The 40643-nt window shown below is 42.2% G+C and carries 31 protein-coding genes; 24 read left to right on the top strand and 7 right to left on the bottom strand.

What is annotated here, in order from left to right:
• Positions 1–226 precede the first annotated feature (226 nt).
• Positions 227–424 (bottom strand): hypothetical protein, encoded by a 198-nt coding sequence (locus PLL47_RS08135; protein WP_324445691.1) that lies wholly within the window; start codon positions 422–424, stop codon positions 227–229.
• A 1147-nt stretch (positions 425–1571) separates the two neighbouring features.
• On the opposite strand from PLL47_RS08135, the gene PLL47_RS08130 reads away from it, so the two are divergent.
• Positions 1572–2651 carry a hypothetical protein gene (locus PLL47_RS08130; RefSeq protein WP_324445690.1) on the top strand — a complete coding sequence of 360 codons (1080 nt, stop codon included), beginning with the start codon at positions 1572–1574 and terminating at the stop codon, positions 2649–2651.
• 1224 nt (positions 2652–3875) lie between these two features.
• Positions 3876–4772: a right-handed parallel beta-helix repeat-containing protein gene (locus PLL47_RS08125; protein WP_324445689.1), complete on the top strand. Its 897-nt coding sequence runs from the start codon at positions 3876–3878 to the stop codon at positions 4770–4772.
• A 149-nt stretch (positions 4773–4921) separates the two neighbouring features.
• Here PLL47_RS08125 and PLL47_RS08120 read toward each other — a convergent pair whose 3' ends face one another.
• The 3 genes from PLL47_RS08120 to PLL47_RS08110 all read right to left on the bottom strand — a co-directional run bounded on the left by PLL47_RS08120 (position 4922) and on the right by PLL47_RS08110 (position 7795).
• Positions 4922–5785, bottom strand: coding sequence for a Bax inhibitor-1/YccA family protein (locus tag PLL47_RS08120; protein WP_324445688.1), 864 nt, complete (start codon positions 5783–5785; stop codon positions 4922–4924).
• Positions 5786–5996: 211 nt separating this feature from the next.
• A complete protein-coding gene (locus PLL47_RS08115; protein WP_324445687.1) occupies positions 5997–6929 on the bottom strand; it encodes a hypothetical protein in 933 nt (310 codons plus the stop codon).
• A 131-nt stretch (positions 6930–7060) separates the two neighbouring features.
• Entirely contained in the window at positions 7061–7795 is a 735-nt protein-coding gene (locus PLL47_RS08110) for a HesA/MoeB/ThiF family protein (protein ID WP_324445686.1), read from the bottom strand.
• 215 nt (positions 7796–8010) lie between these two features.
• Here PLL47_RS08110 and PLL47_RS08105 point away from each other — a divergent pair, with 215 nt between their 5' ends.
• The 3 genes from PLL47_RS08105 to PLL47_RS08095 are packed head-to-tail and all read left to right on the top strand — an operon-like array spanning position 8011 to position 11545.
• A complete protein-coding gene (locus PLL47_RS08105) occupies positions 8011–8199 on the top strand; it encodes a hypothetical protein (protein WP_324445685.1) in 189 nt (62 codons plus the stop codon).
• Positions 8200–8254: 55 nt separating this feature from the next.
• Positions 8255–9766 carry an AAA family ATPase gene (locus tag PLL47_RS08100; RefSeq protein ID WP_324445684.1) on the top strand — a complete coding sequence of 504 codons (1512 nt, stop codon included), beginning with the start codon at positions 8255–8257 and terminating at the stop codon, positions 9764–9766.
• A gap of 39 nt (positions 9767–9805) precedes the next feature.
• Positions 9806–11545 carry a vWA domain-containing protein gene (locus PLL47_RS08095; protein ID WP_502883686.1) on the top strand — a complete coding sequence of 580 codons (1740 nt, stop codon included), beginning with the start codon at positions 9806–9808 and terminating at the stop codon, positions 11543–11545.
• Positions 11546–11604: 59 nt separating this feature from the next.
• Here the strand turns inward: PLL47_RS08095 and PLL47_RS08090 are convergent, their stop codons facing one another.
• On the bottom strand, positions 11605–12336 hold the full coding sequence (locus PLL47_RS08090) for a hypothetical protein (RefSeq protein WP_324445693.1): 732 nt from the start codon (positions 12334–12336) through the stop codon (positions 11605–11607).
• Between the two features lie 425 nt (positions 12337–12761).
• On the opposite strand from PLL47_RS08090, the gene PLL47_RS08085 reads away from it, so the two are divergent.
• The 8 genes from PLL47_RS08085 to PLL47_RS08050 all read left to right on the top strand — a co-directional run bounded on the left by PLL47_RS08085 (position 12762) and on the right by PLL47_RS08050 (position 25066).
• Complete coding sequence (locus PLL47_RS08085) at positions 12762–14168, top strand: COG1470 family protein (protein WP_324445682.1); 1407 nt, start codon at positions 12762–12764, stop codon at positions 14166–14168.
• A gap of 761 nt (positions 14169–14929) precedes the next feature.
• Positions 14930–17740: an aconitate hydratase AcnA gene (acnA, locus tag PLL47_RS08080; protein WP_324445681.1), complete on the top strand. Its 2811-nt coding sequence runs from the start codon at positions 14930–14932 to the stop codon at positions 17738–17740.
• A 415-nt stretch (positions 17741–18155) separates the two neighbouring features.
• Positions 18156–19223, top strand: a complete 1068-nt coding sequence (locus PLL47_RS08075; RefSeq protein ID WP_324445680.1) for a citrate/2-methylcitrate synthase — start codon at positions 18156–18158, stop codon at positions 19221–19223.
• Between the two features lie 253 nt (positions 19224–19476).
• Entirely contained in the window at positions 19477–20745 is a 1269-nt protein-coding gene (locus PLL47_RS08070; protein ID WP_324445679.1) for an anhydromevalonate phosphate decarboxylase, read from the top strand.
• A gap of 200 nt (positions 20746–20945) precedes the next feature.
• A complete protein-coding gene (locus PLL47_RS08065; protein WP_324445678.1) occupies positions 20946–22142 on the top strand; it encodes a phosphomevalonate dehydratase large subunit in 1197 nt (398 codons plus the stop codon).
• Positions 22129–22563 carry a phosphomevalonate dehydratase small subunit gene (locus PLL47_RS08060; RefSeq protein WP_324445677.1) on the top strand — a complete coding sequence of 145 codons (435 nt, stop codon included), beginning with the start codon at positions 22129–22131 and terminating at the stop codon, positions 22561–22563. The genes PLL47_RS08065 and PLL47_RS08060 overlap by 14 nt, the downstream gene beginning before the upstream one ends.
• A gap of 192 nt (positions 22564–22755) precedes the next feature.
• Positions 22756–23886, top strand: coding sequence for a site-2 protease family protein (locus PLL47_RS08055; RefSeq protein WP_502883685.1), 1131 nt, complete (start codon positions 22756–22758; stop codon positions 23884–23886).
• 55 nt (positions 23887–23941) lie between these two features.
• Positions 23942–25066 carry a TIGR04013 family B12-binding domain/radical SAM domain-containing protein gene (locus PLL47_RS08050; RefSeq protein WP_324445676.1) on the top strand — a complete coding sequence of 375 codons (1125 nt, stop codon included), beginning with the start codon at positions 23942–23944 and terminating at the stop codon, positions 25064–25066.
• Positions 25067–25946: 880 nt separating this feature from the next.
• Here PLL47_RS08050 and glmM read toward each other — a convergent pair.
• Positions 25947–27293: a phosphoglucosamine mutase gene (gene glmM, locus PLL47_RS08045; protein ID WP_324445675.1), complete on the bottom strand. Its 1347-nt coding sequence runs from the start codon at positions 27291–27293 to the stop codon at positions 25947–25949.
• Between the two features lie 290 nt (positions 27294–27583).
• Here glmM and larE point away from each other — a divergent pair, with 290 nt between their 5' ends.
• The 10 genes from larE (at position 27584) to PLL47_RS07995 (ending at position 38328) form a co-directional block, all read left to right on the top strand.
• Positions 27584–28429, top strand: a complete 846-nt coding sequence (gene larE / locus PLL47_RS08040) for an ATP-dependent sacrificial sulfur transferase LarE (RefSeq protein WP_324445674.1) — start codon at positions 27584–27586, stop codon at positions 28427–28429.
• Between the two features lie 81 nt (positions 28430–28510).
• The gene (locus PLL47_RS08035) at positions 28511–28972 is read left to right on the top strand and encodes a GNAT family N-acetyltransferase (protein ID WP_324445673.1); all 462 of its coding nucleotides are present in this window, start codon (positions 28511–28513) and stop codon (positions 28970–28972) included.
• 58 nt (positions 28973–29030) lie between these two features.
• Entirely contained in the window at positions 29031–29567 is a 537-nt protein-coding gene (locus tag PLL47_RS08030; RefSeq protein ID WP_324445672.1) for a DUF531 domain-containing protein, read from the top strand.
• A gap of 474 nt (positions 29568–30041) precedes the next feature.
• The gene (locus PLL47_RS08025) at positions 30042–30203 is read left to right on the top strand and encodes a hypothetical protein (RefSeq protein WP_324445671.1); all 162 of its coding nucleotides are present in this window, start codon (positions 30042–30044) and stop codon (positions 30201–30203) included.
• 42 nt (positions 30204–30245) lie between these two features.
• Positions 30246–31427, top strand: a complete 1182-nt coding sequence (locus PLL47_RS08020) for a cysteine desulfurase (protein ID WP_324445670.1) — start codon at positions 30246–30248, stop codon at positions 31425–31427.
• A gap of 702 nt (positions 31428–32129) precedes the next feature.
• Positions 32130–33806, top strand: coding sequence for a type II/IV secretion system ATPase subunit (locus PLL47_RS08015; RefSeq protein ID WP_324445669.1), 1677 nt, complete (start codon positions 32130–32132; stop codon positions 33804–33806).
• 10 nt (positions 33807–33816) lie between these two features.
• Positions 33817–35805, top strand: a complete 1989-nt coding sequence (locus PLL47_RS08010; protein WP_324445668.1) for a type II secretion system F family protein — start codon at positions 33817–33819, stop codon at positions 35803–35805.
• Between the two features lie 44 nt (positions 35806–35849).
• On the top strand, positions 35850–36857 hold the full coding sequence (locus PLL47_RS08005) for a type IV pilin N-terminal domain-containing protein (protein ID WP_324445667.1): 1008 nt from the start codon (positions 35850–35852) through the stop codon (positions 36855–36857).
• Positions 36845–37375 (top strand): type IV pilin N-terminal domain-containing protein, encoded by a 531-nt coding sequence (locus PLL47_RS08000; protein ID WP_324445666.1) that lies wholly within the window; start codon positions 36845–36847, stop codon positions 37373–37375. The genes PLL47_RS08005 and PLL47_RS08000 overlap by 13 nt, the downstream gene beginning before the upstream one ends.
• 5 nt (positions 37376–37380) lie before the next feature.
• Positions 37381–38328 carry a DUF7289 family protein gene (locus tag PLL47_RS07995; protein WP_324445665.1) on the top strand — a complete coding sequence of 316 codons (948 nt, stop codon included), beginning with the start codon at positions 37381–37383 and terminating at the stop codon, positions 38326–38328.
• Positions 38329–39045: 717 nt separating this feature from the next.
• On the opposite strand, the gene PLL47_RS07990 is transcribed toward PLL47_RS07995, so the two are convergent.
• The gene (locus tag PLL47_RS07990) at positions 39046–39519 is read right to left on the bottom strand and encodes a type IV pilin domain-containing protein (protein WP_324445664.1); all 474 of its coding nucleotides are present in this window, start codon (positions 39517–39519) and stop codon (positions 39046–39048) included.
• A gap of 295 nt (positions 39520–39814) precedes the next feature.
• On the opposite strand from PLL47_RS07990, the gene PLL47_RS07985 reads away from it, so the two are divergent.
• Positions 39815–40297 (top strand): type IV pilin N-terminal domain-containing protein, encoded by a 483-nt coding sequence (locus PLL47_RS07985; RefSeq protein ID WP_324445663.1) that lies wholly within the window; start codon positions 39815–39817, stop codon positions 40295–40297.
• The last annotated feature ends 346 nt before the right edge of the window (positions 40298–40643 follow it).

The following is a 40643-nucleotide window of genomic DNA, read 5'->3' as shown; positions in this document are numbered from 1 at the left end:
AGGTTAGATAAAGGTGATGTGGAATCGATAGCTGTACGATCTAATCTCCAGCACATCCTCAAGGGTCATACATTATCCTGTAAAGATCAGGCAGTTATTTCCTTATTCAGGATATAGCCGACCATTCCAGGGTTCAAGTTGGTTTTATTGTTTCCTCCACAATCTCACTCATAACCTGATGATGCTGATCGAGAGCTCTTTGTGTAGAAACGCATCTTTAGTATCTTTACATTATTTTTTCCAAGATCATTGGAAATAGGACTATCAGCAAGTAAGCTATTGGCAATGATAATAGAACCCCGTACAGGAAATATCCCAGACATCTCATAATCCGGACTTCAATGCTGTTTCCCCCTCGAACTACAGCACCATCATAGCCTATTTTGCTGTCAAACTGCCTGAAGTATGCCTCATTCATTTTCATATATTTCCCCTACTTGTTTTTTCTTCCCCCTATCTGATTCTTTTTTACTTGTACTCTGATAATAAGTACAAACACTCTATATAAAAAGTTATCTTATTGAACTAACATTATTTTGATAGTATTTCAGAGATATCAATGATATCATATCAATTAAATGAGTATAATGAGTTCAGAAAAGAGAATTATAGCGACTTTTTCGAGTATTAGTTCCTATATTTTCTTTGATCTCTAATGGGAATTTTCCTATAAATTATCCCCAAGTAAAAAGAAATAATTTTCATTAGTAATCCCTTTGAGCTTCATCCTTAATGAGACGGCCCTCGTCAAGACAAACAAAGCAGCATTTGGATTTGTCTCCAAGTATGAGAATGGTGCTACAGTACCAACTGGAAAGACAGAATTTCAATTCAAGGTTGCAGATCTCAACTTCAAGTCAACCAGTTATGAGTGGATTGTGTTACTGGATCACAGGCCAGGTACAAAGATACTGGAAACTACCAATAGTGAAGGAAACTATGAATTTATTTAGCATGAAAGTTCTCTCAAGTACTTTCATTCTTTGTGCCTGTTATTCAAAGAATTTCATGTGCGTTTGACATGAAAGCACCTGAGAGCGTTTTTATTTTTTAAGGGTGTTGTTAGAGGAATATCGTGTATGTTTATGGAGATTGGTACTTTCATAATAATTATACATCTCTATTTTGAAAGTCTCAGGTATTTTTTTGGAATATTCGTATCTATTTTGTGACTCCTGAGTTTTTTACTACCGCACAATTTACAGGATTTTTCGAATTATACTATGCGTATTTTAACCATTGATTCTGTTAAACTTTCCTCACTCAGTTCTGATATTAATTGTTAACCTGGATTCTTGCCAAATTTTAAAACTCCCGTTGGAAATAAGAAGTACCTGACTTGAAGACTTCGGACCTCATTAATATTAGAACCTGGAGAAAAGATAAATTGATTGTTAACCTGCTTTATGAAAAAATTATTATATATAAATTGTATATAGAATTTAACATAGAGATTTTGGAAATTACGCACAACTCTTAAAATTAATAATATAAATGAATTTTACAGGATTATTGCGACTAATACAGAGGGTATCTGCCAAAACTTCAGATACAATAACGGAGTGTAATATATGTTCTGGAGTAAAGAGAATATTATAGAAAGATTGAGTAAAATACCTCGAACTCTTGAGGATATCTCAATAGATATCTTTGAAGGTGTACCTTCAACAAATGATTTCTTACATAAAGTAAGCCTCTCAAGAGATTACACAGATGCCCCATATGCCTGTAGAAGTTTGCAAAGGAACGTAAACATAGAACAGGAACTGATGTATCCTTACATGGATGGAGCTCTGTCGAATGAATTTGCCATTCACTCCAGCCAGTACCGGTTTATGCTTCCTTATGAAATAATCGGCCACGATATAAGGAAAAAATACAGGGTCTTTCAGCCAGAAGAGATGAAAACAAGATTTCCGATGGCTTATAAACGGCTTATAGAGATCAAATATAAGTTCAGAACAGGTGAGGAAGAGCTTGATTCAGCTGATTGTTACCGCCTGAAAGACGAAAGATTCCTCCAGTATATTAACACACCTAAAATCATCGTTACTGACCACTACCGTCTACAGGCTTCATACGATATATCCGGGAATTATGTGTTTGCAGATGGAATTGGGGTTGTTCTTGGAGACCACACACTCTACCATTATGTAACAACGGTACTTAATTCCTCGATATCAAGGGCTTTTCCAGAGATCTGGAGCCGCGAAAAAGTTCGAAATAACAACAGCCTGTACCCAAAGATACTCAAAAGGTTTCCAATCACTTTTCCTGAAAGTGAAAACGCAGAGACCTTAATAAACACAATATCCCGCTACCTTATTTATCTCAACAGTCAAAAACATACGGCAAAAATTTACTCCTTACCGGGTTACCAGAGATTAATGGAGTTTTATAAAAGAATTTCAGATCTATTGGTCCTGGATACATATATTACAAATGACCTTGATCCAAGATTTATAGAAATTCTTGCAGAAAATATAGTTTCATCGGAAGATGAATTCGAATACAGTGACGATATGAGCCTATTAATCGCACTGCAAGAAATAAAAAAGAATGTCCTGAATACCCCTGATTTCCGGAAATGTAAGTTCAGTAATGAGTTCACAAATATTCTTGCTACCCTGAAGAACAACGGAGTCTGGTAAAAGGAAAAAAATCAACAGACCTGGATAAAGGGAAAAATCAACAAATAAAGGCCTAATTTTCCGGGTTCAGTGTCATACACATACTGACAAAAGTCTATCTGATATAAGGATATCTTTCTGAACCTTAGAAGGTCCTATCAGAAACGAACCTAAAAAATATTTTAAATTAACAATATAAACTGAAGAGCTGGTCTATATGAAAATTGATTTCTATTTTATTTATCAACTCCCTTCATTCGAATTTTAGCAAACTGTGTCAATTTGAGCAGCTCTACATATTTTTTATAATTTATTTTATAGTTGTGCAGAAGATAAGGGCAATTCCTTTAAAAAGTTTTTATTTATACTTAATAAAATATATAGAATTGAGTAAGAACCACGTATAAAGATAGATGAAAAAATGTCGATTTAAGAGAGAGTTTTTCTAAGAATTCGAACATTATGTCTACTAAATTCGTTTTTAGAAAAATGAGGCACATTATACCAGAGATTAATATTGTCCTTCTTTCCAGGATATACGAATACCAGCATAGTTATTTAAGTAGCTATTTATATAAAGCTAAATATAGTTTTTATCACTTAATAAGTCCCAATATTAATACATATTTTTTAAAAAATATTATAAATTATTCCATAAAAAATCAAAAAACCCAGGAGACAACCCCTAACTATATCAACTTTTTTTATAAAATACCAAAAATAATTTATAATAAAACTGCGTAGACCTAGAATGTCAACTCAAGAATTCAATAACAGGTGAATTGATCTTTTGAATCAGTCTTTTCGGAAGAAGAGTTGACCCGGCTAAAAGCCGTGATTGGTTAAACAGGAGGTATTGGCCAGAGGAGAAACCCCATGGTCAGTAGCAGATTTTGAGTGGTAGAAGTCAAAACTTCTAATGTCCGGCCGCTTCCAATGCCTGATCCCTATGAGGTTATTGGAGAGTGGAGACTCTGTGTTCAACGTGTCCGCCCCACATAAATCGCAGAGAACCGAATTGGATAGGTTCAAAAATATTACGCAGACGTAATATAAATTTTTGAATAACAGCACCGAACCGACCTGATTAGAGAATCTAAGCTGATCTAATTAGATATGTCGGAAAAAAGGTATTACGAGTACGTAATATGGAATTTTGAGAAACATTTGGGGAAAATATAGAATTACCCTATAAATTTTGATTTTGCTTAAATCCCTATAAAAATCCAACCCAAAGGTGATACGATGCTAAAAAAACAACTGGGAACCCTATTCCTGGTAACATGTCTTATTTTAACAACCGTACCTACAGTATTAGGCGGCGAGAACACACAGGTCATAACTGTTGCAGGAGACGGAAGTGGAGATTACAACTGTGACGGAGTAGAAGATAACGTTCAGATTAACCAGGCACTTGAATATGCAGCAGCAAATCCGGGCACAACTGTCCAGCTCAAAGGCCCATTCACATATGACATAGCCGATTCTCTTCTGATTGGCAGCGACACAACCCTTGAAGGGGACTCAGGTGTAACAATTAAGCTTGCCGATGGACTGCCGGTCTGGGGCGGGCGTGAGAGCAGTATTTCAGAAAAGAAAGCCATGATTATGATCAGAGGCGGTTCTGCATCCAGTGTTGCAATTAAAAACATAGTTGTAGATGGAAGCCAGAGCGACTATTATCCCGATGTCAGGCTTGGAACTTCCTGTTATAACATGGCAACCATAATAAACTGCAATGGATTAACAATCAAGGGCGTTACATTCCAGAACGGATGCAACGATGCCATGCTTATTTCGCAATCCAGCAATGTAGTAATAGACTCAGTAACTGTAAACAAATGCGGGCATGACGGCGTATACGCATATCATGTTGACGGCATTACAGTTAAGAACTGCAACTTTATCAACAGGACCAATTCATCCGTCAGATTCGATTCCGTTACCGATGGAGTCATGCAAAACAATGAATGCACAACATCTGGCGGCGGATACGCAGGCCTGGAATTACAGGGAACTCTTGTAAACATAGAAGTCTCTGGCAACTATTTCCATGACCTGGATGCCCCCGCAATAGTACATTTGAACACTGACGAAACCAGTGTAAACATCCACGATAACAGAATTGAAAACTGTGGATAAAGAACCTGTAAATTGGAAAATTCTCAGTTCATTAACTGAGAAACAACCCCTTTATTTTTAAAATGGATAAGGCTGAAATCATGCCGCTGCCTGTAAAGCAGGCAACTTAATTTCCACATTTTTAAAAGTATCTTATTGTATTACCCCGATCAATCATTATCGTTATTTTCTCCCATTGCCCTCAGGATATACAGGAACAAATTCACAAAATCAAGGTACAATATAAGAGCCCCGATAATAGCTTCTTTATGGGCTGCGGATCCGGCTGCAACGAGCTCAGAAGAATTTGTTTTTTCAGGTTCAGTATCTATTTTTTGTTTTCCTTCCTGTTTTGCGTCTGCCGTCTTTTTATCGGATTCTTTGTTATTGTCTTTTTTACTGGAAAAACCGAGCTCTTTGAGCACTTCAAGATCTCCCTGGCTCAACCTTTTGAGTTTCTGCGTATCATACGCTGTAAGCCCTGAAAAAACAAGCACGCCAATAATTGAGATAATAAGATCAAGCCCAGAACTTTGCAGGAATAAATTGCCTGCCAGAGCTATGATAAGCCCTATAACAAATGTCATAAGCAGGTTACCAATCCCGCTCAGATCCGTATTTGTAGTGTAACCGTAAACACTCATAATCCCGAAAGTAAGGGATGAAATTCCAAAAAGGGAATAAATGGAGCTTTCAGTATAAACAAAAAATATCACGGATAATGTAAGCCCTGTCATGAATGTATAGATCAGATACATTGTCCTTGCCTGAAGAGGGGTCAGGATATCGATATTACTTGAAATCCTGGATACAAGAATAAGCTCTGCAATTAATAAGCCAAAAAACACCAGAAAACTATCCAGTATAAGCCCTGAAATCAAGGGACTCCTGTAGACGAGATAAGCTGTTGAACCTGAAACCAGCAAACCCGTAAACATCCAGAAGTACACAAGATGAAGGTAACGCTTCTGAAATGATATGTCTATAAGGTTCTCCCTGACAAGCATAGAATCTGCTGCAAATGTTTCTGTCATACATAGAGTGTTTGGAATAAGTAGAATATAAATGTTAACGAAATATAACTCTCAGTAAAGTTGACAATAATTATGGATTAATCTTAAGCTAATGACTTAAAAATAGAGCGATAAAAAGAGAAAAAAACGAAATTAACAGGATATTCTGGCGTTTTTGTTCAGAAAATATCCAGGATATGCTTCATAAGCCATTTAAGCCAGTAATTTAATCTTATTTAAGCAGGGAATCGATTCCATCATACAATGCCCTCAATGCTATGCTGAGTCTGCGGGCTTCAACCTGCCATATTCTTTTACTGATCTGCCTGTCCCCTCCGGCTTTGACAGCTGCTATCCAGGCATATTTCCGGGCTAACTTTGAATTGTGTAAAGGGGAATGGAATGCCTGACCTGTTTTCTGGTTGCTGTATTTCTCATTAATGAGAAACTCATAGATTTCCTGGACCCTTTTGAGCAGTTTTTTCTCACTCTCAGAACCTGATGTTCCAAAAAGAGCCAGATTCCAGAGACGGAACTTGACCTCATTCATTTCTCTAACAAGCTTCCTTGATTCTGCAATATCCATCATTGCCCTGAATTCACGGAAAATATCCGTGTTCCCGGAAGAAGAGGGAAGAGTATTTCCAATTGAAATCATAACATGGATGCATTCGTGGAAAAGGATTCTGGCCATAAGGAACTCGACTCTCTCCTGAATATTCCAGAATCTGGTTACAAGAGACTCATCCCAGAGCTGATAAGGGTTAACCAGAATGAGGGACCTGTAAACTATCTTTTTCTCCTTTTCTGAAACTGAACGTTTCGGGTAAAGAGCTATTCCCTGCATTTTCCCGAAAAACTGAACCCGGACTGCCAGATCCCAGCAGTAGTCCCATTCCCCCTTACTTGCACACTTGACCCTGCAATACTCGCCGTCAAAGTGAACATTTTCAAGCAGGAGGTACATATCCCTGCTGTGAACCCTGATAATTGATTTCACCCTGGATTCCCGATAGATGTTGAGGTCAAGGCAAGGAAAATAAGGGACAGAAGTGAAAGAGAAACATGGGGAAGACTGGCTCATGCTGTAACCCTGAGACAGGGAACCTGAACTGGCTCGCGGTATATTTTCTTTTTGTTCAACATGCCGGGATTTTTCATTCATACCTCCTTCCCTCCATTATACTTATAATATATTATCACGGAAGATATATAAAAATTGATCAACGGAAATATAAATGAAAACAGGAATGAAATTAAAGGAAGGAGTATCCTGCTGAAAGAAAAAAAACTGGATTAAACTTTTTCACCAATATTTCCGCAAACAGGACAGTTGTTCAGTTTTGCAAGTGAGATTTCACTGAAGCTTCCGGAAAGCCCGTTCCAGAACAAAAGCCTGCCCTCCAGAAGCTTTCCTTTACCTGTCAGGAACTTGACTGCTTCACTTACCTGAATGGACCCTATAACACCCGGAGTTGCTCCGAGAACTGGAAAAACCTCTTTTTTTGGGATTCTCGGGAAAATACAGTAAAAACAGGGCGTTTTTCCCGGGATTATTGTTGTGACCTGCCCATCGTAGCCCGTAACCGCCCCATGAATTAAAGGAATATTCCTCTTAATCGAAAGTCTGTTAAGAATATGCCTTGTTTCCATATTATCCAGAGCATCAATTATAAGATCGCATTCAGGAACCAGAGAATCAATGTTGGATTCAGTGATCATCTCTTTAATCGTTTCAACTTCAATTAAAGGGTTCATTAAAAGAAGCTTTTCTTTTGCGGATTCAACCTTTGATCTTCCAATGTCCTTTTCATGATGGAGGAACTGCCTGTTCAGGTTGGTAGGGTCTACGGTGTCAAAATCAGCAAGGATTATTTTACCAACACCTGCAATTGCGAGGTATGTTGATACAGGGGATCCGAGCCCTCCGGCGCCGGCAACAAATACCCTTGAAGCCTTCAGCTTTTCCTGTCCCTCCTCTCCAAAAAGAAGAATCTGCCGACTATATTTTTCTCGTTCCGCGTTATCCATGTAAATGCCTTCCAGGATATTGATTTAAGGAATTTTCAAGAATGATAATTTTCAAGAATGATAAAACTGATATACTGACTAACTTTGAATTAGAGAGTGCTGACGTGGAATAAAAGTTCGTTCCCTTTTCTCAGTAGATTGATTTCTTTATGCATAACGTCTTCGGAGAATAGAAAGAAGAGTTGAATCCTGAAAAGAATACAGGAGAATGTAAATTGTGGGAAGAGGCACGACAGGAGAAAGAAGAGTTCAGGAAAGAGGGGTTTAAAAGCCTGAAAGGCAGAAATTTTTTGGAAAAATTAATTAAGGCAGGGCCCATAAAAATAGCTACATCATTTTTAGCAATACTGGAACCGGATACTGCTGCTCATTTTTATCAAGACCAGTTGAGAAGTTACAGATGAGATGCTGGAATACAGGTGAAACGCTGTAAAATATAAAATAAAGGTTTTGGAATTTATGAAAGTTCTGGATTTAAAAAATACTATCCTTAATATCAAGCGGGAATTTTCTGGATACTTTAAAGAAAGGGATGCCGAAATCAACGGCTCTCTTCTGGCGCTGCTTTCAGGAGAGCATATACTTTTGCTCGGGCCGCCGGGCACTGCAAAAACCCTGCTTGCAAGCAAAATTTGCGAAACTATCGAGGGAGGAAATTTTTTCCATTATCTTCTTACCCGTTTCTCCACTCCTGAAGAGGTATTCGGGCCCCTTTCATTAAAAGCACTTGAAAGAGACGAATTCAGCCGGAGGGTGGAGGGCTACCTGCCAACTGCACACATAGCCCTTCTTGATGAGATTTTCAAGGCAAACAGCTCTATATTAAACAGCCTTTTGACAGTCCTGAACGAAAGAAAGTACCATAACGGCAAGGAAGTCATGGATGTGCCTCTATTTTCCGTTTTCGGGGCTTCTAACGAGCTGCCCGAAGAGGATGAAAGCCTTGAAGCCCTTTACGACAGGTTCCTTTTCAGGTACAGTGTGGACTATATCCAGCACGAAGAGAACCTTGAAGCCCTTATTTTCGAAAATGCGGAAGAGTTCCAGCCTTCGACCAGACTCTCGGTTGAAAATATAAAGGAAATTCAGAAGAAAGCAAAGGAAATGCCTGTAGACCCTGAAGTCAGGACAATAATCCGGGGGTTGAGGAGAGAGCTTAAAAACTCGAACATATTCGTTTCGGACAGGCGCTGGAAGAAGATTATAAACGTGCTCAGGGTTGCTTCAGCCGTAAACGGGCACACAAGCGTCGACCGGATGACTGTTGTTCTGCTGCAGCATATGCTCTGGGATCTGCCGGAACAGAGAGAAACTATCAGGAAACTTATCCTTGACAGGGTTGTATCAGGAGGCACTGATACTGGAAAGCTGAAGCAGAATGTTTTTGACCTCAGAAATTCCGTATACAGCTGCCTGCAGCAGGAACTTCCGGATACAGTGTCCTGCAACAAGTGCTTTGTAGAGGAGAAAAAAACTTCGGGAGGCCTGAAGAGTTCCAGGTTTGCGGGAGTTGCAGCACCAAAAAGCCTCACGTTCAATAATGCCCTTGACCTTTTAAAACACCATATGGAATTCCCTTCCCACACCTACAGCCTCGGGCTTGACTACGGCAACACCAACGGTTCACTGAGCTTTGAAGGTGTGGCAGAACAGTTCCGCCGAAGGTACGGGTTTGAGTTCAAGCTAAGCCTGGACTACGGAGACAAAAAACTTTACGAAAAAGAGTATGAAAACCTTGAGGATAGGCTGAACTATTTCAGAAAGCATGTGCAGGAAGAAGAAAAAGCTCTCGAAGAAACTCTCAGGGAAAATATATGGATCTCCGGACAGGACAGCAAAGAAATTCTGATAAAATACCACTCCAAAAACACAGATATTTACGAGATCGCAAGCCATTTGAACGAAGTCCGGTCCCTGCTGGAAAAACCGAAGATATTCGATGTGGAAACCGAAGAAGTGAAAGTTGCCTGAGCCGGAAACTCTGGAAAGCCAGAAAAGGAAAAAAAGAATATGCAGGATCGGAAAAGCTCTAAAAAAGATTTTGAAAATCTATCCTCAGATAGAGTATCTTTTGATCGGGACTTTAATCCTTTTACTATATTGAATACCGAACTTAGGGAATTTCTGGCAACTCCCCGAAAAGTGCCTCACAGGATAAGAGAAGAGATTGCAGAAATCCTCATTTATGAGCTTCTTTCAGGAAAAAGCTACGAGATAAAGGATGAGAAACGTTTTACGGAAAAATTTGGGGTTTTTTATCCGATATTTCTCAGTATGAGAAATCAGCAGGTCTGGGAAGAAATAAAAGTCCTCGCCGGAGAAAACCGCATGGCAGGAGTTTTTATCCTGAGAACCCTGCTAGAGGAACTTTTTACTCTCCTTGATGACTATGAAAAAATAGAGAAAGATCTCTTGAGAAAGCCCCAGAAAGGGCTGGAAAAAGCTCTGAAAGCCCTGAAAGAGCTGATAAATGAAACTCAGATTTTGTGGGAAAGAAACAGACTGGAAAAAACAGAGAGCCTGAGAAACCATGAGTGGGAGAGAGATTTAAACGAATTCCTGGAAATAAATGCAGAAGAAAATGAAGAAGAAAAGAGTGACCTGAACAGCCGGAAAAATCTCCTTAAAAAGCCCAGCGACCTGACAGAAAACTATCAGGAGCGAGAACCTGAAACGCTGGCGTCATCAGAAAAACTTGCTTCAATGACCGGAGAATTCATGTTCAGCGAAAAGGCAGGGGAAGCTGTTGACTCAGTCGTGGAGGAAAGGATAGTTATAAAACTTGAAGAGCTTATCCCTCTCCTTGAAGACCACCTTGATATGCTGGAAATCCTTTCCATGCTTTTTCCGGGAAGGTCATGGGACTATTCCTTACAGGCTCTTCACAGGGAATATTTCGAAAACCTTGAGAGGTATGCATCTCTTTTCAGGAAAAGTTCTGACCTGCGTAAAATCCTTGACCAGGTAGGCAGAATTGAACTTGAATACGGCTCAAAAAAACTGCAGCTATCACCCCACAGCAAAAGTGAGGTGCACACAATCACCCTTTCAGGCGATATCCAGACTCTCCTTCCGGTAGAAACCGTAAAGCTCAAAAATCCCGTGCTGAAGCGCAAGTTCTATGCTGATATGATCGAAGAAAAACTCCTCACATACCAGTTAAGAGGAGAAAACTGGAACTCGGACTTTGCAGGAAAAAAAAGGAAGGGACCTGTTGTCGCACTTGTCGATACCTCTGCTTCCATGAGGGGGACTCCCGAGCTTCTTGCAAAAGCCGTGGTCCTGGCAATTGCGAGAAAGATGTTAAGAGAAAAAAGGGATGTCAAAGTAATTCTTTTTTCATCAAAATGGCAGACCGTTGAGATCGACCTTACGGACAAAAAACGTATGGGAAAAGAGTTTCTGGAATTTCTCAAATATACTTTTGGCGGAGGCACGGATTTTAATACAGCACTCCACTCAGGGCTAAAAGCAGTAAAAAAGGAAAAAGCCTTCCAGGGAGCAGACCTCCTTTTTCTTACGGACGGAATGTCGGAGCTCTCAGAAAAACCTCTTATCCGCGAGTGGAATGAAATAAAAGCCGAAAGAAAAGCCAGAATATTTTCCCTGATAATAGGAGGTTATGATGCAGGAGGGCTGGACCAGGTATCAGACCAGACCTATATTGTCCATGATTCAGGAAACTGGCAGGTCGAGGAAAGCCCGGCAAGATTTATAAAAGCAGTCAGCAAGCCTGCGAGAATGTTCTAAGCGGCTGGATAAGATTCAGCTGAATGGAAAGAATATAAAGCGGAATGGAAAGAATATAATTAAGTTCTGCGTTTAAGAAGCCGGCTTACCCCGTCTATGAATTCTTCGAGATCTTTTTTACCCGGAGCTTTATGATTACAGATACCTGACAGAATGACAAATGCTGCCTTTTTACCTTTTGTAGAATTCTTCAGTAAACCGAGCTCGATCACTGCAATTATAGTATCGGAGATCAGCTCGCGGTCCCTGGGGCTTAAATTACTCCACTTTTCATTGAGTATTTTCGAAGAGGCTTTTACTGACTCTCTGCCTTCCGAAGCTATAGACGAGGCTTTTGAAGAAACGACCTTTGAGAACTTTATAATCTGGTCCTTTCCACAGCAGGCGGTTCTGGAAAATGTCCTGAAAGCTCTTCCCGGGATCTCTTTCATTCTCATTTTTTCATAAGAAGAGGTACCTTTCCAGCGATTTTCCGAAAATCCGCTTTCTGAGGTTCGTTCTTCGAGAGTTTTGCGGATCTCTTCAAAGATTTCAGTGATTTCCTCTTTAGATCTTGTTCGCAGATATTCCCTGAGATTTTCCAGCAGCTCAGAGTCCATTTCATCAGAGAAGGCTTCTTCAGAATCAGAGTCTCCGCTGACCTCGACAAATTCGGCGTCAATTACAGGACAGGACCCTATGAGAGAGTCACGTAACGACCCCTTTCCCGATTCCGGATTTTTCCGGAACCTGTAACTGGACTTTGAAAATCTCCCAAATATATCCTGTTTGTTTTTGAGCAAGAAAATCACATCCATGCCTTAAAGCGGAATAATCGTTACTCGATTTTTTCCTGGGAGTTCACAGCCTGAAGCAGTTTCTGCGCCAGAGCTGGCGTATAGATTCGTAATTACATAATCAGATTTCATTCCGGGATTTAATAATTTTTTCTGTTTACGTTGCCATCAGGTACGAAGATTCCTTGCATGGATACTGTAAATCCAGGTACAGAGCCAGGATGCTGGCAGTAACGAGAAATCGAATTCACCAGGAGGAAAACTAGCTTAAAAAAACACAATAACATTTTTTTCACAAAATAAAGAGATAATAAAGAATAATATTAAGAATAAAACCTTTTTATCCCCTTTTTTCAGGAAATAACTGCAGATTGATTCGTAGTTTAAGCAATTATTTTATAAGTTCCATGCATTAGTGAGTATTAGGCGAGGTGAAAAGTATGGGTGTACTTGATATAAAGGCATTAAAAATAATCGCATGCGGGCTTTTGATTGTATCTATTATCTCCATTGCCTGTGCAGGGGCAGGGACAGAGAATAAGGCTGTGTCTGCAGGAATTGGAGCGGTAGAAGCGAAAATTGCAGCCAGTTCTATTGCTGATGTAAATTCTATTGCTGATGTCAGCTATATTGCTGGATCTGAAAAGGACGCAGGATATTATTATCCGGAATTTGAAAAAATAAGTGTAAATCCAGCCTATCAGTACCTTGAACTGAAGCCGGGAGACAGTAAAAACTTTACAGTAACTGTCAAGAACAACGATAATAAAACTGTTAAACTGAATCCCAGACTTTTAATCATTCCATATACTGAAAAATTCATAGATGAAAGCTGGGTCAGCATAAGCCCCTCTGCAAAAGACCTGAAAGCAGGGGAAAAAGAGGAATTTGAAGTAGAGGTAAATATCCCTGAGGATGCAGACCCTGGAAACTATGCCGTACTCATAGCCTTTACAGAAAATGTGCCTGAAGGAGATGTAGCCGGCTATTATCCGAACTTCCCCGGAACAATGCAGCTAACCCTGCAGGTGTGGGTTCCACCGACTCTCCAGATCCTTACGCCTTACATTAACGACCTTGTAGAAGCCGGAGAGACTTATACCTATGAAATAAAGCTGAAGAACACAGGCAGAAAGGATGTTGCAATCTCCCCTGAGCTTACGGAAGGAGGCGACATCATATATTATGACAGCATTTACCCTTATGGAGGAGTGACATACGCCTTTGGAAATGATGCAATAAGCATTGAAGCTCCGGAAAAAATAAAAGCAGGGGAGACAGCCGTTGTGAAAATGACACTTAAAGTCCCGGCTGATGCAAAAGGGAGCTATACAGGAACTCTCGACCTGAATATCGATGACCCGGGGATCAGTGAATACGAAGGGAAAGTGACCCTGAATTTCCGCATTCTTCCGGTTCCCGAAGAGCCTTATGAGACCACCTTCAAAACCGCAGATAACGGCACTATCAGCATAGAGGTCAGCGCCTATCAATATGGGTATGGCATGTATACCGCAGGAGGAAACAGGGACCTGAAGCCTTCGTTTGAGGTGAGCCTGAAAGACCCCTCGGGAAAGAGTGTCACGCCTGCTCTCGTAAGCAAGAAGTACAGCGGCTCGGTAAATATAGTAGATGATACATACCCGCAGCCTTACCTGCCGTACATGTCCGCAAGAGTTTCAGCCGGCACGGAAACCTATAATCAGGGAAGCTACCAGGGAGGGACTACAACCTTTGTAGAGACCTATACAGTTCCTGGAGCCGCAGGAGACTGGACGCTTTCAATTCTTCCCAAAAATACGGAAAACTTTGACTATTCAATTATAATCGGGGCTGTTGAAGAATAAATGGATGCCTCAGGCTTGACGACAGTCAGGCTTTAAACTCTTTTTACTTTTTCCTGCATCAGGAAAATCCAGGCTTCCACCGCCCGGAATCTTTTATTTGATACCTGGAAATCAGAATTCTGATTAATTGTTTTTTTTCTGTTCCAGAATCAAGAGAAGAAATCTTTCAGCATTCTCTTCTTTCAGCATTCTCTTCCCTGAATTACTCCGGGCAAGGGACGCCTTTCAGATAAGAGAAAAAAGAACTGACAGGCATAAGGTCAAGAGATAATACTGAAAAAAAAACATACCCTGAATTGAGATAATGTTCCCTTAATTCACCCTTTTTTAGTAGTTTTGAACTCAACACGCATAAGAAAGAACCTTGTTTAAACCTTGTTTATAAAAAAAACAGGTCTTAACCGGAGAAGTATAAATACATGAAAGTACAGCCTGAGCCTGTAATTAGAATTAAGTGCTTGAAAGCTGTTAAGGTTCAGGTGTCTATGGTTACAGCCCAAAGTTTAACCACACAGGCGCTTTCTGTTACGCATTCATTATTCTCCCCATAATAAGGCAAATAAATGCAGAAGAAATAAAGCAGACATGTTTCCCGGAAACACGAAGATAATAAACCCGAAGGACTAAAGTAGTCTAAGGATAAGATGGGGCTCTCACAGGATAAGGAAAAATGAGATAATAATCAAAAATAACTCACAAAAAGTAATTCGCAAAAAGCTCATCATTTCAATTTCATACTTTTGCTGGAGGTAAAAAGCACAATGAGAGAAGGTCTGGACCCCTTTGGGGTAAGAGACAGCATCGAAACAACTGCCGGAAAAGCTACGATTTATAGACTGGGTAAACTGGAAGAAAAGGGCTTTGAAGGGATTTCCCTGCTCCCCTACTCAATAAGGATCCTGCTGGAATCCCTGCTCCGGCATGCGGATACTGAAAAGAGGATAATAACCGCAGAAGACGTGGAAGCTCTCGCCCGCTGGAGTCCTGAAAACATAAGTGAAAGGGATATCCCGTTTATTCCGTCAAGGGTAATCATGCAGGACTTCACAGGCGTTCCTGCGGTAGTTGACCTGGCAGCCCTCCGCTCGGCAATGAAGCGGCTTGGAGGGGATCCTGCTAAAATCAACCCTGTAATCCCTGTCGACCTGGTCATCGACCACTCGGTTCAGGTTGACTCCTACGGGACAAAATATGCCCTTGGAGAGAACGAGAAGAAGGAGTTTGAACGCAACAGAGAGCGTTATACCGTCCTCCGCTGGGCACAGAAAGCCTTTGATAATTTCAGGGTCGTGCCCCCGGGAAGAGGAATTATCCATCAGGTGAACCTTGAATATCTGACACCTCTTGTCCACCTGAAAGAAAAAGAAGGAGAACTATTTGCTTTTCCGGATACCCTTGTCGGGACCGACTCCCATACAACAATGATCAACGGGATAGGAGTACTCGGCTGGGGAGTAGGCGGCATAGAAGCCGAAGCCGTAATGCTCGGGCAGCCTTACTATATGCCTGTTCCTGAGGTTGTCGGTTTTAAACTCTACGGGAAACTGGAATCCGGAGTTACCGCAACTGACCTTGTCCTCACGATAACAAAAATGTTAAGGAAGCATGGGGTTGTCGGCAAGTTTGTTGAGTTCTACGGGCCCGGCCTGAACTCCCTCAGCCTTCCGGACAGGGCAACGATTTCAAACATGGCTCCGGAATACGGGGCAACGCTGGGAATTTTTCCGCCTGACATGGAAACTCTTGACTACCTGAAGAGGACAGGAAGGAGCGACGAACAGGTTGACCTTGTGAAAAAGTACCTGGAAGCACAGGACCTCCTTTACTCTGTTAACAGGCCAGAGCCTGTCTTCAGCAGCAATCTCGAACTTGATATGGGTACAGTAAAGCCCTGCCTTGCAGGCCCAAAACGCCCGCAGGACCAGCTCTTTCTGAATGAAGTCTCAGAGAATTTCCATGAAACAATGAGGCAGACCTTTATAAGAAAGAAAGTAGGAGGCGTTGAGCTCTTCAGAGACCCTGCTTACCTGCGCTGGCTGGGAGACGGAGGAGCACCTTTAGAAGAAGCCGAAGCCCCACTAGAGGTAGAGGTTGAAAAGAGTGATTATACCGATAGAAACTCCAGGCTCACACATGGTTCAGTTGTGATCGCATCCATTACTTCATGTACGAATACCTCTAACCCCTCGGTTCTGATCGGAGCCGGGCTGCTTGCAAAAAAAGCTATTGAAAGAGGCCTGAGGGTTAAACCCTTTGTAAAAACAAGCCTGTCTCCGGGTTCAAGAGTGGCTACTGAATACCTTGGAGCCGCAGGTCTTCTGCCCTATCTTGAGGCTCTGGGTTTCCACCAGGTTGGATACGGCTGTACAACATGCATAGGAAACAGCGGGCCTCTGCCCGAACGTGTATCAAAGGAAATCGAGGAGAAAGACCTCACAGTTGCAGCCGTGCTCAGCGGGAACAGGAACTTTGAAGGCAGGATCAATCCCCATGTAAAAGCGAACTACCTTGCCTCCCCGCCGCTTGTTGTTGCATACGCCATTGCGGGTACGGTAAACATAAATTTCGAAACCGAACCCCTTGCATATGACCCTAACGGGCTCCCTGTTTACCTGAGAGATATATGGCCAGGGCAGCAGGAGATAAAGGAAGTTGAAAAGAACAGTGTAAAGCCTGAAATGTTTAAGAAAGAATACTCAGGCGTTCTTGAAGGCGCAAAGCTCTGGAAAGATCTGGAAGTCCCTGAAGGCACCCTTTATGACTGGGATCCGGCTTCAACCTATATACAGGAACCTCCTTATTTTGTGGATTTCCCGCTTACTTTGCCTCTGCCCGGAGATATATTGAATTCAAGAGTCCTTGCAGTTTTCGGGGACAGCATCACTACTGACCACATATCCCCGGCAGGAGATATTCCGGCAGACAGCCCTGCAGGCAGGTACCTGATGTCCTGGGGCGTTGACCAGAAGGATTTCAATTCATACGGTTCCCGCAGGGGCAACCATGAGGTAATGATGCGCGGCACCTTCGCAAACATCCGGCTCAGAAACAAACTTGTAAACAGGGAAGGTGGATGGACTGTCTCCCACATTAAGGGAGAAGACTTCCCGCCTGAAGCCTGCGGAGAAGGAATTCCAATCTATGACGCATCTTTGCTCTATGAGGAAAACAATGTTCCTTTGATTGTTCTTGCCGGGAAAGAATACGGGACAGGCAGTTCCCGCGACTGGGCCGCAAAAGGCACATTCCTCCTTGGAGTAAAAGCAGTTATTGCCGAGTCGTTTGAGCGCATCCACAGAAGCAACCTTGTTGGCATGGGAGTTCTTCCTCTGCAGTTTAAGGCAGGAGAAAATGTAGATACTCTCGGGCTTACAGGAAAGGAAAGCTATGATATACTTGACATTGAAAAAATGGAGCCTCACGGAGAGCTTACTGTAAAGGCAAAGGACGACAGCGGAAAAGAAACAGAGTTTAAGGTAGAATTAAGGCTAGACTCTGCCGTGGAAATAGAGTATTATAAGAATGGCGGGATTTTGCATAAGTTCCTGCGGGATTCTGTGAAGAAAAAATAAAGTTGCACAGGGCAGAATAATAAGAAAGACAAAAAGATATTAAGAGAGTTCCGCAGGCCTTAATAAAGGTTTTTCTTTTTCTGGACCTCTCTTATTATCCAGGCTGGAGAAGGAACCATTTCAGACAAAAAAGATATTTTAGAGATGCTTCGCCCTGAAAACACTAACTTTAAGGCTAAAAACAGTTAGGAGGTTTAGAGAGGTGGGGAGCTTAACTTCAGCAAAGATATTAAAAATGATTTGAACTTACAATTTCAACAAATTTAATATACTAATTTGATGATAATACAATTGCATTGTCGCCCTATTTTTGGACCCAAAAAGTCCTTCTTGATAAATCTTTCACGTATAATCAGAGGATTCCCCAATTTCAAAGTTTTTTGAAAATCCTCTAGGCATAACTGCGAGGTAGAAAATGAGTAAAAATATATGTTTCATAGACGGGCTGGAGGGCATTCTGAAGTACAGGGACGTCGATATCAAAGATCTAATCGACCTTCCCTATGATGCAGTTTCCTATCTGCTAATCAAGGGAGAACTCCCCGGAGAAAAGGAACTTGCCGAGTACTCAGCCCGCCTGCATGCGGAACGTGGAATCAATAAGGAGGTAATGGACGTTATCCGCATGTGCAATTTCAATATCGATGCTATGGAAGCACTGCGCACAGTCGTTTCTTTCATATCGCAATTCGATCCGGACCTGAATGACAACTCTCAAGAAGGGAATATGAGAAAAGCCATAAGGTTAATTGCCATGGTCCCAACCATTGTTGCTGCTTATTATAGAACTGCAAACGGAAAGGAACCTGTTCCGCCTGATCCCTCCCTTTCCCACGGAGCCAATTTCCTGTACATGATTAAAGGAAGCAAGCCGGACCCGCTGGAAGCCGAAGTCATGGAAAAAGACTTTATCCTCAGTGCCGAGCATGAACTCAATGCTTCTACCTTCTCCTCCAGAGTAACAGCTTCAACTATGTCCGATCTCTACTCAGCCGTTGTTTCAGGGCTCTGCACACTCAAGGGTCCTCTTCACGGGGGAGCAAGATCAGAAGTTATGACCATGCTTGAAGAAGTCGCCAGCCCTGAAAATGCCGAGAAGTTTGTCCTCGAAAAAATAAAACAGAGAGAAAAAATAATGGGCTTCGGGCACAGAGTATACAAGACATATGATCCCAGGGGCACAATATTTAAGGAGCTTTCCAGGAGACTGGCTGAAGCTAAAGGTGATATGCACTGGTACGAGACAGCCGAAGCAATTGAAAATACTGTTGTCCGCGAGCTTGTAGAGAAGAGAGGAAAGCCTATTTACCCCAACGTTGATTTTTATTCTGGAGTCATTTACAAATATATGGAAATACCCCCTCAGCTTGCAACTTCGATCTTTGCAATCGGAAGGATCTCAGGCTGGATAGCCCACTGCTTTGACCAGTATGAGAAGAAAAGGATCATAAGACCCAGGATCTTCATGCTCGATGAATGTTGAAACTCTGGAATGAGCCCTGTTGTGCCTGAGGCAGGATCTGACAAACCGAAACTGAAAACCAGAAATAAAACTGGTTTTTCAGGCAAAACAGGTTCATAGGCAGAAACTAATTCAAACAAACAGAACTTTCAGGACGAAAGTTCTCTCTTATTATTCCCTATAACAACTGATATCAGGTAACAGAACCAGAGTTTCTGCACCGGGATCAGATAATCTTTTTATCATCTGACAGCTTTTTGATATCCAGATACCCATGACTTATAGAGATTTCATAGACCGGTTAAAAGAAAGCGGAAAACTGGTCGAAGTTAAGCAGCCCGTTTCCCCGAGATTTGAGGCTTCAAGAATTGCAAAAAAAACAAAAGCTCCTGTTCTTTTCCACGACATTTCAGGCTCAAAGGTTATTATGAACCTTCTCGGGTCCAGGGACGAGCTTTCCTCAATGCTCGGAGTCCCTAAAGAGGAAATCATAAAGAGGCTCTCGGAGGTTTCTCCTGAAGGTGAAATACGGCTGGTTTCAGAGTCTCCAACCCTTGAAGTCATAGAAGACGATGTTGACCTGACTAAACTTCCTATTCTTACACATTTTGAGAAAGACGGCGCTCCCTATATAACTGCGGGAATTGTTGTTTCCGAATACGGAGGCGTGATGAATGCTTCGATCCACCGCCTTATGCTAGTGGGAAAAGATAAGCTCGCCGCCCGCCTTGTCCCTCCGAGGCATACCTATATCCTTCATAAAAAAGCTGCAGAAAAAGGCGAACCTCTGCCCGTAGCAATTGTTCTCGGCTGCGACCCCGTGATTACTTACGCAACAACTACAAGAGTGCCCGTAGGAAAAGAATTCGAATATGCAGCTGCCCTGAGGGGTGCTCCGGTAGAACTCTTTGAATGTTCAAACGGGATAAAGGTACCGCATTCCGAGATCGTGCTCGAAGGGTACGTTGACCCGAAAGAAAGGGTTGATGAAGGACCATTTGTTGACATTACGGGAACGTATGACGTGGTGAGGAAAGAGCCTGTTATCCATATTACAAGAATCATCCATAGAAAAGACCCTATCTACCATGGAATTCTTCCTGCGGGCCCCGAGCACCTCCTTATGATGGGAGTGCCCTATGAACCGAGGATATACAGAGCCGTAGGGGAAGTTACAACTGTCAAAAACGTGGTATTAACAGAAGGAGGGTGCTGTTATCTCCATGCCGTCGTGCAGATCGAAAAACAGACTGAAGGAGATGCGAAAAACGCTATTATGGCTGCCTTTGCTGCCCACACAAGCCTGAAGCATGTGGTGGTTGTAGATGAAGATATAAATATCTTTGACCCGAATGATGTTGAGTTCGCAGTTGCCACAAGAGTAAAAGGGGATATGGATATCCTGATCATACCCAACGTCCGCGGCAGTTCCCTGGACCCCAGAGGAGCACCGGACGGGACAACTACAAAAGTGGGAATTGATGCTACAAAGGTTCTTATTGAAAAAGAGAACTTTGAAAGAGCAATAATTCCGGAAGAATGACTGATAAACAACTTCTAACGGGCAGGGCAGGGAAATTTAAAACTGTATTTGGGGCATGAAATCCCCTGCCTGCCTTCAAACTTTATTTCATCTCAAGTTCCTGTACTTATCTTGAGAATATGACAGCCGGATGTGCTGATAGAGCTGTCCCCGGTATTCTGCGCCCTGCATTACTAAATGGCATTAAAAGAGTGAATTTCATGTACCTCACAAAAGAAGAAGAACAAATCCTGAACGGAGAAGCCGGAGAAACTCTAAGGCAGGCAATCCAGATCCTTGTGGCTCTTGGAGACATCTACGGCGCAGACAGGCTGATCCCTATCAAAAGCGCCCAGATTGCAGGCGTTTCCTATAAAACAATAGGTGATGCCGGGCTTGAATGGATTTCAGACCTTGAGGGGCAGGTAAAGGTTCCTGCAACCCTTAATCCGGCAGGGATGGATCTGGAAGACTGGGAGAGGCTGAAAATCTCTCCTGAATTTGCAGAAAAACAGAAGGCAATTGTTCAGGCTTACAAAAAACTCGGGATTCGCTGCGAATGTACCTGTACTCCTTATACCCTTGAAGGCTTTTCAGTGAGCTACGGCGACCACCTTGCCTGGAGCGAGTCCTCAGCCATTTCTTATGCAAACTCCGTAATAGGAGCCCGGACAAACAGAGAGGGAGGACCATCAGCCCTTTCGGCAGCACTTCTCGGGAAAACCGCAAACTACGGGTTTCATCTTGATGAAAACCGCGTTCCAGAAGTCTCTGTAAATGTAGAGTTCCCGCTTAAAGAATCGGATTACGGAGCACTTGGATATGTTGCAGGAAAACTCATTGGAAACAGAGTGCCTATTTTTCACCTGAAAGGCAAACCGAAAGCTGATGAATTAAAAGCTCTGGGGGCTGCAATGGCTGCTTCAGGCGCAGTGGCTCTTTACCATGTGAAAGGAGTAACACCCGAAGCCTGCAGAATGAACTTTGGAGAGCCTGAAGAAAAAATAACTATTGAGAGAAGCCAGCTGGATGAGGTTTATGAGAGCAAAGGCAAAGAGCCCGAACTGATTACTATCGGCTGCCCTCACTGCTCTGCTGATGAACTTAAAAAAGCTGCTGAACTGCTGAAAGGAAAAACAGTTTCAAAGGAGACCTGGATTTTTACCTCAAGGGAACTTACAAAACGCTGTCCTGAGTATATAAAAACCATTGAGGAAAGCGGAGCAAAGGTTGTATGTGATACCTGCATGGTAGTTTCTCCGGCAACCAACAGTTATTCCTGCGTGATGGTAAATTCGGGAAAAGCCTTTGCTTACGTGCCCGGAATGTGCGGGGCTGAAAGTGTATACGGAAATATGGAAGCCTGTATTGAGAAGGCAACTGCTGGAAAAGGGAAAAAGGCAGGTGGTTCCCATTAAAATCAAAGGCAGGACAATTTCCAGGGGATGTGCAGAGGGGGAGGTTTTGATTTCCAGGGACCCTATATCTTTCCTCGGCAGTGTGGACCCCAGAACCGGGGTTGTGGTCGAAGAAAAGCACTCTCTGGCAGGAAAGTCAATTAAAGGGAAAGTTCTCGTTTTTCCGCATGGAAAAGGCTCTACTGTTGGATCCTATGTGATGTACCAGCTGAAGAAAAATGAGGCGGCTCCTGTAGCAATTATCAATCTGGAAACCGAACCTATAGTGGCGGTAGGGGCAATTATATCTGAAATCCCTCTGGTTGATATGCTGGAAAAGAACCCTTACGAGTTTTTAAAGGATGGAGACTCTGTCCTGGTAAACGGCAGTGAAGGATACGTCGAACTGCTTAAATCAGAAGGCGGTCAGAAAGAAGAATGAGATATTCAAAATTTCAATCCAGTTATCGTGCCGTTTAAAGTTTAAAGGATGAAAATAATGTTAATAGCCTTAAAGGCTCTAAAAGCTAATGAAAAAAAAGATACAGGAACAATAGATACGAATTAAAAGATTTAATTAAATTATAAAACAGGAAAGCTAATTTAAGCTAAAAGAAACCTCAAGCCTCAAGACGTGAAACCTAAAATGAAACAGGAAATCGAAGACCATAGGGAAGATCGTGGGAAGCTCGAAATTGAGGAATCGATTTCACGCATATATCCTTTCATATCCAGGGTATTTGATGTATATGAAATCCAGAAATCCGGAGATATCCTTTATTTCTTTGGCACTCCTAAGGCAGATACCGAAAATGTAATGGGAGAACTCTGGGCTCCCCTGGAACAGCGGGGGCTTGGAGGTACCCTGAAATATGAGCTAGGAGAACACGTTCTTATCGTTGCTCCCTTAAAGAAGGAAGAGGAAAAAGTGTGGATAAACTTAGCACTTTTTATAGCAACGATATTTACAACTATGATCTGCGGAGCCTGGATGTTCGGAGTTGACCTGTCTAATGATCCCATGCAGGTTTTCGAGGGTTTGCCTTTTACCCTTGCGATAATGGCTGTTCTCGGCTCTCATGAAATGGCTCACTATGCAATGGCAAAGTACCATGGAATGAAAACTTCCCTTCCTTATTTCATTCCATTTCCGACTTTCATAGGCACTATGGGAGCGGTAATCCATTATAGAGGGCCTATCCCTAACCGAAAAGCCCTCTTTGATGTAGGAGTTGCAGGGCCTCTTGTAGGGCTTTTTGTCTCGGTTGCAGTCACCATAATAGGGTTGAAGCTAGATGTGCCTGCAGTCAATCCGCTGCCTCATTCCCTGATGTTCGAGGTAGGCCTTCCCCCCCTTTTTGTAATGGTCCAGAAAGTTGTCGGCGTTACAGGAAGCAGCCTGCATCCAGTGGCTTTTGCGGGCTGGGTAGGAATGTTTGTGACCCTTTTAAACCTCCTTCCTGCAGGACAGCTTGATGGAGGGCATGTGCTCAGGGCAATGCTTGGAAAAAAAGCGGACAGGGTATCTTCAATGATACCGCGTATCCTTTTCCTGATAGGTATTTATGTAGTCTATTATCTAAAAGGAGACGGTTTTATATGGATATTCTGGGGCCTCTTCCTCTGGGCTTTTGCAGCAGCCGGGCATCCATCCCCTCTTCATGACAAAGTGGAACTGGATAGAAAGCGCATCCTTATAGGGATACTTACTTTTGTACTTGGGCTTCTTTGCTTCACTTTGATTCCTTTTAAGACCATAACCTGAAAAATCTGGAGCTAATTGAAACCTGAAAAAGAACCGAAAAGAGGAAAAAACAATAATGGAAGTGAATTTTCGATACAGCAAAAAGAACTCTTACAGCTTTGCGGTTCTTTCGCCTGTGCTTCCTGAAGCCGGATTTACGGACAGACCCCTTGATGGGATAATGATCTATAGTTTTACCACACGGCAGGCAGCGAAAGTATTCAAGGAAATCGAAAGTGCAGGTACGGACTCGATCTTTATTGCAGGAGGACCGCACCCTTCAGGGTGCCCGGAAGAGACACTCGAATATTTTGATTACGTGGTTATTGGAGAAGGCGAAGAAACACTTCCGGAACTTGTAAGGACCCTGAAGGAAGGGAGGGATCCGGGAGAGGTAAAAGGAATTGCTTACAGAGACCCGGACACCGGCAGGATAATCCAGACTCCTGAAAGGCCGCATGTAAATCTGGACTCATACCCCTGTTTTGACCCGAAAAAACTCCGTGCTCCAATTGAGATCAGCCGCGGATGCCCCTGGGGATGTAAGTACTGCCAGACTCCAAGGCTTTTTGGGAGAGAAGTCAGGCACAGGAGTATTGATTCTATCCTGAAGAATGCGCAGTACTATGACGACCTCCGCTTCATAGCTTCAAATGCTTTTGCTTATGGGAGCGACGGAATTCACCCGAGCTTCGATAAGGTAGAAAAACTGCTCTCTGCCCTTCATAAACTGCCCGATAAAAAGATCTTTTTCGGGACTTTCCCCTCCGAGGTCCGCCCCGAATTTGTGACCGAAGAATCTGTTGAGCTTGTGAGAAAATACTGCGCAAACGACAGCCTCAGCCTCGGAGCCCAGTCCGGAAGTGACAGAATCCTTAAAGAAATAAGGAGAGGACATACGGTTGAAGACAGCATTTCGGCTGTAGAGTGCTGCCTTGAACACGAAATAGTTCCGGCAGTTGATTTTATCTTCGGGCTTCCAACAGAAACCGAAGAAGACCAGGAAAAAAGCCTTGAGCTCGTGCGCTGGATCTGCAAAAAAGGCGGGACTGTCCGGGCTCATTATATGACCCCACTTCCTGGAACTCCGTACGCATCAGCAGCCCCTTCGGAAGTTAGCGACAGTGTAAGAAAAGAGCTTGGAAAACTTGCCCTGGGAGGGAAATTAACAGGCTACTGGGAAAAACACAGGAAAGCTTAAAGAAGGGTTAAAAGGAGATTAAAGGAAGTAAAAAAGATTAAGGAAAACAGGCAATAATTCAATACCTGTTTATTAAACCTTAATCTTGCATTCAGGCTAAATCTGTTCTGGAATTAACCGCATAAGGAGACCTTTATTTTTGATTCTATTACTTCACCCCTCTGTTACTTTCATTGATCGGAGTTAAAACTCCAATCTGTATCGTTTTCGGTGTGTTTGATTTGCAGGTTTAATTGTGTCTGTTTTTAAGTTATACACTGATCTCTTAGCTCAGACGATTCGTACAGGTTCAAAGGATTATTGATCTCGTATTCAGGTCTATTTTGAAATACTTATATTGATCCTGTCCTGTCAGTTCTGTCTTTTTCAGAAGGGAATTTGAAACCTTCCAATGCTATTTTTGCTGTTTAGGAGGTGTATTTTTTTTAATCAGGAGGTTTTCGTACTGATCTGCCTATCTCGGGAATATATCGCGTTTTTCTTCCGATAGATAAGAAATACTTCAAAGTATTTATAATTTATTGTTACTTATTTTAACTTTATACATAACAAATAACAATTTATTTAAGTAAAGACATAAACTGAAAAAGATAAAAATAAGTATTCCAGAAAACAACTTTCGGAATCAATCCAGAAAAGGATGGTTTTTCAGGCAAAAACAAAAAATTATCAACATATCAAGGGCTGATTAATTATTCTCTTCAGCTTCCAGCTTAGAAGTCTTTATCATAGAATTAGAAACTTTGAATTAAAAAAGGATATTAAGGCTCAAATCAGCTTGAGCCCCGTAAATCTATTGTTTACTGATTCTGTAAACTGTTATCCCCCTTAATATTATTTCAGGCTGCTTTCAGTGCCTCATCTGGAAATAAAGTCCGTATCAGATATTTTCTGCACTTAAAACCATTTCCAGACCTTTATTCATCAGTTCTCCTGCTCTTTCCTGCTTTTTTGCTTCGGCAAAGATCCGGAAAATTGGTTCAGTACCCGAAGGACGTATAAGGACCCAGCCGTCATCGTACCAGATCTTAACCCCATCAATGGTATCCGTTTTAAGCCCCATTCTTGAAGTCTCAGATCTGATCCTTTCCATAGTGCCCGCAATATCCCGGGAAGGAGTCTTGGTCTTTGCATTGAAGTATACAGGTACGCTTTTGGTCAGATCGGAAAGCTTCTTTCCCCCGGCGAGAATCTCAAGGATCTTTGCGCACGCCATCGCTCCGTCACGGCAGTACTGGTGTTTGGGGAAGATAAGGCCCCCATTCCCTTCGCCTCCGAAAACGGCATTTACTTCCATCATTTTTCTGGCGACATTGATTGAGCCGACAGCAGTCCAGTGAAGTTCAACCCCTTTTTCCTTTGCGACATCAGCCATGCGCTGGGAAGAACTGACCGGAGTAACCACCGGCCCTTTTTCACGCTCAAGCATGTACTTGGTCATCATGGCAAGCAGGACTTCTTCATTCACAAATTCCCCGTTCTCATCCATGAAGACTATTCTGTCCGCGTCTCCGTCATGTGCTGCCCCAAAAGCCGCCCCTGTCTTTTTAACAAGGTCCGAAAGCTCTGTCAGGGCTTCAGGCAGGGGTTCAGGGTTTCTCCACGGGAAAGTCCCGTCAGGCTGAGCCCCCAGAGTCAGGACTTCACATCCCAGTTCCCTGAGAAGGAATGGAAGGGTAAGGGAACCTGCTCCGCAGCCTGTATCAACAACTACCTTAAACCTCTGGCTGCGTATGGCTTCGGCATTTACGGCGCGCACTATATTTTTTATGTAGTAATCGTTAACTGAGGGATCAATTCTTAAACTTCCGGTTTTTTCCCATGAAACAGTTGAGAATTTGCCTGAAAAATAGATTTTTTCAATTTCCCGCTCTCCCTCCCTCGGGAATTCCGAGCCATCTCCTGCAATCAGTTTGATTCCGTTATATTCCCTGGGATTGTGGGATGCCGTAATAACGATTCCAGCATCGGCATAGTCGCGCACATAGTATTGAATGGAGGGGGTAGGGACAGTACCCACATCTATCACGCTCAGTCCCGTTGCAAGAGCCCCGGCAATTGCTGCGGATTTCAGCATCTGCCCTGAAATACGGGTATCACAGCCTATTGCAACCGTACCTTTTGAACCCATGTACGTGCCAAGGCTTTTGGCTACATTGACTGCCAGTTCAGGCGTTATAAATTCGTTGGCTATACCACGCACACCATTAGTTCCGAATAATTCCATCTAAGATCTCCATCTAATCATTTGCGTAAAAATTATACTATTATAAGGAAATTAGATTCTAATCAGGTTTATTATTGTAGCCAGAGCCCTGATAGAAGAACAAAGTTTCGGTACAACAGGTCAAATTATCTATAAAGTTAAGCAAGCAACTCTGGAATAGATAATTTCAAGATACACAGCCCAGGAAAAATCCCGATTAAGCTACCCATAACCCTTGCTCTGACGGCTTTAAAGCACCTGACTATAAGGCTGGAAAATACATATATCTTATTAGCTGAAACTCGTTATTAATGGACACTACAAGGATAGAAAAGATAAAAGAGGCTATTAAAGCCAGAGAAAGTGCAGTTATTGCATTTTCAGGAGGAGTGGATAGTTCAACTCTTGCTGCTCTTGCATTTGAGGAGCTCGGGGAAAAAGCCCTTGCCGTGACTATAGATTCTCCACTTTTTCCAAGGCAGCAGCTCGAAACAGCTTCCCAGACAGCCTGTGAAATAGGGATCCAGCATAAAATCCTCCCGTTTTCTCTGAACAGCGTACCTTATTTTTCCGCAAATACGATTAACAGGTGCTATTTCTGTAAAAAAGCCCTTCTTGAAACTCTCCTTGAATTTGCGGAAAAAATCGGGTTCAATGTCGTGCTTGAAGGAACAAATGCTTCAGAAATAAAAGGGAAAAACCGCCCAGGATACAGAGCAATCCAGGAAGCTGGAGAAAAGATTTATTCCCCGTTTGTGGAGTTTGGCGTTACAAAAGAAGAGATCAGGGAAATTGCTGCAAACCTCTCGCTTTCCGCAGCCAGCCGGCCGTCAGCAGCCTGCCTTGCCACACGTATTGCTTACGGGCAGCCTATTACCCCCGAAGCTCTTGAGAAAGTAGAAAAAGCCGAAGATTATCTGTTAGATCTGGGTTTTACGCAGTTCAGGGTCAGGATGCACTCGAACCTTGCCAGAATAGAAGTTACTGACAAAGAGTTTGAGGATGCGTTCCGAAAAAGGGAAAAAATATCAAGGCATCTCAAAGCCCTCGGTTTTGACTATGTAACCCTTGACCTTGAAGGCTTCCGTTCAGGGAGTATGGACGAACCCTACATGAGGAAAAGAGCTGAAGATAAAGAGGAAGTTGAAGAGGAATAAGCTCAAAGAAAGGGTAAATATCCAGTCCCTATTGAACAAATAAGCCTGATTGACCATGAAAACATTGACTGCTGAAAAGATATGACAGAAATTTCAATCAGAAAAGCCGAAAAAAAAGATCTCCTATCAATCCAGAGACTTCTGTCCACATACTTTCTGGATATGGAAGATCTTGAGCCTGAGGACTTTGTGCTGGCTGAACAGGAGGGAAAGGTTATCGGTTGTGCTGCTCTTGTAAGGAGCACCTCCGGAGAGAAGAATTTTCTCGAGCTTCATTCGATTGCAGTACACCCAAACTTTCGGGGAAAAGGTATCGGAACCAGGCTTATGGATTACCTTATGAATACTCTTGAGGACCAGGATAAGCCTGACAGCCCTGTTTGTGAAATATATGTAAGGACAACTGCTCCTGTTTTTTTTGAAAAACTTGGTTTTACAGGATTACAGGATGCTGAAAAGCTGCTTCTCTGGGAAGACTGCAAAAGCTGCGAGCATTTTGAGAATTGTACCCAGCATGCCATGAAATATTCTCGAGTGAAATAAAGGAACGGACCCAGGTTAACGAAACATTATTTTACAGAGAAGCATAATCAAGCAGGTTATGCTTACTCTTGGAATCGTCAATACCTATGACAAGATCAAAGTATTAGATGCTCACTACCGGGCAATTGCCAGAGCCGCTCCAATCTGCCATGCTTTTGGATTTCATCTTGCCCTTTATGATTTCCCATTCAAGATGACCGCAGAAGAGCTGGTGGCGTTTGTCATGGAAAAAACCACCATAGGAGAATCAGGAAGTTATCTTAAGGTCCTTTACGAAAAAAATCATCTTTCTGTATCCGATCTCCCAAAAAAAGGGTTTCCATCCCATTTTGGAGAGATAGTTATTACTACTTCAAAGCCAGACCCAAAAAGACAGGTAATGCCTGTAAAAATCGCTGAAGAAGCGTTGCGCAACCGTTCTTTTTTATTTCTTGTGGGACTCGGGCATAAAGGCCTCCCAAAAGAGCTTTTTGAGAGAGGGAAATACCACCTTGATATCACCTCAAAAGGGCTTTCCCTTGAAACATGCACTGCAATAGGTGCCATTCCTGCCCACCTTGCAGGGCTCATGGCAAATTTAGAGACTAAAAAGTAAAGTTTAAGCCTGGTTTCCTTAAATCAAACCTGTATCTTGTTCCAGGGGAACTCATTCGAAAGTTGTGGTTATACGGTTTTGCGCATTCAGGGAAATGATTGTATATTCGGCTAATTAGAATGTATGGCCATATATCAGCCTTTTTATATTTATTTTTAAGTAATTCAAAAAATTTTCCGGAACAAATATATATCACGAGTGACAATTAATAAATTGTTGTGGGTAAGAACAACGCCTGTTGCGCTGTTATGGGGTTTGCGGCCTGAAGGAAATTTCTGACCTGCATTAAGAGGTCATCCAGAAGGATCGGGAATTACCCCCGAGCGGTTCTACGGAAGGACTTGAACTCTGCAGTGCAGTCTACGCTTTCGATAAAGAGCAAGAGTCTGCCCTGGCTGCAGGAATTTGTATCCGGAAGGAGCAGAATCTAACCCCCTGCTGAGCGCAAAAGTTGAAGAGACAGGAGGAAATACTATGAGTGAGCTAAATAACGAAGAAATAAATAGAAACGAATATGGATACAGATACCGTCATGACGACAGGTATCACACAGTTGTAAAAGGCTGCACAGACAGCCTTGACACAGATGAATTAGACCTTTACCGCTATATGATAGGCGGAATGCAGGGTAAATAACCTGCACAACCTTTTTTTATTTCTCGTTCCTAGAAAAGAAGCATGTACGATGTATATGCGGTCCGTGAAGATTTTCCTGTTTTAAAAGAAGTTGTTTACCTTGACAGCACGGCTACCACGCAGACTCCAGTCCCTGCAGTTGAAGCCATGGTTGAATATTTCTACAGGTATGCCGGAAACCACGGGAGAGGAGCTCACCGCCTTGCCAGAGAGACTACAAACAGGTACGAAGATGCAAGGGAAACTGTCGCCCGTTTTCTTAATGCAGATCCTTCAAAGACCGTATTTACGAAAAATACAACAGAAGGGATCAACCTTGTTGCAAACAGCTATCCGTGGGAGGCAGGGGACCATATCGTTACAACCATGCTTGAGCACCATTCAAACCTCCTTCCCTGGCTGCGCCTGCAAAAAAAAGGAATAAACGTAACAGTGGTAAGTCCGGACCGCAAAGGCATAATTGACCCTCAGATGATAGAAAATGCCCTGACTGACAGGACAAAACTCATTGCTGTAACGCAGGTATCTAATGTATTCGGCTCTGTTCAGGATGTCGGCAGAATCACAAAACTTGCCCGCAGAAACGGAGTAAAAATCCTCATTGACGGCGCCCAGTCCGCAGGGCATATGCCAGTGGACCTTAAAGCATCTGGATGTGACTTTTTTGCAACCGCAGGGCACAAAGGGCTTCTTGGTCCCCAGGGGACTGGAGTGCTCTATATTAAGGAACCGGAGGTTCTGGACAGCGCATCTGTAGGAGGAGGGACGGTTTCTGACGTAAGGGGTCTTGAGTATACTCTTGAGCCTTCTCCTGCCTGTTTTGAAGCCGGCACTCCTAACATTCCCGGGGTTATTGGGCTTGGTAAAGCAGTAGAGTACGTGGAGAAAATAGGGGTTTCCGAGATTGAAAAGCATGAAGCAAAACTTTCCGGGCAGGCTGCAAAGAGGCTTGCGGAACTTGAGCACGTGGAGGTCTACGGGCCTGAAAACCGGGCAGGAATTGTGCCTTTCAATGTTACAGGGCTTCATGCTCACGATGTTGCCCTGATCCTTGACCAGACGAAAAAAATTTGCGTCCGCAGCGGACACCATTGCGCAATCCCGATTACCCGCTTCCTTGAAGTGGAAAGTACGGTAAGAGCCTCTTTTGCACTCTACAACACAGAAGAAGAAGTAGATATTCTTGTAAATGCTGTCAATGCACTGAAAGCACTTGTATCCTGAAAACTCGGGCATGTACTTAAGTAAAAGGTGAACTACCCGCTAAATCAAAAGATTAAACAGGCTTCCTGAGCAATCCTTCCTCCACTGAGGACAGGTCATACAGGCTCTACCACGTGTACCGCAGGTGAAATGGAATATATAAGCATGACATTATACTTGAGATTCTTTACAGTTTCCGGTTTTCTCCGGTTTAAAGTTCCCGTTTCCAGAATCAACAACGTAGAATGTGAAGAAGTTGACGATGATATCCCATGAAATTAAGATTTCATTGGTTTTACGCTTCTTCCAATAAAACCTGAGGAGCCTCCCCCTGAAATTTTGTCCTGAAGATTAAAACATTATAAAAACTTATGGAATAGTTACTGATTAATACCAATCTTGCAGCAAATAAGACCAGTATTGTAACAGTCAGCGATCTAACTTTATGCTAATTTTAAACTGAGAGTACGTACCTTAACTTTTTCCTGATTCGTCCTTATTTTAACTTCAACGTGAACATTATAAATTATTATTGATAGAACTTTATGACTAAATTATTTTAGAAATAGCTTTTTTTCTAAATAGATCGAAGAAGAAAGAAAAAATAAGCCTTTTATTTAGAAAAACAGATGATAAAAATTTATTAATTTTTAGCCTTCAATAGAAAGATTTTATAAGAAGTTACCATCTATATAGCGTAAGGAGAAATCTGAAGGCGAGAGTATGGATGAAGTAACAGAAATCTCGGAAAAGAAAAGTTTTATTTCGGGGTTATTCGGGAAAACAGGCGATAGTAACTCCATCTCGGATATATTGAAAAGGGCTAAAACTTATTTTGATAAGCCACTGAGAAGAATGCCAGTGTACGACCAGGAAAAAGACGGGCCTCTTATAGAGTTTCAAGTGCCTGAGGGCTTGAAGGAAATAGAGAGATACTGGCTTCAGGAACCCTATGCCCTGGCATCAATTCTGGAAGACCGCAAAACAAGATACTACAGGCTGGTCGAACCTTCTCTGACAAAGTTTGAAAAAGAGCTTCTTGAAAGGCTCTATGAAGATTTTCAGGATATTATGGTTTTGAATCCTACAACCTCAAAGATAGAAAAAGATGCACTCCTTGTAGACAAAACACTTTTCCTTCTTGAACGCTACAAAGCCGAGATTTCGGCGGCATCCATTCATAAAATAATGTATTACCTCAGAAGAAACATGCTTGGCTATGAAAAAATCAATCCTCTTCTTTATGATCCTTATATTGAAGACATATCATGTGACGGTGTGGAAGTTCCACTCTATATTTATCATATCAGATATCTGAATATTGAAAGTAATATTTCTTTTGGAGAAGAAGAGCTTGACTCCCTTGTAATCAAGATGTGCCAGCTGAATAACAAGCACATCTCTGTCAGCCAGCCAATCGTGGATGCGACAATTCAGGATGGGTCGAGACTTCAGGCTATGTTAGGGAGAGAAGTCACTCCCCGAGGCAGTTCTTTTACTATCCGTAAGTTCAGAAAAGACCCGATAACACCTATCGACCTCCTCGGCTTTAAGACGTGCGACATGGAGATGCTGGTGTATCTCTGGCTTGTTATTGAAAACGGTTACAACATGCTTTTTGCAGGAGGGACTGCTTCAGGAAAGACCTCAATGCTTAACGCCACATCACTTTTCATGCCTTCAACAGCCAAGATAGTCTCTATAGAAGATACAAGGGAACTCTTACTCTACCACAACAACTGGGTCTCGGGCATTGCAAGAGAGAGTTTTTCAGCAGATTCTACAGGAGAGGTTTCTATGTACGACCTTTTGAGAGCTGCCCTGAGACAGCGTCCTGATTTCATAATCGTGGGTGAAGTGAGAGGTGAGGAAGCCCGCACTCTGTTCCAGGCGATGTCAACAGGGCACGCAACAAGCTCTACAATGCACGCAGGAGATGTGCAGACTGTTATAAACAGGCTTACACACGAACCCATAAATGTGCCTCATATTATGCTGCAATCGCTTGATGTGCTCTGTATTCAGGAACAGGTGTACATAGAAGAGAAAAGGGTCAGGAGAACAAGGAGCCTGGTAGAAGTCCTTAACGTTGACCCTGAGACTGGAGACCTGGGGATTAACGAACTTTTCAACTGGGATCCTTCTGAAGACGGTTTCCTGAAAGTTGGGGACTCCCATATCATGCAGGAGATCATGCACGTAAGAGGATGGGATTCAGGACAGTTGAGAAACGAGACCGAAAACCGGAGAAAGATCCTTACCTACATGTATGAAAAGAATATGAGAAGCTACATACAGGTATCTCTTGTAGTGCAGGCGTATCAGAGTTATCCGAAAATGGTCATGGAAGCTATAGAAAACGATACCTTACAGGGCATGATACAGGATATGGTTGCTTAAGAGGGGGAGCATGACTTACACTTCTGTGGACGAACTGGCATACAGAACTTTTGGGGGCTTCTTTTATAAAAATAAGGAGAGCTTCCAGGAGCTCAAAGTAAAGATGCGCCACTCTCATATTCCAATGTCAGTGGACCAGTACCTTGCATCAGCTTTAATGTATTCGATAATTGCAGGCATAATAGGAGGACTTTTTGGCTTATGGCTTGGGCTGAAAACCTTTGGAGATCCGGTTTCCAGGCTCAGCCTTTTTGTGGATTCCACAAGAGCAGGATTTGCTGAGGAGTACCTTTATTTGCTTGCTATTTTAGTCGCCATTATATCATTTGTAACAGGTTTCCTTGCCATTTTTGGCGTTGCATATATCTATCCTTATTTTCAGGCAGATATCCGGAAAGCCTGCATTGACAAGTCTATGCTGCCGGCGGTAACTTACATGTACGCCCTGACAAAGGGAGGCATGTCAATCTATGATGTTTTCAGGTCTTTGAGCAGGTATGCCCATATATTCGGCACAAGCGCGGAAGAAATTACCTATATTGTGAGGGATATGGACTACCTGGGAAAGGACTTTATAAGTGCTCTTAATGCAGCCAAGGAACGTACTCCTTCGGAACGTTTCAAGGATTTTGTTGACGGGTTAATCCTGGTTTCAAGCAGCGGGACCATTACCGAGTACATAAAAAACAAGTCAGAGCAGTACCAGGATATGGCTGATATGGCAAACAGGAACCTGTTAAAGACTCTTGACGTCCTTGCAGAGGTTTATGTGACCGTGCTTGTCGCAGGTCCGCTATTCATAATGACAACACTCATAGTGCTGCAGTTCTTCAGGCCTGCTTCAGCCCAGATTCTTTATATGCTGATTTATATTATAATACCTCTTGCAACCCTTCTTTTCACAGTGCTTCTGGATACAGTGGGAGAACTGTCCATGAGCCCGAAGGGGGGAGAAATTCCCGAATATCCCATTAACCTTTCCGATATTCCTGAACTCAAAGAAGAAATCAGTGCAGAAGAAGAAGAAAAGAGGGACAAAAAGTTGAAGCTGTACAGGCAGCTTTACAACATCAGAGACCTGGTTTTTAACCCGTACAGGACTATCCGAGATGAACCAAGATATACATTCTTTTTCGGGATTCCTCTCGGGCTTTACTATCTTGCCAACCTTCCGGAAGCTCTTAAAAGAAGTATCAATTTGAACTTCCACTGGAATCCGAATTTTGCCCACATCAGCGATAGCAGTGTCCAGTTTATCAGTTCAATTGATGACTACATTGTAATTTTCATCGCCATCGCACTCATTCCCTTCATCATATTTTACGAGATCAGGGCATGGAGAATGCGGAAGATTGACGAAAGAATGCCTGACTTTCTGAGAAACCTGTCAAGCATGAACGATTCAGGGCTCTTGCTGTCCAATTCCTTAAAAATAATGGCAGAATCCAAGATGGGGATCCTCAGTAAAGAGCTCAAAAAATTAAAAGAAGACCTCTCATGGGGGACTTCTACTTCAAAGGCTCTCATGAAACTGGAAAACAATATCAGGACCGCTTCATCAAGCCGGATTCTCCATACCCTTATTAAAGCAAACGAATCTACGAGCGACCTTAAAAGTGTGCTATCCATTACCGCAGAACAGGTCAAGAGTGATGAGCGGTTGAAAAAGGAACGGTCTTCGGAAATGGTCGTCTATGTTGTCACGATCTACGTTTCTTTCTTTGTCTTCCTGTTCATAGTCTACGTCCTGGCAGTATACTTCTTCCCTGAAAGCGCCTCGTTTAAAAACTCTTCCCAGGGAATGGGATACGGAGGAATCGGAAACGGTTACTTCAACATACAGGAGTATACCATGCTAATGTACCACTCAGCTCTTGTCCAGGCTTTTACTTCCGGGCTTATCGCAGGAAAGATGGGGCAGGGATCGATTTTCATGGGGCTGAAGTACAGTGTCAGCATGATGATAATCACTTACGTGGTCTTTACAATGTTCGTTTGAGCTTGAGTTAAGAAAATAAAGATAAGAGAAAAGGGGGAAAAGGCATGAGAGGCTTGAAGTCCGCGAAAAAGAACCTCATTAAAAAAGAAAATGCAGTATCTGAGATTGTGGGAGTGGCACTTCTTCTCGGAATAGTGGTTATAATGCTCAGTTTCGAGGGTGCGTTCGTTTTTTCCAGAAGCGGGCCAGATGATCTTCCTCATGCAAGCCTTCAGGAATGGATGGATACTTCGCAAGACAGGATTTACCTGAAACACTGTACAGGAGAACCGATAAAAATCGAAGAGCTGGAAATAGCAGCCAATATAAACGGTAACAGGTACACATGTAACTCTTCTCAAGCTTATACCGGGGCGGGGAATAACGGCTACTGGGAGCTTGGAGAGGTGCTTGTGATCAATACAAGCAGTGAGTGGGGCCTTAATATTAAGGACTACGACGGGATCGATCTCTATATTATCGATACCCCAACAAAAGAGCCGATCCAGAAAGTGAGGCTTACCACTGATTTTAGAGATAGAAAACGCTTCACCGGATGGGTTACACCACAAGGAAATGTAACCGATACATCAAACGGGTCTGCAAAACTGTCCCATGTCCAGATTGAGGACTGGGTATGGTTCAAGACAAGTAAAGAAAAAAATGAAACTGCATATACGGTTTATTATCCGCCTACGGCAGTTGGAAATGAAACAGACCCGAATGTATATCAGGAATTTGATTTCGGGATAAATCCCTGCTATTACGGGTTCCGGCCGGGAGACAGCTTTTCAAACGTAACTCTGAAAATAGCTTACAGAACAAACGACAATTCTCTTTTCAAAATAGAATTGAGATTCTATGACGTAGACGACCCCACAAAGTGGACTTCCGTAAATGTCGACCTTCCGGAGAATAATGAGTTCAATGTTACATGCATAAACCTCACAGATCACATCAATACCACTGAAGATCTGGGGAATTTCAAGATAAAGTTTCAGGCTGTAGGTAATGCAGACGAACATGCCAATAAAGAGATTAACATAGATTACCTGGGGTTATGGATAGAGTGACAGCAGATGTAGAGAGGGGGAGATGGACCGGTATGTTTGATGAAAAAAAACTCATGAAAAACCAGAAGGCTGTTTCGGAAGTTGTTGGAGAAGTTCTTCTGACAACTATAGCGGTCCTTCTTGTGAGCTCTATTGGGATATTCATTGCCACTTACGACGGAGCTACTGATATTCCACACACTCAGGTAAGGGAATGGATGAACGCAGGAAAAGACACTATTTACCTTGAACACAGCGGAGGGGAATTTCTTGGAACCGAATCCTTTGAGATTGCGGTAAACATTAACGGAACGAGATACAGTTACCCCTCAGCCCGCATATATTCAAACCTCAATAACAGCAGCACCTGGCAGCTTGGAGATAGAATTGAAATCAATACGAGCAGCGAGTGGGGAGTCAATATTACAGATGGAGATGAAATCAAGGTATTCCTGATAGATACTCCCTCAAAGCAGACAATACAGTACCTGACGGTTTCTTCAAAACAGGACTTGACTCCGACTGGAGTGTATCCATAAATTTAATGAAAAGTGAAGAGAGGAGAAAAGGCATGGAGAAAAAGGGCTTTAAAGCAATTAACATTTTTTGCAGGTCCGAGTCCGGGGTGTCAACTGCAGTTGCTGCAGCCCTGCTTATCGGCATCGCGGTTATATTTATGACAACTGTTCAGATTAATTATATGCCTGTATGGAAAGAAGATGCAGAATATGCTCATATGGCTGATGTCTGGCATGATATGTCAAGGTTCAAGTCAAATGTTGATATCATGACAGCAGGGCTCGAAATCAACCCCAATGCCAGAATCGTGCTTAACAGCCCCATCCAGGTTGGTGGAAGTGAAGTCCCGTTCATAAGAAGTACAACAACCGGAGGGAGCCTTTCAATCAATAATGATATTTCCGGTATGTCAGTGGTAATAAATACTGATAACGCATCCACCGAATTTGACAGCGGCACACACCTTTACTATACAGGCACGGTCGCTTACCGACCTGCAAATCTCCATTATGTGGACGAGACGTACTGCTATGAAAACGGAGCCCTTATCGTTTCCCAGAATAACAGGTCAGTAATGAAACTCGACCCCGGAATCGTGCTCGAGAAAGGCACCGGTTCAGTTAACCTCTCAGTGCGGGCTGTAACCCTTGACGGACAACGAGGCGTCCTGTCCAGCAATACAGTCGAAGATATCCGGCTGACTTCAGAAGCCTTTTTCCCTCTCTTCGACCTTACAGGGCTTGAAAGTTATTATAACATCACCTCAGTAAACGTTACAGTCTACACAGAGAATAATGAAGCCTGGGAAGATTACTTCAGAGACTCAGCCTCCGAAATAAACCTTCAGGAAGGCACGGACTACAGCCTGGAAAATGATAACTACACCGTAAATCTTTTACTCCACCCTGCCGGAGAGAAACTTTACGTTACAGTCTATAAAAGCATAATAGAAATAGAAACCGGGCTTCAGTAAGAGGCCCTATATATTTTTTTAAAAAAAACTTTTTTGAATTAATATTTTTTAACGGAATTAAATATTCTAACATTACGATTTCTAAACTAGAAGCTTAAAGATCTATTTCAAACTTTATTGAAAATATTTTTTAGATAAGAGATTACTTAATAAAGATATTAAGCTTAATAATTTTAAGGTAAGAGATTGGAAAACTTTGATCTCATAAACCTCAATAAAGCAGGAAACTTTTCAAAATTTAGTATTTTGTATTCATTTTGAACGGACTGAATAAATTGCGATTCATATTTCCATAAGGTTTTCAGACACTATTTTTGACAACCCTGAATTTCATGTAGATATAGCTCACATATAGATTCAGTCAAATAACAACACGTTTTCAACGAACTTTTTCAGTATACAGATATGTTTCGTAGATTTATGCAAATATAGGTAACAAGCAAATCATTGGAACTGACTGAATTGGCATGTCGTATTAGAGACTCAAACAGTGGAGAGAATATGAAGCCTAATACAAGAATTCCATATCTTGCAGCGGCATTCCATAAATAAGAAAATTTACAACTTAGTATTGTTCATCTATAAGCATATATCCTGAACCCAAAAAAGCATAACAGAATAATTCAAAAGAGGGATGGAACAAATAAAAAATAAAGATAAAGAAGAAAATTTAAAAAGAAAGAAAAAAGCACCATTCAGGTGCTCTTTTTATTGTGATTAGAACCTCAGTTCTTTGTCGGCAATAAGCTGCTGTGTTTTGACATCGACGATCTTTATAGTAGCGAAGTCTCCAGAGCCCATCTTAATAGTACTATTACCATTATTAAAATCTCTAAGCTGTAAAGATTTTGTCATCCCGACTTCAAAGGTTGTATCACTGTCACTAGTAGTGTTGTAATTAAATTGCTTTATATCAAGCTCGACACTGGTACCATTCGCATATGCAAGATTCATCTTTGTTGTACCGTCGGTAAGGAGAATAGTGTCTCCACCAAGGTGTTCAAGCTTTACAGTATCATTACTAACAACAATTATGTCAATGTTCGCCTGCGGTGCGGATTCGGAAGGTCCCTGGCCAAAGACGGACGAACCGATTGCGGCAGCGAGGATGACGGTGATTGCAACCATCAGCACGACACCGATTACCGGGGACACTGCTTTATCATTAAAAAATATTTTTTTGAGATCCATATGTTTCTCCCTCCTGGGTTAAAGACTTCAGACAGGTTTCCCGATCTGAATTTTAACACATAAATTTACATATTTACAATTACTAATTTTTAGAACTGCACTCAAAGATATTCTTCATTTATATATAAATTTTTGCCGAACTATCTTAAATTATTTATTAATTATGTTACTTATATTTTATAACAGTTTTTCTATGTCGCCAGGAGATAAATAGAATTTGTTAGACAGTCAGGTTAATATTCAACCAATAACATTGTAAAGATGTAGTTAAAATTTGTAGAAGGTGACTGTTATCGTGGAGGGTAAAAAATACAGAGCACTTGGTAAGGACTGCCGTGCAGTCTCAGAGATGATAGGGCAGGTGCTCATGGTATCCGTAGTTGTACTGGCTTTTTCTTTAATCGCTGTCACAGTGTTTTCGGATGGTGGGGCAATGAACCCCCCGCATGTTCCTCGCACCGACCTGCAGGAAAGCATCAACAGAGAAGACGATACCGTACAGATATTCCACAGCGGAGGGGAAGCTATTGATCTAGAAGATATCAAAATAATACTCAGCGTCAACGAGACTCAGGCTGAGTTCAATGTCTCTGATTCCAATGTCACTGCCTATGATCTTAATGGCACCGAACTTTCCCCAACTGACGTTTTTATGCTTGGGGATTCGATTGTGATCAACCCCAGCAGCAAAGTTAATATCACAGATGAAAATGCCACAATCAATCTCTATTTTGTGGACACAAAGTCAGATCAGGTAATTAAGAAAGCAGTGCTCTGAAGATAGGGGATTGATAAGAGTTTCTTGCTGTTTTTAAGAGAATTTGAAAGACGAGCTCACCTCCCCCAAAAACAGCTTTATACACATAAAGAAATTCTTCAGAGTTATTTCACAATAAAAACTCAAATGATTAATTAGAATACGAGAGATAGAGACGCAATTTTAAGAAACGGGATCAGCTCGACAAGTTAATATACTATAATTAATAATTTAGAAAGTCAGGATGTAATTTTATAGAGGGTGCTTTTATCGTGGAGGGAAACAAAAAGCCCAGGGGATTTTTCCGTGACTGTCAGGCAGTTTCGGAACTGATGGGTGTGGTGCTCATGATATCCATTGTCGTGCT

Origin of the sequence: Methanosarcina sp., from assembly GCF_035390745.1 — an archaeon.
Taxonomy (GTDB): Archaea; Halobacteriota; Methanosarcinia; order Methanosarcinales; family Methanosarcinaceae; genus Methanosarcina.
The sequence above is the reverse complement of the archived record's forward strand: the minus strand, read 5'-3'. Positions and strand labels throughout refer to the sequence as shown.

What these genes read in the sequence shown, in the direction of transcription:
- PLL47_RS08025 (WP_324445671.1), top strand. Translation starts at nt 30,042, where the DNA reads ATGAGTGAGCTAAATAACGAAGAAATAAATAGAAACGAATATGGATAC.
- PLL47_RS08010 (WP_324445668.1), top strand. Translation starts at nt 33,817, where the DNA reads ATGACTTACACTTCTGTGGACGAACTGGCATACAGAACTTTTGGGGGC.
- PLL47_RS08050 (WP_324445676.1), top strand. Translation starts at nt 23,942, where the DNA reads ATGGAAGTGAATTTTCGATACAGCAAAAAGAACTCTTACAGCTTTGCG.
- PLL47_RS08015 (WP_324445669.1), top strand. Translation starts at nt 32,130, where the DNA reads ATGGATGAAGTAACAGAAATCTCGGAAAAGAAAAGTTTTATTTCGGGG.
- PLL47_RS08035 (WP_324445673.1), top strand. Translation starts at nt 28,511, where the DNA reads ATGACAGAAATTTCAATCAGAAAAGCCGAAAAAAAAGATCTCCTATCA.
- PLL47_RS08115 (WP_324445687.1), bottom strand. Translation starts at nt 6,929, where the DNA reads ATGAATGAAAAATCCCGGCATGTTGAACAAAAAGAAAATATACCGCGA.
- PLL47_RS08005 (WP_324445667.1), top strand. Translation starts at nt 35,850, where the DNA reads ATGAGAGGCTTGAAGTCCGCGAAAAAGAACCTCATTAAAAAAGAAAAT.
- PLL47_RS08125 (WP_324445689.1), top strand. Translation starts at nt 3,876, where the DNA reads ATGCTAAAAAAACAACTGGGAACCCTATTCCTGGTAACATGTCTTATT.
- PLL47_RS08120 (WP_324445688.1), bottom strand. Translation starts at nt 5,785, where the DNA reads ATGACAGAAACATTTGCAGCAGATTCTATGCTTGTCAGGGAGAACCTT.
- PLL47_RS08100 (WP_324445684.1), top strand. Translation starts at nt 8,255, where the DNA reads ATGAAAGTTCTGGATTTAAAAAATACTATCCTTAATATCAAGCGGGAA.
- PLL47_RS08135 (WP_324445691.1), bottom strand. Translation starts at nt 424, where the DNA reads ATGAAAATGAATGAGGCATACTTCAGGCAGTTTGACAGCAAAATAGGC.
- PLL47_RS08110 (WP_324445686.1), bottom strand. Translation starts at nt 7,795, where the DNA reads ATGGATAACGCGGAACGAGAAAAATATAGTCGGCAGATTCTTCTTTTT.
- PLL47_RS08000 (WP_324445666.1), top strand. Translation starts at nt 36,845, where the DNA reads ATGGATAGAGTGACAGCAGATGTAGAGAGGGGGAGATGGACCGGTATG.
- PLL47_RS08020 (WP_324445670.1), top strand. Translation starts at nt 30,246, where the DNA reads ATGTACGATGTATATGCGGTCCGTGAAGATTTTCCTGTTTTAAAAGAA.
- glmM (WP_324445675.1), bottom strand. Translation starts at nt 27,293, where the DNA reads ATGGAATTATTCGGAACTAATGGTGTGCGTGGTATAGCCAACGAATTT.
- PLL47_RS08085 (WP_324445682.1), top strand. Translation starts at nt 12,762, where the DNA reads ATGGGTGTACTTGATATAAAGGCATTAAAAATAATCGCATGCGGGCTT.
- PLL47_RS08070 (WP_324445679.1), top strand. Translation starts at nt 19,477, where the DNA reads ATGACTTATAGAGATTTCATAGACCGGTTAAAAGAAAGCGGAAAACTG.
- larE (WP_324445674.1), top strand. Translation starts at nt 27,584, where the DNA reads ATGGACACTACAAGGATAGAAAAGATAAAAGAGGCTATTAAAGCCAGA.
- PLL47_RS08130 (WP_324445690.1), top strand. Translation starts at nt 1,572, where the DNA reads ATGTTCTGGAGTAAAGAGAATATTATAGAAAGATTGAGTAAAATACCT.
- PLL47_RS08095 (WP_502883686.1), top strand. Translation starts at nt 9,806, where the DNA reads ATGCAGGATCGGAAAAGCTCTAAAAAAGATTTTGAAAATCTATCCTCA.
- acnA (WP_324445681.1), top strand. Translation starts at nt 14,930, where the DNA reads ATGAGAGAAGGTCTGGACCCCTTTGGGGTAAGAGACAGCATCGAAACA.
- PLL47_RS08065 (WP_324445678.1), top strand. Translation starts at nt 20,946, where the DNA reads ATGTACCTCACAAAAGAAGAAGAACAAATCCTGAACGGAGAAGCCGGA.
- PLL47_RS08075 (WP_324445680.1), top strand. Translation starts at nt 18,156, where the DNA reads ATGAGTAAAAATATATGTTTCATAGACGGGCTGGAGGGCATTCTGAAG.
- PLL47_RS07990 (WP_324445664.1), bottom strand. Translation starts at nt 39,519, where the DNA reads ATGGATCTCAAAAAAATATTTTTTAATGATAAAGCAGTGTCCCCGGTA.
- PLL47_RS07995 (WP_324445665.1), top strand. Translation starts at nt 37,381, where the DNA reads ATGAAAAGTGAAGAGAGGAGAAAAGGCATGGAGAAAAAGGGCTTTAAA.
- PLL47_RS08030 (WP_324445672.1), top strand. Translation starts at nt 29,031, where the DNA reads ATGCTTACTCTTGGAATCGTCAATACCTATGACAAGATCAAAGTATTA.